This window comes from Streptomyces cupreus (genome assembly GCF_014257025.1).
GTDB lineage: Bacteria > Actinomycetota > Actinomycetes > Streptomycetales > Streptomycetaceae > Streptomyces > Streptomyces cupreus.
The window spans coordinates 56733-99842 of the sequence record NZ_JACMSF010000032.1; the positions used below are offsets into that span (position 1 = coordinate 56733).

General features: G+C 69.3%; 43 protein-coding genes and 1 pseudogene (1 of these 44 cut by a window edge). 12 read left to right on the forward strand and 32 right to left on the reverse strand.

Going from position 1 to position 43110, the window contains the following annotated elements:
• The 5 genes from H4N64_RS26585 to H4N64_RS26605 form a co-directional block, all read left to right on the forward strand.
• A protein-coding gene (locus tag H4N64_RS26585; RefSeq protein WP_186284944.1) for a coiled-coil domain-containing protein crosses the window boundary here: on the forward strand, positions 1 to 60 show its end. The gene continues 876 nt to the left of window position 1, outside the view; only the last 60 of its 936 coding nucleotides appear in the window; the start codon falls outside the window, past its left edge; its stop codon occupies positions 58 to 60.
• 100 nt (positions 61 to 160) lie between these two features.
• A complete protein-coding gene (locus H4N64_RS26590; RefSeq protein WP_186284945.1) occupies positions 161 to 1120 on the forward strand; it encodes an ABC transporter ATP-binding protein in 960 nt (319 codons plus the stop codon).
• Between the two features lie 3 nt (positions 1121 to 1123).
• Positions 1124 to 1894 carry an ABC transporter permease gene (locus H4N64_RS26595; RefSeq protein WP_186284946.1) on the forward strand — a complete coding sequence of 257 codons (771 nt, stop codon included), beginning with the start codon at positions 1124 to 1126 and terminating at the stop codon, positions 1892 to 1894.
• Positions 1895 to 1995: 101 nt separating this feature from the next.
• Positions 1996 to 3198, forward strand: a complete 1203-nt coding sequence (locus H4N64_RS26600) for an ABC transporter ATP-binding protein (RefSeq protein ID WP_186284947.1) — start codon at positions 1996 to 1998, stop codon at positions 3196 to 3198.
• Entirely contained in the window at positions 3195 to 4067 is an 873-nt protein-coding gene (locus H4N64_RS26605) for an ABC-2 transporter permease (protein WP_186284948.1), read from the forward strand. Before H4N64_RS26600 ends, H4N64_RS26605 begins: the two co-directional genes overlap by 4 nt.
• A 7-nt stretch (positions 4068 to 4074) precedes the next feature.
• On the opposite strand, the gene H4N64_RS26610 is transcribed toward H4N64_RS26605, so the two are convergent.
• On the reverse strand, positions 4075 to 4416 hold the full coding sequence (locus H4N64_RS26610) for an ATP/GTP-binding protein (protein ID WP_186284949.1): 342 nt from the start codon (positions 4414 to 4416) through the stop codon (positions 4075 to 4077).
• 224 nt (positions 4417 to 4640) lie between these two features.
• On the opposite strand from H4N64_RS26610, the gene H4N64_RS26615 reads away from it, so the two are divergent.
• Entirely contained in the window at positions 4641 to 5669 is a 1029-nt protein-coding gene (locus H4N64_RS26615) for an LLM class flavin-dependent oxidoreductase (protein WP_186284950.1), read from the forward strand.
• A gap of 83 nt (positions 5670 to 5752) precedes the next feature.
• On the opposite strand, the gene H4N64_RS26620 is transcribed toward H4N64_RS26615, so the two are convergent.
• On the reverse strand, positions 5753 to 6145 hold the full coding sequence (locus H4N64_RS26620) for an SCO5389 family protein (protein WP_186284951.1): 393 nt from the start codon (positions 6143 to 6145) through the stop codon (positions 5753 to 5755).
• A 243-nt stretch (positions 6146 to 6388) separates the two neighbouring features.
• Here H4N64_RS26620 and nucS point away from each other — a divergent pair, with 243 nt between their 5' ends.
• Positions 6389 to 7060, forward strand: coding sequence for an endonuclease NucS (gene nucS / locus H4N64_RS26625; RefSeq protein ID WP_186284952.1), 672 nt, complete (start codon positions 6389 to 6391; stop codon positions 7058 to 7060).
• A gap of 64 nt (positions 7061 to 7124) precedes the next feature.
• Here the strand turns inward: nucS and H4N64_RS26630 are convergent, their stop codons facing one another.
• The 4 genes and pseudogenes from H4N64_RS26630 to H4N64_RS26645 form a co-directional block, all read right to left on the reverse strand.
• Positions 7125 to 9641, reverse strand: coding sequence for an ATP-binding protein (locus H4N64_RS26630; RefSeq protein ID WP_186284953.1), 2517 nt, complete (start codon positions 9639 to 9641; stop codon positions 7125 to 7127).
• Positions 9642 to 9894: 253 nt separating this feature from the next.
• Entirely contained in the window at positions 9895 to 10218 is a 324-nt protein-coding gene (locus tag H4N64_RS26635) for an STAS domain-containing protein (protein ID WP_186284954.1), read from the reverse strand.
• A 149-nt stretch (positions 10219 to 10367) separates the two neighbouring features.
• A complete protein-coding gene (locus H4N64_RS26640; RefSeq protein ID WP_186284955.1) occupies positions 10368 to 11216 on the reverse strand; it encodes a 3-hydroxybutyryl-CoA dehydrogenase in 849 nt (282 codons plus the stop codon).
• Between the two features lie 110 nt (positions 11217 to 11326).
• A pseudogene (locus H4N64_RS26645) lies at positions 11327 to 11458 on the reverse strand (TetR/AcrR family transcriptional regulator); the annotation flags it as partial.
• A gap of 59 nt (positions 11459 to 11517) precedes the next feature.
• On the opposite strand from H4N64_RS26645, the gene H4N64_RS26650 reads away from it, so the two are divergent.
• Both H4N64_RS26650 and H4N64_RS26655 read left to right on the forward strand, forming a co-directional pair.
• Entirely contained in the window at positions 11518 to 11679 is a 162-nt protein-coding gene (locus tag H4N64_RS26650) for a hypothetical protein (protein ID WP_186284956.1), read from the forward strand.
• Positions 11680 to 11692: 13 nt separating this feature from the next.
• Complete coding sequence (locus tag H4N64_RS26655) at positions 11693 to 12265, forward strand: cob(I)yrinic acid a,c-diamide adenosyltransferase (protein ID WP_186284957.1); 573 nt, start codon at positions 11693 to 11695, stop codon at positions 12263 to 12265.
• Here H4N64_RS26655 and H4N64_RS26660 read toward each other — a convergent pair.
• A complete protein-coding gene (locus tag H4N64_RS26660) occupies positions 12182 to 12799 on the reverse strand; it encodes a hypothetical protein (protein WP_186284958.1) in 618 nt (205 codons plus the stop codon). The two genes, H4N64_RS26655 and H4N64_RS26660, sit on opposite strands and share 84 nt — an antisense overlap.
• Positions 12800 to 12951: 152 nt before the next feature.
• Here H4N64_RS26660 and H4N64_RS26665 point away from each other — a divergent pair, with 152 nt between their 5' ends.
• From H4N64_RS26665 to H4N64_RS26675, 3 genes are all read left to right on the forward strand, one after another.
• On the forward strand, positions 12952 to 14145 hold the full coding sequence (locus H4N64_RS26665; RefSeq protein ID WP_260859989.1) for a sensor histidine kinase: 1194 nt from the start codon (positions 12952 to 12954) through the stop codon (positions 14143 to 14145).
• The gene (locus H4N64_RS26670) at positions 14142 to 14783 is read left to right on the forward strand and encodes a response regulator (RefSeq protein ID WP_186284960.1); all 642 of its coding nucleotides are present in this window, start codon (positions 14142 to 14144) and stop codon (positions 14781 to 14783) included. The genes H4N64_RS26665 and H4N64_RS26670 overlap by 4 nt, the downstream gene beginning before the upstream one ends.
• Positions 14784 to 14909: 126 nt before the next feature.
• On the forward strand, positions 14910 to 16739 hold the full coding sequence (locus tag H4N64_RS26675; RefSeq protein ID WP_186284961.1) for a glycoside hydrolase family 18 chitinase: 1830 nt from the start codon (positions 14910 to 14912) through the stop codon (positions 16737 to 16739).
• Positions 16740 to 16827: 88 nt separating this feature from the next.
• Here H4N64_RS26675 and H4N64_RS26680 read toward each other — a convergent pair whose 3' ends face one another.
• The 25 genes from H4N64_RS26680 to H4N64_RS26800 form a co-directional block, all read right to left on the reverse strand.
• Entirely contained in the window at positions 16828 to 17274 is a 447-nt protein-coding gene (locus tag H4N64_RS26680) for a DUF2550 domain-containing protein (RefSeq protein ID WP_186284962.1), read from the reverse strand.
• Between the two features lie 150 nt (positions 17275 to 17424).
• Entirely contained in the window at positions 17425 to 17799 is a 375-nt protein-coding gene (locus tag H4N64_RS26685; RefSeq protein ID WP_186284963.1) for a F0F1 ATP synthase subunit epsilon, read from the reverse strand.
• 111 nt (positions 17800 to 17910) lie between these two features.
• On the reverse strand, positions 17911 to 19347 hold the full coding sequence (gene atpD, locus H4N64_RS26690; RefSeq protein WP_186284964.1) for a F0F1 ATP synthase subunit beta: 1437 nt from the start codon (positions 19345 to 19347) through the stop codon (positions 17911 to 17913).
• Positions 19348 to 20262 carry a F0F1 ATP synthase subunit gamma gene (locus H4N64_RS26695; RefSeq protein ID WP_186284965.1) on the reverse strand — a complete coding sequence of 305 codons (915 nt, stop codon included), beginning with the start codon at positions 20260 to 20262 and terminating at the stop codon, positions 19348 to 19350.
• Between the two features lie 21 nt (positions 20263 to 20283).
• Positions 20284 to 21891 (reverse strand): F0F1 ATP synthase subunit alpha, encoded by a 1608-nt coding sequence (atpA, locus tag H4N64_RS26700; RefSeq protein WP_186284966.1) that lies wholly within the window; start codon positions 21889 to 21891, stop codon positions 20284 to 20286.
• A 126-nt stretch (positions 21892 to 22017) separates the two neighbouring features.
• The gene (locus H4N64_RS26705) at positions 22018 to 22833 is read right to left on the reverse strand and encodes a F0F1 ATP synthase subunit delta (RefSeq protein ID WP_186284967.1); all 816 of its coding nucleotides are present in this window, start codon (positions 22831 to 22833) and stop codon (positions 22018 to 22020) included.
• Positions 22830 to 23378, reverse strand: a complete 549-nt coding sequence (locus H4N64_RS26710) for a F0F1 ATP synthase subunit B (RefSeq protein ID WP_186284968.1) — start codon at positions 23376 to 23378, stop codon at positions 22830 to 22832. The genes H4N64_RS26705 and H4N64_RS26710 overlap by 4 nt, the downstream gene beginning before the upstream one ends.
• 38 nt (positions 23379 to 23416) lie before the next feature.
• Positions 23417 to 23653: an ATP synthase subunit c family protein gene (locus tag H4N64_RS26715; protein ID WP_186284969.1), complete on the reverse strand. Its 237-nt coding sequence runs from the start codon at positions 23651 to 23653 to the stop codon at positions 23417 to 23419.
• Between the two features lie 75 nt (positions 23654 to 23728).
• The gene (gene atpB, locus H4N64_RS26720) at positions 23729 to 24499 is read right to left on the reverse strand and encodes a F0F1 ATP synthase subunit A (RefSeq protein WP_186284988.1); all 771 of its coding nucleotides are present in this window, start codon (positions 24497 to 24499) and stop codon (positions 23729 to 23731) included.
• Positions 24500 to 24772: 273 nt separating this feature from the next.
• Positions 24773 to 25210 carry a hypothetical protein gene (locus H4N64_RS26725; protein WP_186284970.1) on the reverse strand — a complete coding sequence of 146 codons (438 nt, stop codon included), beginning with the start codon at positions 25208 to 25210 and terminating at the stop codon, positions 24773 to 24775.
• 297 nt (positions 25211 to 25507) lie between these two features.
• Complete coding sequence (locus tag H4N64_RS26730) at positions 25508 to 26830, reverse strand: MraY family glycosyltransferase (RefSeq protein WP_186284971.1); 1323 nt, start codon at positions 26828 to 26830, stop codon at positions 25508 to 25510.
• 129 nt (positions 26831 to 26959) lie between these two features.
• The gene (locus H4N64_RS26735; RefSeq protein WP_186284972.1) at positions 26960 to 28198 is read right to left on the reverse strand and encodes a serine hydroxymethyltransferase; all 1239 of its coding nucleotides are present in this window, start codon (positions 28196 to 28198) and stop codon (positions 26960 to 26962) included.
• Positions 28199 to 28263: 65 nt separating this feature from the next.
• The gene (locus tag H4N64_RS26740) at positions 28264 to 28932 is read right to left on the reverse strand and encodes an arsenate reductase/protein-tyrosine-phosphatase family protein (protein ID WP_186284973.1); all 669 of its coding nucleotides are present in this window, start codon (positions 28930 to 28932) and stop codon (positions 28264 to 28266) included.
• Positions 28929 to 29576: an L-threonylcarbamoyladenylate synthase gene (locus H4N64_RS26745; protein WP_186284974.1), complete on the reverse strand. Its 648-nt coding sequence runs from the start codon at positions 29574 to 29576 to the stop codon at positions 28929 to 28931. The genes H4N64_RS26740 and H4N64_RS26745 overlap by 4 nt, the downstream gene beginning before the upstream one ends.
• Before the next feature lie 49 nt (positions 29577 to 29625).
• Complete coding sequence (prmC, locus tag H4N64_RS26750) at positions 29626 to 30471, reverse strand: peptide chain release factor N(5)-glutamine methyltransferase (RefSeq protein ID WP_186284975.1); 846 nt, start codon at positions 30469 to 30471, stop codon at positions 29626 to 29628.
• A gap of 31 nt (positions 30472 to 30502) precedes the next feature.
• The gene (gene prfA, locus H4N64_RS26755) at positions 30503 to 31579 is read right to left on the reverse strand and encodes a peptide chain release factor 1 (protein ID WP_186284976.1); all 1077 of its coding nucleotides are present in this window, start codon (positions 31577 to 31579) and stop codon (positions 30503 to 30505) included.
• A 103-nt stretch (positions 31580 to 31682) separates the two neighbouring features.
• Positions 31683 to 31904 (reverse strand): 50S ribosomal protein L31, encoded by a 222-nt coding sequence (gene rpmE / locus H4N64_RS26760; RefSeq protein WP_186284977.1) that lies wholly within the window; start codon positions 31902 to 31904, stop codon positions 31683 to 31685.
• A gap of 137 nt (positions 31905 to 32041) precedes the next feature.
• Positions 32042 to 33181, reverse strand: coding sequence for an LCP family protein (locus tag H4N64_RS26765; RefSeq protein ID WP_186284978.1), 1140 nt, complete (start codon positions 33179 to 33181; stop codon positions 32042 to 32044).
• Between the two features lie 205 nt (positions 33182 to 33386).
• On the reverse strand, positions 33387 to 35150 hold the full coding sequence (locus H4N64_RS26770) for a trypsin-like serine protease (RefSeq protein ID WP_186284989.1): 1764 nt from the start codon (positions 35148 to 35150) through the stop codon (positions 33387 to 33389).
• 119 nt (positions 35151 to 35269) lie between these two features.
• Positions 35270 to 37276, reverse strand: coding sequence for a transcription termination factor Rho (gene rho, locus H4N64_RS26775; RefSeq protein ID WP_186284979.1), 2007 nt, complete (start codon positions 37274 to 37276; stop codon positions 35270 to 35272).
• Between the two features lie 404 nt (positions 37277 to 37680).
• Positions 37681 to 38598: a homoserine kinase gene (thrB, locus tag H4N64_RS26780; protein WP_186284980.1), complete on the reverse strand. Its 918-nt coding sequence runs from the start codon at positions 38596 to 38598 to the stop codon at positions 37681 to 37683.
• 223 nt (positions 38599 to 38821) lie between these two features.
• Positions 38822 to 39880, reverse strand: a complete 1059-nt coding sequence (gene thrC / locus H4N64_RS26785; protein WP_186284981.1) for a threonine synthase — start codon at positions 39878 to 39880, stop codon at positions 38822 to 38824.
• A 6-nt stretch (positions 39881 to 39886) separates the two neighbouring features.
• Positions 39887 to 41179, reverse strand: coding sequence for a homoserine dehydrogenase (locus H4N64_RS26790; RefSeq protein ID WP_186284982.1), 1293 nt, complete (start codon positions 41177 to 41179; stop codon positions 39887 to 39889).
• Between the two features lie 158 nt (positions 41180 to 41337).
• On the reverse strand, positions 41338 to 42729 hold the full coding sequence (gene lysA, locus H4N64_RS26795) for a diaminopimelate decarboxylase (RefSeq protein ID WP_186284983.1): 1392 nt from the start codon (positions 42727 to 42729) through the stop codon (positions 41338 to 41340).
• A gap of 16 nt (positions 42730 to 42745) precedes the next feature.
• Positions 42746 to 43110: DALR anticodon-binding domain-containing protein (locus H4N64_RS26800; protein ID WP_260859990.1), on the reverse strand; the 365-nt coding region annotated here is incomplete at its 5' end.

Genomic DNA, 43110 nt, shown 5'->3' on the forward strand with positions numbered 1-43110 from the left:
GGCACGCCGGCCGAGGACGAGCCGATCTCCCGTGGGGTTCCCGCGCAGCAGACCCGGTAACAGCAGTTCCGGTAACGCTCCGGCGTACAACCGCTGAACACCTGCAAAGCCCTCTGCCACTGAGGTGGCAGAGGGCTTTGTCCCGTTTTAGCGTTGCCGCATGATCGAGCTTGAGGGGCTGACCAAGCGGTACGGCGAGAAGATGGCGGTCAACAATCTCACCTTCACCGTCAGACCCGGCATCGTGACCGGGTTCCTCGGCCCCAACGGCGCGGGCAAGTCCACCACCATGCGCATGATGCTGGGCCTGGACCGGCCGACGGCGGGCGATGTCCGCATCGACGGCAAGCACTACGACCAGCTGAAGGACCCGCTCAAGTACATCGGGGCCCTGCTGGACGCGAAGGCCATGCACGGCGGCCGTAGCGCCTACAACCATCTGCTGTGTCTCGCGCAGAGCAACGGCATCCCGAAGAAGCGGGTGCAGGAGGTCCTCGACACCGTCGGTCTGACCCCGGTCGCGCGGAAGAAGGCCAAGGGCTTCTCGCTCGGCATGGGGCAGCGCCTCGGTATCGCGGGCGCGCTGCTCGGCGATCCGCGGATCCTGATGTTCGACGAGCCGGTCAACGGCCTCGACCCCGAGGGCATCCACTGGATCCGCAATCTGATGAAATCGCTGGCCGCCCAGGGGCGGACGGTGTTCGTCTCCTCGCATCTGATGAGCGAGATGGCCCTCACCGCCGACCATTTGGTCGTCATCGGCCAGGGCCGGCTGCTCGCCGACACCTCCATGGCCGACTTCATCGCGCAGAACTCGCGTTCCTACGTCCGTATCCGCACCCCGCACCGCGAGCGGCTGCTCGATGTGCTCCAGCGGGCCGGGGTGACGGTCGTGCAGACCGGGAACGGGACGCTGGAGGTGGACGGCGGGAAGTCGGAGCGGATCGGTGAGCTGGCGGCGCAGCACCGGATCGTGCTGCATGAGCTGAGCCCTCAGCAGGCGTCTCTGGAGGAGGCGTTCATGCAGTTGACCGCGGAGTCGGTGGAGTACCACGCGCACTCGGAGGCACCTCCCGAGCAGCCGCGGGCGTGGGGCGACGGCTGGCGAAAGGAGAGCTGAGCGATGGCGACGGGTCAGGTCATCCGTTCGGAGTGGACGAAGATCCGGTCCGTGGCGTCGACGGTGTGGACGCTGTCCCTCGCCGTGGTGGTCACGATCGCGCTGGGCATGCTGATCTCGCTGCTGTCGAAGAACGAGTTCGACAACATGGACCGCGCGGACCAGCTGTCCTTCGACCCGACCTTCATCAGCTTCGCGGGCATGAGCCTCGGTCAGCTCGCGATGATCGTGTTCGGGGTGCTGGTGGTGTCGAACGAGTACAGCACCGGCATGATCCGCACCTCGCTGGCCGCGGTGCCGCAGCGCGGATCCTTCCTGTTCAGCAAGATCACGGTGGCGACCGGTCTGGCCCTGCTGGTCGGTCTCGTCACCAGCTTCGTCACCTTCTTCCTGGGCCAGGCGATGCTCGGGGAGCACGGGGCCTACATCGGCGACGAAGGGGTGTTGCGGGCGGTCATCGGCGGTGGCCTCTATATGACGCTGATCGCGATGTTCTCGATGGGCGTCGCCGCGATGCTGCGTTCGCCGATGCTGTCGCTGGGCATCCTGATGCCGTTCTTCTTCCTGGTCTCCAACATCCTCGGCAATGTCCCGGCCACCAAGAAGATCGGCCGCTATCTGCCCGACCAGGCCGGCAGCAAGATCATGCAGGTGGTCACCCCGGTCGACAACGACACTCCGTACGGTCCCTGGGGCGGGCTCGGAATCATGATGCTGTGGGTGATCGCGGCGCTCGCGGGCGGGTTCGTCGTCCTCAAGCGGCGGGACGCCTGATTTTGCCTCGGCTTGAAGGGAACCGTCAGCGCCCCTATATCCTCCTAACCCTTACGGGGGCGTGTGCCCCGCTGTCCTGAACCTTTCGATGGGTGCGGAGCATGATCGAGGCAGTCGGCCTGACCAAGCGCTACGGCGACAAGACCGCTGTGTACAACCTTTCCTTCCAGGTGCGGCCCGGGTCCGTCACCGGCTTCCTGGGGCCCAACGGCTCCGGCAAGTCGACGACGATGCGGATGATCCTCGGCCTGGACAACCCCAGCTCGGGGCAGGTGACGATCGGCGGCTACCCGTACCGCAAGCTGCCCAACGCCCCCCGCCAGGTCGGCGCGCTGCTCGACGCCAAGGCCGTGCACGGCGGCCGCACGGCCCGCAACCACCTGCTGAGCCTGGCCCAGCTGTCCGGCATCCCGGACCGCCGGGTGGACGAGGTGCTGGGCGTCGTCGGGCTCCAGGACGTCGCACGCAAGCGTTCCAAGGGCTTCTCCCTCGGCATGGGGCAGCGCCTCGGCATCGCCGCGGCGCTGCTCGGCGACCCGCAGGTGCTGCTGTTCGACGAGCCGGTCAACGGCCTCGACCCCGAGGGCATCCTCTGGGTGCGCAACCTGATGAAGTCGCTCGCCGCGGAGGGCCGTACGGTCTTCGTCTCCTCGCATCTGATGAGCGAGATGGCGCTGACCGCCGACCACCTGATCGTGATCGGGCGCGGCCAGCTCCTCGCCGACATGAGCGTGCAGGACTTCATCGCGGCGAACTCCGCCGGCTTCGCGCGCGTGCGCACGCCCGACACCGAGCCGCAGCTGCGCGAGAAGCTCTCCACGGCGCTGGCCGAGGCGGGCGGGCATGTGCTGCCCGAGCAGGACGGCGCGCTGCGCGTGACGGGGCTGCCGCTGCCGCGCATCAGCGACATCGCGCACGAGACGGACGTACGGCTGTGGGAGCTGTCGCCGCACCAGGCCTCCCTTGAGGAGGCGTACATGCGGATGACGCAGGGCGCCGTCGACTACCGCTCGACCGTCGACCAGAAGGCCGGGCTCCAGCAGCCGCTGCCGCCCGGTGCCCAGCCGCAGATGCCGGTGCCGGGGCAGGGCCAGCCCGGCTGGTACGCCCCGCCGCCGCCCCAGCAGGGCGGTCAGCCGTTCGCGATGCCCCAGGGGCAGCCCGGACAGCCCGCGCAGCCGTCGGGGCCCCCTCAGGGCCCGTACGGCGCCCCGGTCGCGCCCGCCGCGGCCCCGAACCCCTACGCGCAGCCCGCGCCCGCCGCCCCCGCTGTCGACACGACCAAGCCCAAGGACGCCCGATGAGCACCCCGCAGCCCCCGATGCCGCAGACCGCCGCACCGAACTGGCAGGCGGCGCCCGGCGCTTCGTACCCCGCTTACACCTCGCCGATCCCGGTCAAGCGCACCCACCTCGGCAACGCCCTCGCCTCGGAGTGGACGAAGATCCGCTCGGTGCGCTCCACGATGTGGACGCTCGGCGTGTTCGTCGTGCTCGTCGTCGGCATCGGACTGGCCGCCGCCGCGCTGGTCTCCGCCAACGCCGGGGAGGGCGAGCTGGCGGGCGAGAACCCGCTGTCGTTCGGCTTCTTCGGGCTGCTGCTCGGCATCATGTGCGTGATCACGCTGGGCGTGCTGACCACGGCCTCGGAGTACGGCACCGGCATGATCCGCACCACGATGACGGCGTGCCCGACCCGGGGTCGGGTGCTGACGGCGAAGGCGATCGTGTTCTTCGTGGTCGCGTTCTCCGTCACGCTGGCCTCTGCGGTGCTCGTCGCGCTCGCGGACGTGGCCCTGCTGAGCGACGCCCGGGAGCCGTCGAGCTCGGAGTGGCTGAAGGGCACGGTAGGCGTCTCGTTCTACATCGCGCTGATCGGCCTGCTCTCGCTGGTCGTCGGCTCGGTGATCCGGCACTCCGCGGGCGCCATCACCATCATGATCGGCCTGGTTCTGGCCCCGCTGGTGATCGCGCTGTTCATGTTCTCGGAGTCCCTGGAGGACCTGCGCCAGGCCCTGTTCGAGTACTCGATCCCGAACCAGCTCAGCGTCTTCTACTCGCAGTCCCTCACCGACACGGGCCCCTCCGGCTGGGACCCGCTGTGGATCATGCTGGGCGTGACGGCTGCCGCGTTCGCCGGGGCGTACGTGCTGCTGGAGAAGCGGGACGTATGAGCCGCTCCTAGAACTTCGGCGCGTTACGGGACCGCTGCACCCGCGTGGTGCGGCGGTCCTTCGCGTTCCAGCAGGACTTGTGCCAGTGCCTGCGGTCGTCGACGCCCGCATGGGCGGGCCAGGCCACCACGTGCGGGACGCCGTCGGGGATCAGCTGGTCGCAGCCGGGGCAGCGGTACGACTTGCCCTGCGCGCTGGCGCCCGCCACATGCCGTACGTTCCAGTCCTCGCCCTGCCACTCCTCGGAGGACTGCCAGCCGCCGTAGCGGCCGGGGCGGTCGTCCTCGGCGCTCAGGCCGGACGAGGCCGACACGCCGCCGGCCTTGGGACGGTTGCGACGCGGGGACACAGGACACCTCACGGGGCTATACAGGAAGCAGGGGCCATGTCCAGCCTACGCGGGGCAGGCAGGGGTACGCGTAGGCCACCAATCCCCACAAGTCCCCTTCCATGGCGACTCATTCTGCAGACAATCCGCAAATCTCTCCGTCAAGCCGTGTCCTCGGCACGTGTCAGACGGTTATGCCGAGTGGGGGAGCTCCGCGTCGGAGCCAAGGAAGCAGGAAAAGAGCAATGCGCGTTGGAAGTTTCGTGTTGGCGGCCCAGTTCCCGGGTCAGGGCCAGGGGGAGGCGCTGCACCGCGCGGTCCGCTCGGCCGAGGTCGCAGAGGAGTCGGGGCTCGACTCGGTCTGGCTGGCCGAGCACCACTTCGTGCCGTACGGCACCTGCCCGTCGGCGATCACCCTGGCCGCGTTACTGCTCGGCCGCACCCGCCGGATCCGTGTCGGCACCGCCGTCAGCGTACTGCCCACCGCCCACCCGGTGGCCATGGGCGAACAGGCCGCGCTGCTGCATCTGACGAGCGGCGGGCGCTTCTCGCTGGGCGTCGGACGCGGCGGACCCTGGGTCGACCTGGAGGTCTTCGGCTCGGGCCTTGAGGCGTACGAGTCGGGGTTCCCGGAATCACTCGATCTGCTGGTGCGCTGGCTGCGCGAACCGTCGGTCGCGGCGGCCGGAAACCGCTACTCCTTCCGCGAGGTCCCGGTCGTCCCGCGCCCCTCGGAGTCCCTGTCGGGCGAGCCCGGACCCGAGGTCGTCCTCGCCTGTACGTCGCCGAGGAGCGTGCGGCTCGCCGCCGAGCGCGGGCTGCCGATGCTGCTCGGGATGCATGTGGGCGACGAGGAGAAGGCGGAGATGGTCGCCCTGTGGCGGGAGCACGCGCGCGCGGCCGGACGCACGCCGGAGGAGATCCGGGCGGCGGCCCATGTCTCGGCCGGCGTCTGCCAGATCGCCGACCGGCGCACGGACGCGGCGGAGGCCCTGCTGAAGGCCATGCCGGGCTGGCTGAAGCAGGGCCTGGAGGCCCATGTCACGGTGGACGGCCGCCATCGGGCGATGCGCGACCCGCTGGCGTACACCGAACTGCTCTGCGGGCTGCACCCGGTGGGCACCCCCCGGCTGTGCGCCGACCGGCTGGCCGCGACCAGCGAGCGGACCGGCATCTCCCGCTTCGCCCTGCTCGTCGAGGGCTCGGGCGACCTGGCGGCCACGGAGGAGAACGTACGGCGGCTGGGCGCCGAGGTGCTCCCTCACCTCGGCTGAACGGACCTGGGCCCACCGGAGGCTTGCCGCCCGGTACTGAATGCACCTCCCGCGTACAGAGCGGCAAGCAGGCGGCTCCCGGATCAGCAGTCCCGGAGCTCCGGAGACTGGTTCAACAGCTGGTTGCGCACCGAGGTGAAGCGGGCCAGCGTCTCGTCGACCGAGGGGTCGAGCGGGAACACCGCCACCCGGTGGCAGTTCTGGAAGGCCAGCCGCACACCGAAGTGCCGTTGCAGCGCGCCGCGTATCGCGTCACTCGCAAGCGCACGCAGCAGCTGGCCACGCGCCTGCTCGTCCGGCGGGGGCGTCTGGTTGTCGGCGAACTCTCCACCGTCGACCTTCAGCTGAGCCACCAGGGAGCTGATCATCTCCCATGCGTAGGGCAGGGAGGTCCGGACGCAGTCGACGAAGGCGGCTTCATCGACCTCGCCTCGCTCGGCCTGTTCCAGTAGGGCCGGTGAGACGTCGAGCGACATGAGTTCTCCTCTCGCACCCCCGAACAACAGGGGTTGCCGGACAGGGACGGGAGTTCACATCCCGAACACGCTGCGTGCACGGTCAGCGACCTCCCGTTTACTACCGTAGGCAACAGGCCGTGACGGCACCAGAAGAATGCGTACATGGACAAGTCCCAGTGGGCACACAATCGGCCATAACCGAACAGGGCTCTTCCAGGGCGAATCGCGTGCACACCGGCCCGTCGAGTAGCGTTGCCGACCATGCGTCTCGTCATCGCCCGATGCTCCGTCGACTACGCGGGCCGGCTCACCGCCCATCTTCCGTCCGCACCCCGTCTGATCCTGGTGAAGGCGGACGGCAGTGTGTCCATCCACGCGGACGACCGGGCCTACAAGCCCCTGAACTGGATGTCCCCGCCGTGCTCGTTGAAGGAGGGCACGGGCGACGAGGACGGCGTGTGGACCGTCACCAACAAGGCGGGCGAGAAGCTCATCATCACGATGGAGGAGATCCTCCATGACTCCTCGCACGAACTCGGCGTCGATCCCGGCCTGATCAAGGACGGCGTGGAAGCACACCTTCAGGAACTCCTCGCCGACCGCATCGAAACGCTGGGCGAGGGCTACACGTTGATCCGGCGCGAGTACATGACGGCCATCGGCCCGGTGGACATCCTGTGCCGCGACGCCGAGGGGCAGACGGTCGCGGTGGAGATCAAGCGCCGGGGCGAGATCGACGGCGTGGAACAACTGACGCGCTACCTGGAACTCCTGAACCGCGACCCCCACCTGGCCCCGGTGAAGGGCGTCTTCGCGGCGCAGGAGATCAAGCCCCAGGCCCGAGTCCTGGCAACGGACCGCGGAATCGGCTGCACGGTGCTCGACTACGACGCCCTGCGGGGCATCGAGGACGACAAGCTCCGGCTGTTCTGACCGGCGGTTCTACGACGTCGAGGGCCGGGTCCAAGGACCCGGCCCTCTTGTGCTGTGCGGAGCCTCAGATCACGTCGGCGGAGCTGCTGGGACTGTCCGGCGCGCTGCTCTCCGGGGCGCTGGCGGAGCTGCTCGTCTCCGTCGGACCGCTGGCCGTGTCGGAGGTGGACGGGGTGTCCGTCGGCGTGGCCGTGGGCGTTTCCGTCGGGGTCTCGGTCGGAGTTTCCGTCGGGGTCTCGGTCGGTGTCTCCGTCGGCGTTTGCGTCGGAGTTTTCGTCGGCGGCCTCGTAGAAGAACTCGGCGGCTTCGTGGGCGAGTTGGACGGGCCCCCCGGCCCGTTCGTGCCGCTCGGGTCGTCCGAGGGCTCCGCCGTCTGCGTGGGCGTCGGGTCGTCGGACGTGCCGTACGTGCCGTCGGGCCCCGGATCCGTCGGGCGGCTCGTCGCCGTGCCCGTGTCGCCCGAGCCCTCGCCGTCGTCCGCCTTGTCCGCGCCGAGGCTGTCGTCACCGGCGCCCTGGCTGGCCGACGGGTTGACGCCGACCTGGTCGGACGGGTTGCTCTCGCCGTCGGACGTGGCGCCGAGAGTCACCACGGTGCCGAGGACGGCGACCAGCAGCGCACCCGCGCCCGCCGCCGCGAGGTTCCGCCTGGCGAGGCCCTTCAGACCGCCCCGCGCCTTGCGCGACGGGCCAAGACCCGAGCTGCGGTGGATGACGAGGGCCGGGTCGCTCGCGGGCTGCCGAAGCGGCGCGAACGCCGGAATTCCGCCGGGCGGCGACTGCGACTCCTCATGGCGCGCGTCCGGCACCTCCTCCCCCGCCGTCGCGCCGAGCCCGGCCGCCACGATGCCGACGCCCGGAGTGTCCCCGGTGCGGTCGGCGACCAGCGCCAGGGCACGGCGGCCCGCGACGGTGCCCCGCTTGTCCGCGAGGGCGCCCCGAAGGCCGATGGATGCCTCCAACTCGGCACGGGCCCGGTCGTACTGTCCGCCGCAGAGCGCGACGATGCCCAACTCATGGTGGAAGTAGGCCTGTTCACCCACGTCCCCGGCGAGCCGCGCCGCCTCCGCGCCGGACCTGAGCGCACGGTCCCAGGCGCTCCAGTGCAGCCCCGCGGCGAACGCGGGCGCGGCGGTGCGGGCGAGCAGGACGGTCGGGCTCTCCTCCCCCTCCTCGGCGGGCGGGGTGGTGGCGGGCACCAGCACGCTCAGCGCGGCGAGCAGGGCGTCCGCCTCGGCGCACACCCGCTCCGGCGTGACCGAGGGATGCCCGGCCCACCAGGAGTAGTGCTGGGCGGCGGCCAGGGCACCGGCCTCGACGTCGTCGGCGTATCCGGATGCCGCCAGCTGGGTGCGTACACCGGCCGCGAGCCGGTAGCGGGCGCCGACAGGAGAGACAAGACCGCACGCGGCCAGCTCGCCGAGCGCGGCGTCCGCGTGGGTGTCGCCGACGAGGGCAGGCAGATGGGCCTGGTGCGGCACCTCGCCGCCGAGCGCTACGGCGATGCGCAGCGTGGCGCGGGCCGAGGCGCTGAGCCGGGAGGCGAGCAGCGGGGCGGGAGCGGCCGCCTCGCCGAGCGCCGGCAGGGGTATGTCCACGCCGTCCTCGGCGTCGAAGGGCGCGTCGGCGGGCAGCGCGTCCTCGAAGACGCCGTACTCGTCGACGGCACCGGCCCCGGCCCGCAGTTGGTCGCGCTGGCGCAGCAGGGCACCGGCCTGGACGAACCGCAGGGGCAGCCCCTCGGACTCGAACCAGAGGTCACCGGCCCAGTTGGCCTCGTCCTCGCTCAGCGCACGGCCGACGACCCGTTCCAGCAGATCCAGACCCGCGGCGCGCTCCAGACCGCCGAGGAAGACCTCTTCGAGCGCGGAGTCGGCGGACGGCGCGGGCACCTCGGGCGTGGCCGCGATCAGGAACGCGCACTCGGGCGTGGCGTCGAGCAGTTCGTCGAGGGCGGCGCCGCCGATCTCGATGTCGTCCAGGACGACGACCGCGCCGATCTCACGGACGCAGGCGAGCAGTTCGTCCCGGTCCGGGCGGTGCAGGGGTGCGTCGTAGACGGCGTAGAGGAGGTCGTGGAGCAGGTCGTCGGCCGTGCGGTGGAAGCCGTTCAGGCGGACCACGCCGTCCGGTGCGAGGTCCGCGCAGTCCTCGGCGACGACGTCGAGCAGGCGGGTGCGGCCGGATCCGGCGGGGCCGGTCAGGCGTACGGAACGGCCGCGCGCGAGCAGTCGTACGAGCCGTTCGCGCTCCTCCTGGCGGGCCAGCAGGGGCAGTTCCGGCTGAGGCGGCCCGGGCGGCACCGGTGGCCTGGCCGCACGGTCGGCCTCGGCGCGGGCGGCCGCGGTGAGCTTCGCGGGCCTGGTGGGCCGCTCGCCGGGCGGGCATGCCTCTATCTCGCTGCCGTCGACCGGATTGACGGTGAGCAGGAAGTCGCCCGAGACGAGCTGGACGGTACGGGCCAGTGCGGGCGTGTGCTGTCCGAAGTCGGGTGTGAGGGGATCCCTGGGCGGGCGCTGACGGGGCGCGTCGGCGCCGTCGTCATGGCCGTACTCCTCGGGTCCCCGGTTGTTCGGGTCCATAGGTTTCAAGCCCCCAAAAGCGTCGTGTGCCGAAGCCCCTCCCGGCCTTGCTGCACACCGCGCTGTCGCTTCTGGTCCGGGCCCGCTCGAAGGGTTGTCACGCAGCGGGCGACCGAACCCTAAACCTTTGCACAGTATCTACGACAGGCCGGGGTACCGCGCCGCCCGAGACGTCACAGGTTCATGAGGATTGTGTGCGAGATACGCTTCGCGACCGGAACGTCCGACCGCTGGTCCCCACCCGTGCCGCTCGTCACACGCGCGGCAGTGACTCCACCCCGATGCCGCCCTCGATGGCGAGGATCCGGTGCAGCCGGGTGGCCACCAGCAGGCGTTGCATCTGCGGAGGCACCCCGCGCAGCACCAGGCGCCTGCCGCAGCGTCCGGCGCGCCGGTGCGCTCCCATGATCACTCCAAGGCCGGTGGCGTCCCAGGAGTCCAGCTCGGACAGGTCGAGCACCAGATCGCCGACTCCGTCGTCGACGGCCGAGTGCAGGACCGTTCGGGCGTCCGCCGCGCTGCGGACGTCGAGGCGGCCCCCGACGACCAGCTCGGCGTGGTCGCCCCTGATGTGCATAGCGCTCCCCTAAGCGTGCGTCTCGTGCTCCGCGATGTGTGTCCGGTGATGCAACCTCTGACGGCCCTAAGCCATCAGAGGTTGCCGTCTGTAAGCGAACCGATACCGAATTCACCCCGGAGGGTGATACTCCTGGGGCGTGTGCGGTTTCAGTGCTTGTAGAAGCCCTGCCCGCTCTTGCGTCCGATGTCACCGGCGTCAACCATTCGGCGCATCAGCTCCGGCGGAGCGAACTTCTCGTCCTGGGACTCGGTGTAGATGTTGCTGGTGGCGTGCAGCAGGATGTCGACGCCGGTGAGGTCGGCCGTGGCGAGCGGGCCCATGGCGTGGCCGAAGCCCAGCTTGCAGGCGAGGTCGATGTCCTCGGCGGTGGCGACGCCCGACTCGTAGAGCTTGGCGGCCTCGACGACGAGCGCCGAGATGAGCCGGGTGGTGACGAAGCCGGCCACGTCCCGGTTCACTACGATGCAGGTCTTGCCTACGGACTCGGCGAACTCCCGTGCGGTGGCGAGGGTTTCGTCGCTGGTCTTGTAGCCGCGCACCAGCTCGCACAGCTGCATCATCGGGACCGGCGAGAAGAAGTGGGTGCCGACCACGCGCTCGGGGCGCTCGGTCACGGCCGCGATCTTGGTGATCGGGATGGCGGAGGTGTTGGAGGCGAGCACGGCGTCGTCGCGCACGATCTTGTCGAGCGCGCGGAAGATCTCGTGCTTGACCTCAAGCTTCTCGAAGACGGCCTCGACGACGATGTCGGCGTCCGCTGCGGCGTCGAGGTCAGTGGTGGCGGTGATCCGGCCGAGGGCGGCGTCGGCGTCGTGCGCCTCCATCCTGCCCTTGCTCACGAACTTGTCGTACGAGGCCTTGATGCCGTCGGTGCCACGCCCCAGGGCCTCGTCGGTGACGTCGCGCAGAACGACGTCCCAGCCCGCCTGCGCGGAGACCTGGGCGATCCCGGAACCCATCAAGCCGGCGCCGATGACGGCAAGCTTCCGTGCCACTGTGCGACTCCCCATTACACGCTGTTTACGTTCCTCTTCGGCGGACCATAGCGGGCGTGAGGCGCTGTGTGACCGGTTAGTAACGCGAGTCACGTCTCATCTGACGGACATCACACCGGCACGGGCCATTCCACGCCCCGTACGGCGTAGTTGAGCGCCTTCTCGCCCAACAGCTCCTCGATGTCGTCCACAGGGACAAGTCCTTCACGTGACACTTCGCCCGGATTACGCCCGGCGACCAAGCAGTGGGTCACTGTCCGGGGTACCGGTCTCCTCGTGGCCCCCCGTCAGCCGGCTGGCCATGCTCCTAGTGCCGGCCGTGGTGGTGATGGGGCTCAGGGCGTCGCTGGCACTGGCGATGTGGATCCGCAGCCCGCAGGAGTTCGGGCCCCTGGGCGCGGTCGGCCTCGCGGCGCCGGCCGTGACAGTCGGCACACGCGTGTCCCGAACCGCCGGAGCGTAACTAGGCTGGTCACATGGTCAATCTGACGCGTATCTACACCAGGACCGGCGACCGGGGCACCACCGCGCTCGGGGACATGAGCCGGGTCGCCAAGACCGATCTGCGGATCTCGGCCTATGCCGACGCCAATGAGGCGAATGCCGTGATCGGGACGGCGATCGCCCTGGGCCGTCTGGACGAGGAGGTCGTCAAGGTCCTCACCCGTGTGCAGAACGACCTGTTCGACGTGGGTGCGGACCTGTCGACGCCGGTGGTGGAGAACCCGGAGTTCCCGCCCCTGAGGGTCGAGCAGTTCTACATCGACAAGCTGGAGGCCGACTGCGACCGCTTCAACGAGCGACTGGAGAAGCTGCGGTCCTTCATCCTCCCCGGCGGCACCCCGGGCGCGGCCCTGCTCCACCAGGCCTGCACGGTCGTACGCCGGGCAGAGCGCTCGACGTGGGCCGCGATGGAGGTCCACGGCGAGGTCATGAACCCGCTCACCGCGACCTACCTCAACCGGCTATCGGACCTGCTGTTCATCCTGGCCCGGACGGCCAACAAGGGTGTCGGGGACGTGCTCTGGGTTCCGGGCGGGGAGCGCTGAGGCCGGTTCCTTGCGGGGCCGGACCGTATAGGAGAGGGCGATCAGGCCGTAGATGCCGACCGTGCGGATCGCCACCCACTGGAAGGAGCGCAGGGAGTTCACGTCTCCCTCGTCGCCGACGTACCAGACGGCGAGTTGGAGCAGCGTGAGCGCCACCGCGCCGCCGAACACCGCGCGCAGCCACAGCTTGCCCTCGTGGACGGCGCGGGCGCGGCCGTAGCGCGGGGGTGCCGGCGGGCGCGGGGCGCCGGCCAGGCGGTGGGCGGCGTGGCCGTCGAGCCAGCGGATCGTGTAGAGGCCGAAGGCGACGGTGTAGCCGATGTAGAGCGCCGCGAGTCCGTGCTCCCAGCTCGGTTCGGCGCCGTTCCTCAGGTCGATCGCCGTGGCGACGAACAGGACCAGCTCCAGTACCGGCTCGCACAGCAGCAGCACCACGCTGGTCCGGCGCCACTTCAGCAGATAGCGGACGCCGAGTCCGAGCGCCAGCAGCACCCAGAAGCCGACCTCACAGGCGACGACCAATCCGACGATCACGGCACGCTCCTCTCGATCACCCTTCCAGGCTCCCGGCGGGAGGCGCGGCTTTCGTCGTCGGCGGTGACGAACCGCCGGTACATCGAAAGATGCAGTGCGGGACCCTTCCCGGGCATCAGGCGACGCAGCAGCGGGCCGTGTTGGATGGCGTCATGGCCGTACCGCTCCCCCGCCCGCACCCCGACGATGTGCGCATCGCCGTCGCCGGGCTGCTCGGCGGGCTCCTCATCTGGGGCGTCGGGCTCGGTACCCGCACGGCGAACGATCCGATCGTGCTGTGGGAGGGGCGCTGGCCCGTCCTGGTGCCGCTCGCCGTCATGTCCGCCTGCGAGCTGCTGCGCCGCACCCGCCCCCGTACGGGCCTGGTCCTCGGGACGCTCGCGCTGACCGCGGACGTGGTCACCCAGGGCAATCTGGTGACGATCGTGATGTTCACGGACCTCGTCTACGCGGCCGTCCTGTACGGCCCGCCCGGCACCGCCCGCCGGGTGCCGAGGATCACCAGTCTGATGACGGTGGCCGGCGCGGTGCTGCCCCTCGCCGTGTGGCAGGAGCCGGAGGCGCTGCTGGTCGGGGTGGTCATCGGCCTGGTGGCGTTCACGCCCGCCGCCACCGGCTGGATCGTGCGCAACCACCGAGACGCCGCCGAGGCAGCACGGCTGCACGCCGAACAGACCGCGCTGCTGGCCGAGATGGACCGCACCCAGGCGGTCACCGCCGAACGCGCCCGGATGGCCCGCGAACTGCACGACATGGTCGCCAACCATCTGTCCGCCATCGCGATCCACTCCACCGCCGCGCTCTCCCTGGACGACCCGAGGACCTCCAAGGACGCCCTCGAAGTCATCCGTGAGAACAGCGTCGAGGGGCTCGCCGAGATGCGCCGGCTCATCGGCATCCTGCGCGACAGCAGCGGCGACCTGGAACCGGCGGCGGCCCCCACCCTGGACGGACTCGGCGCGCTCGTGGAGGGCGCCCGCACCAACGGCCTCGACGTCACCCTCGACACCGAGCACGGCAGACTGCCCGCCCCCGTCGAACTCGCCGCCTACCGCATCGTCCAGGAGTCCCTCACCAACGCCCTCAAGCACGCCTCCCCCGGCCGGGTCACGGTGACGCTCGCCCAGCGCGACAGCGTCCTCGACGTCCGGGTGACGAGCCCCTACGGCGACCACGACGGCCCTCGCGCCCCCGGTTCCGGCGCCGGTCTGGTCGGGATGCGGGAACGGACGGCGCTGCTGGGCGGCAGCTTCGAGGCGGCCCCCGAGGACTCCCCGGACGGCAAGATCTGGGCTGTGCACGCCACGCTTCCCGTGACCGACATCGCGCAAGGAGACCCAGCATGATCCGCGTCCTCGTCGCCGAGGACCAGTCCGCCGTCCGCGCCGGGCTTGTCCTCATTCTGCGCAGCGCGCCCGACGTCGAGGTGGTCGGCGAGGCGGCGGACGGCGAGCAGGCGGTGACGCTGGCCCGTGAGCTGCGCCCCGACCTGGTGCTGATGGACGTACAGATGCCGCGTCTTGACGGGGTGTCGGCTACACGGAAGGTCGTCGAGGAGGGGCTCGCGGATGTGCTCGTGCTGACCACCTTCGACCTCGACGAGTATGTGTTCGGGGCGCTGAGGGCCGGGGCGTCCGGGTTTCTGCTGAAGAACACCGAGGCCAGGGATCTGCTGGAGGCCGTGCGGACGGTCGCGCGGGGCGAGGGGGTCGTCGCCCCGGCCGTCACCCGGCGGCTGATCGCGGAGTTCGCCGCGGGGCCCGTGCGGGAGTCGAAGGCCGATCCGGCCGTCCTCGAATCGCTGACCCGGCGTGAGCGCGAGGTGTTGTCGTGTCTCGGCGAGGGACTGTCCAACGCGGAGATCGCGCACCGGCTCGACATGGCGGAGGCGACGGTGAAGACGCACGTCAGCCGGTTGCTGGGGAAGCTGGAGCTGCGCAGCCGGGTCCAAGCGGCCGTACTGGCACAGGAGTTGGGGATCTAGAGGAGCCCCGGGACAAGTGGTCTGGACCTATTGACCTATGGTCCAGACCTTTCTATTCTCGCGGCACCGTGGGCGTGAAGGCTCAGCACGCCCTCTCACCCTCTTACCCAGACAGGGAGGCGCAGCATGCGCTTCAGACACAGAGCCGCGGCAGGGTTCGCGACCCTGTTGCTCCCCTTCGCCGGACTGGTCGGTCTCGCCAGTCCCGCCGAGGCGGCCACCTCCGCCACCGCCACCTACGCCAAGACCCAGGACTGGGGCACCGGCTTCGAGGGCAAGTGGACGGTGAAGAACACCGGCGACACCACCATCAGCTCCTGGACCGTCGAATGGGACTTCCCCTCCGGCACCTCCGTCACCTCCGCCTGGGACGCCGACGTCACCTCCTCCGGCACCCATTGGACCGCCAAGAACAAGTCCTGGAACGGCACCCTCGCTCCCGGCGCCTCCGTCTCCTTCGGCTTCAACGGCGCAGGCTCCGGCTCGCCCTCCAACTGCAAGCTCAACGGCGGCAGTTGTGACGGCGGCGGCACCGTCCCCGGCGACGCGGCACCCTCCGCGCCAGGCACCCCGACGGCCTCCGGCATCACCGACACCTCGGTGAAGCTCACCTGGAGCGCCGCCACCGACGACAAGGGCATCAAGAACTACGACGTCCTGCGCGGCGGCACCAAGGTCGCCACCGTCACCGGCACCACCTACACGGACACCGGCCTGACCGCCGGCACCGACTACTCCTACACCGTGCAGGCCCGGGACACCGCCGACCAGACCGGCCCGGTCAGCGGCGCGGTCGCGGTCCGCACCACCGGCGGCGGCACCGACCCCGACCCGGAGCCCGGCTCCAAGGTCAACCTCGGCTACTTCACCGAGTGGGGCGTCTACGGCCGCAACTACCACGTCAAGAACCTGGTGACATCCGGTTCCGCGTCCAAGATCACGCACATCAACTACGCGTTCGGCAACGTCAAGAACGGCCAGTGCGTCCTCGATGACGCCTACGCCGCCACCGACAAGGCCTACACTGCGGACCAGTCCGTCTCCGGCGTCGCCGACACCTGGGACCAGCCGCTGCGCGGCAACTTCAACCAGCTGCGCCAGCTGAAGGCCAAGTACCCGCACATCAAGGTGCTGTACTCCTTCGGCGGCTGGACCTACTCCGGCGGCTTCGGCCAGGCCGCGGCCAACCCGGCCGCGTTCGCCAAGTCCTGCAAGGCGGTCGTGGAGGACCCGCGCTGGGCCGATGTCTTCGACGGCATCGACATCGACTGGGAGTACCCGAACGCCTGCGGTCTCACCTGTGACACCTCCGGTCCGGCGGCGTTCAAGAACCTCTCCCAGGCGCTGCGGGCCGAGTTCGGCTCGAACTACCTGATCACCGCCGCCATCACCGCGGACGCCTCCTCCGGCGGCAAGATCGACGCGGCCGACTACGGTGGCGCCGCGCAGTACCTCGACTGGTACAACGTGATGACGTACGACTACTTCGGCGCCTGGGACAGGACCGGCCCGACCGCCCCGCACTCCCCGCTCACCTCGTACTCCGGCATCCCGAAGGCGGGCTTCAACTCCGCCGACGCGATCGCCAAGCTCAAGGCCAAGGGCGTCCCCGCGTCCAAGCTGCTGCTCGGCATCGGCTTCTACGGCCGCGGCTGGACCGGCGTCACCCAGTCCGCCCCCGGCGGCACGGCGACCGGCCCGGCGACCGGCACCTATGAGGCGGGCATCGAGGACTACAAGATCCTCAAGAACTCCTGCCCCGCCACCGGCACCGTCGGCGGCACCGCGTACGCCCACTGCGGCAGCAACTGGTGGTCGTACGACACCCCCGCGACCATCGGCACCAAGATGAGCTGGGCCAAGAACCAGGGCCTGGGCGGTGCCTTCTTCTGGGAGTTCAGCGGCGACACCAGCAATGGTGAGCTGGTGAGCGCCATCAGCAACGGGCTGAAGTAAGCAAGATCAGCAAGATCACCTAGGCGACATTGACGCTCCCCCAGACTTCGTCCGGGGGGGGGGACCCCCACCCAGCGAGTGAACGTGGCTACGCCACGTTCACTCGCTGTCCGGGCGGGGCTGCCTCAAGCCACGCGAGGAAACCGGTCAGCGCGTCTTCGCTCATGGCGAGCTCCAGGCGCGTGCCCCGGTGCAGACAGGTCAGGATGACGGCGTCGGAGAGCAGCGCCAGCTCCTCCTCGCCCTCGGGCAGCCGACGCCCGGCGACCTCGATCGCGGCGCGCTCCAGGATGCGGCGCGGGCGATAGGCGTAGGAGAAGACCCGGTACCACTCGATGCGGTCGCCGTTGTAGCGGGCGACGCCGTAGCTCCAGCCCTTGCCGCTGGTGTCGGTTTTCTCCGGGGTGTCCCAGCGCAGCGAACAGTCGAAGGTGCCGCCGGAGCGCTGGATGAGTCTGCGGCGCAGCCCGAAGACGAACAGCCCCAGCACCACAAGGGCTACGACGATTCCGCACACAGTCAGAGCGAGGACCATCGACACCGACCTCCTCGTCTCCTAGGTACCTTCAAATCAGGTAACGGAACGGAAAAAACATCCATATCTGCCTCAGCCGCGGCCGGCACCGGATCACTCCGGTCCCAGCCGCGGCTGAGTGACGTCATCGCGTGGCGCGAGCCCGCTTTCTCAACGGGCCGCCGCGGCACGCAGGCGGACATCGGCCCGCCGCTCGGCGGCGGCGTCACCTTCCGCCTTCGCGCGCTCCAGCTCACGCTCCGCGCGCTGGACGTCGATCTCGTCCGACAGCTCGGCGATCTCGGCCAGCAGCGACAGCTTGTTGTCCGCGAACGAGATGAAACCGCCGTGCACCGCGGCGACGACCGTTCCACCTTCACTCGTACGGATGGTCACCGGGCCCGACTCCAGCACACCGAGCAGCGGCTGGTGACCGGGCATGACGCCGATGTCGCCGGACGTGGTGCGCGCGACGACCAGGGTGGCCTGACCGGACCAGACCTCTCGGTCGGCCGCGACCAGCGCGACGTGCAGCTCAGCAGCCAAGGGTGGCTCCTCGGGTCACCACCCGGCGGTTGTGCCGGGTGTTGGTTACAAGTCTAGTAGGCGTGAAAGAGGGGGCGGGACGTACCCGCCCCCTCTTCAAGAGCGCGAGGCTCAGGAGACGCCCAGCTCCTTGGCGTTGTTCTTGAGGTCCTCAAGACCACCGCACATGAAGAACGCCTGCTCCGGGAAGTGGTCGTACTCGCCGTCGCAGATCGCGTTGAACGCGGCGATCGACTCGTCCAGCGGCACGTCCGAACCGTCCACGCCGGTGAACTGCTTGGCGACGTGGGTGTTCTGGGACAGGAAGCGCTCCACGCGACGGGCACGGTGGACGACGAGCTTGTCCTCCTCGCCGAGCTCGTCGATACCGAGGATCGCGATGATGTCCTGGAGGTCCTTGTACTTCTGCAGGATCGTCTTGACGCGCATGGCGGCGTCGTAGTGGTCCTGCGCGATGTACCGCGGGTCCAGGATGCGGGACGTGGAGTCCAGCGGGTCCACGGCCGGGTAGATGCCCTTCTCGGAGATCGGACGGGACAGAACCGTCGTCGCGTCGAGGTGGGCGAAGGTGGTGGCCGGGGCCGGGTCGGTCAGGTCGTCCGCGGGGACGTAGATCGCCTGCATCGAGGTGATCGAGTGACCACGGGTCGAGGTGATGCGCTCCTGGAGGAGACCCATCTCGTCGGCCAGGTTCGGCTGGTAACCCACCGCGGAGGGCATACGGCCGAGCAGGGTCGACACCTCGGAACCGGCCTGCGTGAAGCGGAAGATGTTGTCGATGAAGAACAGCACGTCCTGCTTCTGCACATCGCGGAAGTACTCCGCCATGGTCAGACCGGCGAGGGCCACGCGCAGACGGGTGCCCGGGGGCTCGTCCATCTGACCGAAGACCAGCGCGGTCTTGTCGATGACGCCGGAGTCCGACATCTCCTCGATCAGGTCGTTGCCCTCACGGGTGCGCTCACCGACACCGGCGAACACCGACACACCGTCGTGGTTGTTGGCGACGCGGTAGATCATCTCCTGGATGAGCACCGTCTTGCCGACGCCGGCGCCACCGAACAGACCGATCTTTCCACCCTTGACATACGGGGTGAGAAGGTCGATGACCTTGACGCCGGTCTCGAACATCTCGGTCTTCGACTCGAGCTCGTCGAAGTTCGGCGCCTTGCGGTGGATGGTCCAGCGCTCGCCGTCGTAGGACTCGTCGACGTTCAGCACCTCACCGAGGGTGTTGAACACCTTGCCCTTGGTGAAGTCGCCGACCGGAACGGTGATGCCCGTGCCGGTGTCGGTGACGGCGGCCTGGCGGACCAGACCGTCGGTGGGCTGCATGGAGATGGTGCGGACCAGGCCGTCACCCAGGTGCTGGGCGACCTCCAGGGTCAGCGTCTTCTTCTCGCCGGCGTTGGCCGGGTCGGCCACCTCGACGTGAAGGGCGTTGTAGATGTCGGGCATCGCGTCGACGGGGAATTCCACGTCGACGACCGGGCCGATGACCCGGGCGACGCGGCCCGTGGCAGCGGCCGTCTCAACTGTCGTCGTCATTTACCTGTCACTCCCCGCGCTCGCGTCGGCCAGGGCTGCGGAGCCACCGACGATCTCGCTGATTTCCTGGGTGATTTCGGCCTGGCGGGCCGCGTTGGCAAGCCGGGAGAGGTTCTCGATGAGATCTCCGGCGTTGTCGGTGGCCGACTTCATCGCGCGCCGCGTGGCGGCGTGCTTGGAGGCGGCCGACTGGAGGAGCGCGTTGTAGATACGGCTCTCCACGTAGCGCGGCAGCAGGGCGTCGAGGACGTCCTCCGCCGAGGGCTCGAAGTCGTACAGCGGAAGGATCTCGCCCTTCGGCGCCTCCTTCGCCACGTCTTCGAGGCTGAGCGGCAGCAGACGGTCGTCGAGCGCCGTCTGCGTCATCATCGAGACGAACTCGGTGAAGACGATGTGAAGCTCGTCCACGCCGCCGTCGGCCGTGTCCTTCTCGATGGCCTCGATGAGCGGTGCCGCGACCTTCTTGGCGTCCGCGTACGTCGGCTGGTCCGTGAACCCGGTCCACGACTCCGAGACCTTGCGCTCACGGAAGTTGTAGTGCGCCAGACCACGCCGGCCGACGATGTACGTGTCGACCTGCTTGCCCTCGCGCTCCAGGCGCTCGGTCAGCAGCTCCGCCGCCTTGATGGCGTTGGAGTTGAAGGCACCGGCGAGACCACGGTCGCTCGTCAGGAGCAGCACCGCGGACCGCGTGACCGTCTCGGCCTGGGTGGTCAGCGGGTGCTTGGTGTTCGAGCCGGTACCGACCGCCGTGACCGCGCGGGTCAGTTCCTTCGCGTACGGCGTGGAGGCCGCCACCTTGCGCTGCGCCTTGACGACGCGCGAGGCGGCGATCATCTCCATCGCCTTCGTGATCTTCTTGGTCGCGGTGACGGATCGGATGCGACGCTTGTAGACCCGGAGCTGGGCTCCCATGAGTCAGGTCCCTTCCTTACGTCACTTGGAGGCGCTGGTCGCCTTCGGGGCGGCCGGGGTGTCCTCGCCGAGCAGCTTGCCGTCCGACGTCTCGAACTGCTTCTTGAAGTCCGCGATGGCGTCGGCGACAGCGGTGAGGGTGTCGTCCGAGAGCTTGCCGCCCTCCTTGATGGAGGTCATGAGGCCCTGCTCCTTGCGGTGCAGGTACTCCAGCAGCTCCTTCTCGAAGCGGCGGACGTCGGCGACCGGAACCTCGTCCATCTTGCCGGTGGTACCCGCCCACACGGAGACGACCTGGTCCTCGGTGGACATCGGCTGGTACTGAGCCTGCTTCAGCAGCTCGACCATGCGCTGACCGCGCTCCAGCTGCGCCTTCGACGCGGCGTCCAGGTCGGAACCGAAGGCGGCGAACGCCTCCAGCTCACGGAACTGGGCGAGGTCGACGCGCAGACGGCCGGAGACCTGCTTCATCGCCTTGTGCTGCGCGGAACCACCGACTCGGGAGACGGAGATACCGACGTTCAGCGCGGGACGCTGACCGGCGTTGAACAGGTCCGACTCCAGGAAGCACTGGCCGTCGGTGATCGAGATGACGTTGGTCGGGATGAACGCCGAGACGTCGTTGGCCTTGGTCTCGACGATCGGGAGGCCCGTCATCGAACCGGCGCCCATGTCGTCGGAGAGCTTCGCGCAGCGCTCCAGCAGACGGGAGTGCAGGTAGAAGACGTCACCCGGGTAGGCCTCACGGCCCGGCGGGCGGCGCAGCAGCAGCGACACGGCGCGGTAGGCGTCGGCCTGCTTCGACAGGTCGTCGAAGATGATGAGGACATGCTTGCCCTCGTACATCCACTGCTGACCGATGGCCGAACCGGTGTACGGCGCCAGGTACTTGAAGCCGGCCGGGTCGGACGCCGGGGCGGCGACGATGGTCGTGTACTCCAGCGCGCCGTTCTCCTCCAGCGCGCGGCGGACCGACGCGATCGTCGAGCCCTTCTGGCCGATGGCGACGTAGATGCAGCGGACCTGCTTGTTCGGGTCGCCGGTGCGCCAGTTGTCGCGCTGGTTGATGATCGTGTCGACGGCCAAGGCGGTCTTGCCGGTCTGGCGGTCACCGATGATCAGCTGACGCTGACCACGGCCGATCGGGGTCATCGCGTCGACGGCCTTGTAGCCGGTCTCCATCGGCTCGTGCACCGACTTGCGCTGCATGACCGTGGGGGCCTGCAGCTCCAGGGCGCGGCGACCGGACGTCTCGATCTCGCCGAGGCCGTCGATCGGGTTGCCGAGGGGGTCGACGACACGGCCGAGGTAGCCCTCACCGACGGCCACGGAGAGAACCTCACCGGTGCGCGTGACCGGCTGTCCCTCCTCGATGCCGCTGAACTCGCCGAGGACGATGGCGCCGATCTCGCGCTCTTCCAGGTTGAGCGCGAGGCCGAGGGTGCCGTCCTCGAACTTCAGCAGTTCGTTGGCCATGGCCGAGGGCAGACCCTCGACCTTCGCGATGCCGTCGCCGGCAAGGGTGACCGTACCGACCTCCTCGCGCGAGGCCGCGTCCGGCTTGTACGACTGGACGAAGGTCTCCAGTGCGTCCCGGATCTCCTCCGGCCGGATCGTGAGCTCCGCCATCTGGGTTCCCTGCTCTCCTTGTTGGGCCCGAAGTTTCACTTGGGGGGTCTGGGGGCGACCCCCAGGATTCTTCATGTACGGCCCAACCAGGGCCGTCGTAAGTACGTACTGCTTATGAAGTTGCTGCTAGCTCGCCATTCGGCGGCCGGCGTCCTCGATGCGGTCGGCGAGGGAGCCGTTGATGACCTCGTCACCGACCTGTACCCGGATCCCGCCGAGGACCTCGGGGTCCACGTCGAGGTTGAGGTGCATCCGACGGCCGTAGAGCTTCGCCAGCGCGGCGCCGAGGCGCTGCTTCTGGCCGTCGCTCAGCGGCACAGCCGAGGTGACGACGGCGACCATGCGGCCCCGGCGCTCGGCGGCGAGCTTGGACAGGGACTCCAGTCCCGACTCCAGGCTACGTCCACGCGGCGCGGTCACAAGACGCGTCACCAGACGCTCGGTGGCAGCATCGGCCCGACCGCCGAGCAGGCTGCGCAGCAGCTCGCTCTTGGCCGCCTTGGTGGCGGAGCGGTTGGTGAGCGCGGCACGCAGCTCGGTGCTCGAGGCGACGATCCGGCCGAACCGGAACAGCTCGTCCTCGACGTTGTCGAGCGTGCCCGCCCGCTGCGCGGCGGTGAGGTCGGCGGTGGCCGCCAGCTGCTCCAGCGCGTCCACCAGATCGCGGGACTGCGACCAGCGGGAGCGCACCAGACCGGCCAGCAGGTCGACGGTCTCGCCGCTGACCTGGCTGCCGACCAGCCGCTGGGCCAGCTCGGCCTTGGCCTCACCGGCCTGCGCCGGGTCGGTCAGGACCCGACGCAGCGACACCTCGCGGTCGAGCAGCGCGGTGACGGCCGCCAGCTCGTCGGCGAGCTGCGCCGCGTCCACGGACGTGTTGTCCGTCAGCGCGTCGAGACGCTCACGTGCGGCTGCCAGGGCCTCGCGGCTCGCTCCGTTCATCGCGTGGCCTCGGCCTTCTCCTCAAGCTCGTCGAGGAAGCGGTCGATGACACGGCTCTGGCGGGCGTGGTCCTCAAGGGACTCTCCGACGAGCTTGCCGGCCAGGTCGGTGGCGAGCTTGCCGACGTCCTGGCGCAGCGCGGACGCGGCGGCCTTGCGGTCGGCGTCGATCTGGGAGTGACCCGCGGCGACGATCTCCTCGCGCTGCCGCTGGCCTTCCGCGCGCATCTCGGCGATGAGCGCGGCACCCTGCTCCTGCGCCTCCTGGCGCAGACGCGCGGCCTCGTGCCGAGCCTCGGCGAGCTGTGCCTTGTACTGCTCAAGGACGCTCTGGGCCTCGACCTTCATGGCCTCGGCCTCTTCGATACCGCCTTCGATCGCCGCGCGGCGCTCTTCCAGAACCTTGTTGATGTTCGGAAGGAGCTTCTTCCAGAAGAAGAAGAACACGATGGCGAAGGCGATGGTGCCGACGAGCAGCTCGGGGCCCGGAGGAACGAGCGGGCTCTGCTCTTCCTCGGCCGCCAGCTGTACCAGGTTGGCGATCACATCAGTGCCTTTCGTCGTTTCGTGTCAGTAAGGGTTGATCACTTACCGAACACGAACGGCATAACGATGCCGATGAGGGCGAGCGCCTCACAGAAGGCGAAGCCCAGGATCTGGTTGGCGCGGATCAGACCGGCAGCCTCGGGCTGGCGGGCGAGGGCCTGCGTGCCGTTACCGAAGATGATGCCGACGCCGACGCCGGGGCCGATGGCGGCGAGACCGTAGCCGATGGAACCGAGGGAACCGGAGACCTCAGCGGCAAGCTGCACAGCGGACATGCTGTAACTTCCTTCTCTTTGCGGACCGGTGGGGGTTGGCCACCGGACGACTGGGGGTGTGCGGGCGGGTGGGGCTCAGTGGTGCTCGGCGAGAGCGCCCTGGATGTACGAGCAGGCGAGGAGCACGAAGACGTACGCCTGGACCGCCTGCACGAAAAGCTCGAAGAGGATCATGACGATGGTCATCACGAAGGAGACGCCGGCCGCCGGGATCATCCAGCTGTTCAGCAGGTACCAGGAGGCGACGGTGAACATCACCAGCATCAGGTGACCGGCGAACATGTTCGCGAACAGTCGGACCGCGTGCGTGAACGGGCGGACCAGGACGTTGGAGAAGAACTCGATGACGACGACGAGCGGCAGGACAGCGCCGAGCGACTTGTCGTAGCCGGTGAGGTTCTTCAGACCGCCGACGAAGCCGTGCTTCTTGAAGGTCAGCGACATCCACACGATGTAGACGACGGCCGCCAGCACGATCGGGTACGCGATGATCGACGACACCGGGAACTGGGCCAGCGGGATCACGGACCAGATGTTCATGATCCAGATGAAGAAGAACAGCGAGACCATCAAGGGGACGTACTTCTCGCCCTCCTTCTTGCCGAGGGTCTCGTAGACGATTCCACGACGCACGAAGTCGTAACCGGCTTCGCCGACCATTTGCAGCTTGCCCGGAACGACCTTGGCCTTGCCGAAAGCAGCCCAGAAAAAGCTGACGACAAGAAGCGTGGTGATGAGCGCGAGCAGCATCACCTTGTTGAACTCGAAGCCTCCCACCGTGGCGATCGGCTGGAAGAGGAACGAGTGCAGGCCCGGAGCCGGAAAACCACACCCGTCGTCGGACATGATCCGACAGCTCCAGTCAAAGGCGAGCTGGGTCTGGTCAGCACTCACCGCGGGCTCCTTCGGCGTGACGCATGGGTACGGCAACCTCGTTGTGTCGGCGCGGCGCGCAGCCGCGGGTCGGCACCGGACTGGTGTTACGGATGTGAGGGCGGCTCTGGGGCATCAAGCCTCGCGATCGAGCAGGCGTCAGCTCAGATGCCCGCGCCCGCGATGCCGCAGTTGGCACCGGACGATAGCAGGAGTTCCCCCAGGTCTTTATCCCGCCCCTACCCCTCACGACGACGGCCCTGTCTTCTCGGTCTTCTCACTCTTCGCGGAGTCCGGGTCGATGTAGAAGATCTTGGCCTTCATGTGCGCGCGTGCCTGCGCGGCCATCCACACGACGGTTGCGACGACGAGCGAGATCGCGAACGCCTTCGCGTTGAAGAGAGAGGTGTCCTTGAAGAGGGCGACGAAGATCAGGAGCAGCAGAAGCTGGGCGACGTAGAGCATCAGCCCCATGGCCTGGAACAACTGCGGGAGCGTTTTTGCCGTCCACTGCAAGACGTACAGGCCGATTCCCATGAACAGGATGGCCAGCAGTGTGCCGATCGCCGCACCGAGCGCGCCCTTGCCGCCGGCGACCGCAGCGCTGACGGCGACGACGATCGCGCCGGCAGCCGCTGTGGGCACAGCGATCTGCAGAAGATTCCGGGCGTCATTGGACGGCATGGCGGCAACTCCGCTTTCACAGGGGGCAGGGGTGTCGTCATGGACGAGCGTAGTCCCGGGCTGAGAGAGAACCTCACTCCGATGGACCGTCGCACTGCGGTCCTTCGACTCTGTCCCGGGTTCTCGTGAACCGTATCACAAACTATTTGATGAGGTCTTTACCTATCAGGTGTGCTCGGTGTCACACATGAGAGTGAGAGTGCGCGTATGTGCGGGAACGGCGCCCTTTTGTCTGGTATTGGGCCGCTTCGTTACCCCACGATTTGGCAATGCTCTAGTCAGATTCTTACCTTGCCGTCAGCGCGACGATCCGGCTTTCCGCCGGTCCAGGAAGCGTGAACGGGCGCCGAGAGCGGTGGCGCCGTTGACCCTTGACACCCCGGCGGCCACCGGAGTGCGCGGCTCCTCCTGCGCGGTCTGCGGAGTGGCCGCCGCCGGTTCCGCCACGGCCGTACCGCGCCGGTAGCGCGGCGGTACGAAGGCCTGGGCCCAGCGGGGCGCGCGCGGCGTGAAGCGCGGGAGCAGCAGCAGGATCAGGCCGATGGCGCTGAGGAACACCACGCCCAGCACGATCCACATGGACGCCGAGTTCACCGAGTAGGCAAGGGCGCCGAACGCGATCAGCGCCGACCAGAAGTACATGATCAGGACGGCCCGGCTGTGCGAGTGGCCGATCTCCAGCAGCCGGTGGTGCAGATGCCCCCGGTCCGCCGCGAACGGCGACTGGCCCCGCCAGGTGCGCCGCACGATGGCCAGCACCAGGTCCGCGGCCGGGATCGCGATGATGGTCAGCGGCAGCAGCAGCGGGATGTAGACCGGCACCGTCTGGTGCACGGCCGCCTTCTCGGAGCCGGCGAACAGCTTCAGCGCGTCCGGGTCGACCTGTCCCGTGATGGAGATCGCCCCCGCGGCGAGCACCAGGCCGATCAGCATCGACCCGGAGTCGCCCATGAAGATCCGCGCCGGATGCATGTTGTGCGGCAGGAAGCCCAGGCACATGCCCATCAGGATCGCGGAGAACAGGGTGGCCGGGGCGGCGGCCTCGATGCCGTACGACACCCAGACCCGGTAGGCGTAGAGGAAGAACGCGGCCGAGGCGATGCACACCATGCCCGCCGCGAGGCCGTCGAGGCCGTCGACGAAGTTCACGGCGTTGATGGTGATGACGACCAGCGCGACCGTGAGCAGGGTGCCCTGCCACTGGGTCAGCGCGACCGAGCCGAAGCCGGGGATCGGCAGCCACAGGATCGTCAGACCCTGCATGACCATGACGCCGGCGGCGATCATCTGGCCGCCCAGCTTGATCAGGGCGTCGATCTCGAACTTGTCGTCAAGGACACCGATCAGCCAGATCAGCGCGGCGCCCGAGAGCAGGGCGCGCGGCTCGTTGGAGTTCTCGAAGACCGTGCTGAGGTTCGCCAGGTGGCCGGCGACCAGCAGGCCCGCGCACAGGCCGAAGAACATGGCGATACCGCCGAGGCGCGGAGTGGGCTCCCGGTGCACGTCACGTGCCCGGATCTCCGGCATCGCTCCGGCCACGATCGCGAACTTCCGCACCGGCCCTGTCAGCAGGTACGTCACCGCGGCCGTGATGCAGAGCGTCAGCAGGTATTCACGCACAGGCTTCCCCACAGGTCTCGCTGGCCATCTCAGCCCCACACCCTAGCGATGCGCGCATATGGTTGGGGACTTCCGGGTAGCGACGATGGTTGCACGTGTGGCTGTGCACGCGAGTGCGTCTACCCCGGCTCAGCCGGGATACGGCGGAAATCCCCCGGCCAGCTCCCGTACTTCTTCACGGGCCCGCACGGCGTCGGCCTCGCCGCGCAGCACCCCCGCCATGAGGGCGGCGATGTGAGCCATCTCCTTCTCCCCCATGCCCTGGGTGGTCAGCGCCGCCGTGCCAAGACGCAGTCCACGGGCGTCGCCGTGCGGCAGGGCGCAGCAGTCGAGGACGATCCCGGCGGCGGCGAGCCTCCCGCGGCCGGTGCGGCCGTCGACGCCGAGCGGGGCGGGGTCTGCGGTGATCAGATGGGTGTCGGTGCCGCCGGTGGTGACGACGAGGCCCTCGTCGGCGAGCCCGGCCGCGAGCAAGCGCGCGTTGGCGACCACCTGATGGGCGTACGCCGTGAAGGCCGGCCTCGCCGCCTCGCCGAACGCGACGGCCTTGGCGGCGATGGTGTGCATCTGCGCACCGCCCTGGGTGAACGGGAACACGGCCCGGTCGACCCGCTCGGCGAGCTCCGAGCCGCACAGGATCATCCCGCCGCGCGGCCCGCGCAGCACTTTGTGGGTGGTGGCGCACACGATGTCGGCGTACGGCACCGGATTGGGCGCCGCTCTCCCGGCGACGAGCCCGATGGGATGCGCGGCGTCGGCGATGAGATAGGCGCCGACCTCGTCGGCGACCTCACGGAAGAAGGCGTAGTCGATGTGCCGGGGGTAGGCGATGGACCCGCACACGATCGCCTTGGGCCGGTGATTGCGCGCCAGGGTGCGCACCTGGTCGTGGTCGAGGAGCCCGGTCTCGGCGTCGACGCCGTAGGGGACGAAGTCGAACCAGCGGCCGGAGAAGTTGGCGGGCGAGCCGTGGGTGAGGTGGCCGCCGTAGGGCAGGCCGAGGGCGAGGACGGTGTCGCCGGGGCGCAGCAGGGCGGCGTACGCGGCGAGGACGGCCGAGGACCCGGAGTGGGACTGCACATTGGCGTGCTCGGCGCCGAACAGGGTTTTGGCCCGGTCCACGGCGATCCGTTCGGCGACGTCGACGATCTCGCAGCCGCCGTGGTGGCGGGCGCCGGGATAGCCCTCGGCGTACTTGTTGGCGAGCGGGGAGCCGAGCGCGGCAAGCACGGCCGGGGAGGTGAAGTTCTCGGCGGCGATCATCTGGAGGGTGCTCGCCTGCCGCTCGCGTTCACCGAGCAGGATCTCCGCGAGCTCGGGATCCTGCCGACGCAGAACATCGGCCTCAAGAACAGGGCTGACCGACATGATGAACTCCGGGCGTCGACGGTGACGTAGCACCAATGTAGGCCCGGTGTTCACCGCCCGCTCGCTTATGTTCGCGCCGGTACTCCGGTCAGCGCCGTCACGACCGGATCCAGTGCCTCGTGTATTTCGTCGCCGATCGAGCGGAAGAACGGCAGGGGGGCACCGTAGGGATCGAAGACCTCGTCCGCCTCGGCCGTCGGCGCGAGGAGCCACCCGCGTAGAGCGGCCGCCGCGCGGACCAGGGCTCGGGCCCTTTCGACCACGCCGTGCTCCAGCGGGGGCAGTGTCGCGGGGTCGATGGCCTTCACCAGGCGGGTGAACTCCTTGAGGGTGAAGGTGCGCAGGCCCGCCGAGTGGCCCATCGAGACGACCTGGCCGCGGTGGTCCCGGGTCGCGGTCAGGACCAGGTCCGCGCGGATCACATGCTCGTCGAGGAGCTCCCGGCCGACGAAGCCGGAGGGGTCCGCGCCGAAGTCGGCGAGGACCGTCTCCGCGTTGGCCTCCATGGGCGCGCCCTCATGGCCCCAGGTGCCCGCGCTCTCCACGATCAGCCCGCCCCACAGCGGGTCGCCGAGCCGGTCCGCCAGGGCATGACGGGTCAGCCGCTCGGTGATCGGCGAGCGGCACACGTTGCCGGTGCTGACGTGGAGGATGCGGAAGCTGTCCCTCGGGAGTCCGAAGGTGGTGGTCTCTTCCCCGTTGCCTATGCCACGCCCCGCGTCAGGGGCTGTCAATTCGCCACCTCAAGGTCGGGTACGACCTTACGGAGCTCGTCCGCCGTGATCGCGCCCTCGCGCAGCAGCATCGGCACCTCACGGGTGACGTCGACGATCGACGACGGGACGTTGCCGGGCGTGGGACCGCCGTCGAGGTACACGGAGACGGCGTCGCCGAGCATGCCCTGGGCCGCGTCGCAGTCCTCCGGCGCCGGGTGCCCGGTCAGGTTCGCCGAGGAGACCGCCATCGGGCCGACGTCGGTCAGCAGTTCAAGCGCCACCGGGTGCAGCGGCATGCGCACGGCGACGGTGCCCCGGGTGTCACCCAGGTCCCACTGGAGGGACGGCTGGTGCTTGGCGACCAAAGTGAGCGCGCCCGGCCAGAACGCGTCGACCAGCTCCCAGGCCAGCTCGGAGAAGTCGGTGACGAGACCGTGGAGCGTGTTCGGGGAGCCGATCAGCACAGGGGTGGGCATATTGCGGCCCCGGCCCTTGGCGTCCAGCAGATCGCCCACGGCCTCCTTGGAGAACGCGTCGGCGCCGATGCCGTACACCGTGTCGGTCGGGAGGACCACGAGCTCGCCACGGCGGACGGCGGACGCGGCCTCACGCAGACCGGTCGTGCGGTCGGTCGCGTCATTGGTGTCGTATCGCCGTGCCATATCTAGCGGGCCTCCTCGTACACGTACAGCTGAAAGGGCTTCGGGGTGCTCACGGCAGCGCCTTGCGGGCCGTGGCGAACCGGGGGCGGTTGTTGAGGTCCGGGTGGTCGGCCGCGTCGGCCCAGCCCCGCTCCTCGGTGAAGATCCACGGCACCTGACCGCCCTGGGTGTCGGCGTGTTCGATGACGACGACACCGCCGGGGCGCAGCAGCCGGTGCGCGGTGCGCTCCAGACCACGGATGAGATCGAGACCGTCCTCGCCTGAGAACAGGGCGAGTTCGGGATCGTAGTCGCGTGCCTCGGGCGCCACGTACTCCCACTCGGTCAGCGGGATGTACGGCGGATTGGAGATGACCAGGTCGACCTGGCCGTCCAGGTCGTGGAAGGCGTCGAGGGCGTTGCCCTGACGCAGGTCGACCCGGGAGCCGTCCATGTTCTTACGGGTCCACTGAAGGGCGTCCTCGGACAGCTCCACGGCGTGCACCCGTGAGCGCGGGACCTCCTGGGCGAGGGCGAGCGCGATGGCGCCCGAGCCCGTGCACAGATCGACGATGAGCGGCTCGACGACGTCCATCGCGCGTACGGCGTCTATGGCCCAGCCCACCACCGACTCGGTCTCGGGGCGGGGCACGAAGACGCCGGGGCCGACCTGGAGTTCCAGGTACCGGAAGAAGGCGCGGCCGGTGATGTGCTGGAGCGGCTCGCGCTGCTCACGGCGGGCGATGACCTCCCAGTACCGGGCGTCGAAGTCGGCGTCCCGCACGGAGTGCAGCTCGCCCCGCTTCACGCCGTGCACGAACGCGGCGAGCTCCTCGGCGTCGTTGCGCGGCGAGGGCACGCCGGCGTCGGCCAGCCGCTGGGTGGCCTGCGCCACCTCCGCGAGCAGCAGGTTCACGCTCGTCCTCCGGTACTTCAGTCTCCGTGCCTTACGCGGCTGCGAGCTTGGCGGCCGAGTCCGCGTCGACGCAGGCCTGGATCACCGTGTCGAGGTCGCCGTCCAGGACCTGGTCCAGGTTGTACGCCTTGAAGCCGACGCGGTGGTCCGAGATGCGATTCTCCGGGAAGTTGTACGTACGGATCTTCTCGGAGCGGTCGACGGTGCGGACCTGGCTGCGACGGGCGTCGGCGGCTTCCTTCTCCGCCTCCTCCTGCGCCGCGGCGAGCAGCCTGGAGCGCAGGATACGCAGTGCCTGCTCCTTGTTCTGCAGCTGGCTCTTCTCGTTCTGACAGGAAGCCACCACTCCGGTGGGGATGTGCGTGATGCGCACGGCGGAGTCCGTGGTGTTGACGGACTGTCCGCCGGGCCCTGAGGAGCGGTACACGTCGATCCGGAGGTCGTTGGGGTTGATCTCGACGTCGACCTCCTCGGCCTCCGGCGTGACCAGCACACCGGCCGCCGAGGTGTGGATACGGCCCTGGGACTCGGTCGCCGGGACGCGCTGCACACGGTGCACGCCGCCCTCGTACTTCAGCCGCGCCCACACGCCCTGCCCGGGCTCCGTGGCGCCCTGGCCGCCCTTGGTCTTCACGGCGACCTGGACGTCCTTGTAGCCGCCGAGCTCGGACTCGGTGGCATCGATGATCTCGGTCTTCCAGCCGACGCGCTCTGCGTAGCGCAGGTACATGCGCAGCAGATCGCCGGCGAACAGGGCGGACTCGTCGCCTCCGGCGCCGGCCTTGATCTCCAGAATGACGTCCTTGTCGTCACTCGGGTCGCGCGGCACCAGCAGCAGCCGCAGCTTCTCCGTCAGCTCCTCGCGCTGCTTGTCCAGCTCCTTGACCTCGGCGGCGAACTCCGGGTCGTCGGCGGCGAGTTCACGCGCGGTCTCGATGTCGTCGCCGGTCTGCTTCCAGGAGCGGTACGTGGCGACGATCGGGGTGAGCTCGGCGTAGCGCTTGTTCAGCTTGCGCGCGCCTGCCTGGTCGGCGAAGACCGACGGGTCGGCGAGCTTCTTCTCCAGGTCGGCGTGCTCGGCGACGAGTTCCTCGACGGCCTCGAACATCTCAGGGCTCCTGTGGTTACGTGGGTGAAGGGCGGGCGACCAAAAACGCCGGTCCCGGCACGCCTGTGGAGGGCGCGACCGTGGACCGGCGAAATGGGGCTCGCTACTTCTTGGAGCCGGCAGCCTTGCCGAAGCGGGCCTCGAAGCGGGCCACACGGCCACCGGTGTCGAGGATCTTCTGCTTGCCCGTGTAGAACGGGTGGCACTCGGAGCAGACCTCGGCGCGGACGGTGCCGCTGGTGATCGTGCTACGGGTGGTGAACGACGCGCCACAGGTGCAGCTGACCTGCGTCTCGACGTACTCGGGGTGGATGTCGCGCTTCAAGGTGTCTCCTAGTTTCGGGAGGGCGCCGGGTCGCAGCCGCGGGATGCGGAAGCGTGAACCGGAGCCGACGTACCAGTCTGCCAGGACTGGGGCCATCCCCCAAAACGGGGGGTGACTGTTGCGTATTCCCCGCGCCTCTAACCGGCGCTGACGACATCCTGTGCCTGGCCTGTAGCCGTGCCTTCCGTGGCCGACTTCGGGATGGCCCGGTCGTTCTTCAGGGCCTTCCAGACCAGCTTCGCCTTCGTCTCGTCCACCAGGACGCGGTTGGCGTTGGCCTGGTCGTACTGGACCGGCATCGTGACCATCGACATGTTGTTGGAGCTGATGCCCTTCAGGCCGTTGGCGAAGGACATGAGCTTGTTGACCGAGCCCAGGTCGGAGTCGGTGGTCACGGTCTTGGTCGCGGTGTCGGCCAGGTCGTACAGCTTCTTCGGGTTGCCGAGGATGCCGACGTCCTTGACCTGGTCGATCAGCGCCTTGATGAAGGCCTGCTGGAGCTGGATACGGCCGAGGTCGGAGCCGTCGCCGACGCCGTGCCGGGTGCGGACCAGGCCGAGCGCCTGCTCGCCGGTCAGCGTGTGGGTGCCGGCCTTGAGGTTCAGATGGCTGTCGGAGTCGCTGATGTCCTCGGTCGTGGTGATCTCGACCCCGCCGAGATCGTCGACCAGCTTCTGGAAGCCGCTGAAGTCGACCTCCAGGTAGTGGTCCATGCGCAGATCGGTGATCGACTCCACGGTCTTCACCGCGCAGGCCGCGCCGCCGGTGCTGTACGCCGAGTTGAACATCACGTCGTTCGCGGCGTCGTGGGTGTTGCCGTCGGTGTCGGTGCACTCGGGGCGGTCGATGAGGGTGTCCCGCGGGATGGAGACCACGCTGGCCTTCTTGTGGCCCTTGTAGACGTGCACGATCATCGCGGTGTCCGAGCGGGCGCTGCCGTCGTCGGCGCCGCCGCCGAGCTCCTGGTTGCTGCCGGAGCGGGTGTCGGAGCCGAGGACCAGGATGTTCTCGGAGCCGTTGTCGACCTTGTCCGGGCGGTCGGTGCCGAGGGCCTGGTCGATGTCGACGCTGTTGATGTTGCCGTTGAGCTTGAAGTACAGATACCCCGCTCCGGTACCGCCCAGGACGACGATGCCCGCGGCGGTCCAGGCCATGATCATCAGGCTCTTGCGGCGCTTGTCGCGGGGCTTGCGGCGGCGGCCCTTGGCGCGGTGGCGCGGACCGTCTGTGCCGGCGTCACCCGGTATGCCGGGCTCCGGCGTGCTCTCGGCGGACATGTGCTCCTCGGTTCTCGTCCGGTCGGTTACCCCCTGCTTTCAGGGTCAGGCGTGGTCGAAAGGACCCGTACCGCACCATCGTCGCTCCGCCTGGTCAGACGGCGAGACTCGGGAAAGGGTTGCACAACGCGCTGTGACCACCCTGTGAAAAGGTGGCCACAGCGCGTACGGGACTACGCCGGGCGTAGGGCACTCACCTGCGATTTCAGCCGAAGATGTCGTACTGCTTGAAATCGGTGCCGACGGAGATCCTTGTGGCGAAGATCTCGCTGGTGGCCTTGCCGGTGCCCTTGTACAGGTAGAGCGTGCCGCCGGGGGTGCGGGCCAGGATGTCGGCCTTGCCGTCACCGCTGACGTCGCCGACCGTGGTGACCTTGTTGTACGTCGAGCTGCTCCAGGTGCGCACCTTGACCCGGGACGAGAACGGCGCGGAGGCGGAGCCGGTGCCCTTGTACACGTACAGGTAGCCGTTGCTGCCCGTGCGGGCGATCAGGTCGGCCTTTCCGTCACCGGAGAAGTCACCGTGACCGACGAGGACGTTGTACTGGTTCCAGCCCGTGCCGGTACCGACCTGGACGCGGGTCGAGAAGGCGCCGTTGCCCTTGCCCGGGTAGAGCCACAGCTTGCCGGCGGAGTCCACGGACAGCAGGTCGGGCAGGTAGTCGCCGGTGACATCGCCGGGCGTGACGATGCGGGTGCGGGTCTTCCAGTCGTCGGCGACCTTCGTGGTGGCCCAGGATTCGCTCGCGGGCACCCAGTGCTTCCAGAAGACGTCACCGTCGGAGCTGCGGCGGACCAGGAGGTCCTGGAAGCCGTCCCGGTTGAGGTCGTTCTGCAGGACGACGTTGTACGCGCCCCAGTTGCCCCAGGACTCACGGGCGCCGAAGGAGGTGCCCGTGGAGTCCTTCTCGTAGCCGGTCTTGGTGGAGGCGTTGCGCACCCACAGGTCGGCCTTGTCGTCGAGGCTCAGGTTGCTGTCGTCCACGCGCGGGTAGGTCGCGCCGACGTACGTCCTGACCTTGGTGAAAACGCTGTAGGCACCCTTGGCGACACAGTCCTGCACGCCCCAGGAGACCACGCCCACGATGCGGTTGTTGACGATCAGCGGGCCGCCGGAGTCGCCGTTGCAGGCGGAGGTGGTGCCGCTGTCGCTGCCGCTGGCGGGGTTGCCGGCGCAGACCATGTGGCCCTTGACGAAGTCGGCGCCGTAGTAGCCGGCGCAGGTGGCGTCGGACTGGATCGGCAGGGTGGCCGTCTTCAGCGTCTCGGAGACCTCCTGGTTGGTGGAGGTGGTACGGCCCCAGCCGTAGACCTTGGCGCTGGTGCCGGCCGTGTAGGCGGCGGTCTCGGTGGACGTCGCCATGCGGATCGGGGTGGCCGTGACCGGCCTGGCCAGGGTGAGCACCGCGATGTCGTTGTCGATCGTCCGCGAACTGTAGGCCTCGTGGTTCCACTGGCGCCGGACCGCGGTGGCCGTCCCGCCGTTCAGGTCGCCGTCGGGCAGCTGCGCGGTGCCGGTGACGACGGCGCCGTACGCCTTCCAGTTGTAGCCCTTGACGCAGTGCGCGGCGGTGAGGATCTTCGTCGGCGAGACGACGGTGCCGCCGCAGAAGAAGTAGACGCCGTTCGTCTCGTCCTGGTACCAGAGCTGGGCCATCCACGGCGCGTTCGTGATGGTCGTCGTGGTGCCGCCGATGATCTTCGCGTCCACCGTGGAGGAGCTGCTGTACGACGACTTGGCGGACGAGACTCCGGCGGTGTCGTCATGGGCGGCGGCCCCCAGGACGCGCTGCTCCAGCTCGGCGAGCGTGGGAGAGTCGGCGCTCGGCATGGCCGGCGGGTTCGGCTGCGCGGAGGCGGCGCCCGCGGACGAGGTCAGCAGCGCGGCACCGACGGCCGCGGCGATGCCGGCCGCGGCGACGGGCAGGGCGATCCGTATCCGGCGTCTGTGCCGACCGGCCCCGGACATGGGTGTACCCACGAAAGTCCCCCCTAGGGATCACAAGTTCGAAGAGCGAGATCGTACCCCGGCGGGGAGACAACGAAGAGGGCCGCCCTTGAACCAAGGGCGGCCCTCTTCGTGAACGACTAGTCGCCGTTGCCCGGCGTCGGCGTCGTCTTCTGGATCTGCATCAGGAACTCGGCGTTCGACTTCGTCTGCTTCATCTTGTCGAGAAGCAGCTCAACCGCCTGCTGCTGGTCGAGCGCGTGCAGCACCCGGCGCAGCTTCCAGACGATGGCGAGCTCGTCGCTGGCGAGCAGGATCTCTTCCTTACGCGTACCGGACGCGTCCACGTCCACCGCGGGGAAGATCCGCTTGTCCGCGAGCTTCCGGTCGAGCTTCAGCTCGGCGTTGCCCGTGCCCTTGAACTCCTCGAAGATCACCTCGTCCATGCGGGACCCGGTGTCCACCAGGGCGGTGGCGAGGATGGTCAGCGAGCCGCCGTCCTCGATGTTGCGGGCCGCACCGAAGAAGCGCTTCGGCGGGTACAGGGCCGTCGAGTCGACACCACCGGACAGGATGCGGCCGGAGGCAGGCGCCGCGAGGTTGTACGCACGGCCCAGACGCGTGATCGAGTCGAGCAGTACGACGACGTCGTGGCCCAGCTCCACCAGACGCTTGGCGCGCTCGATGGCGAGCTCGGCGACCGTGGTGTGGTCCTCGGCCGGGCGGTCGAAGGTCGAGGAGATGACCTCGCCCTTGACCGACCGCTGCATGTCGGTGACCTCTTCCGGACGCTCGTCGACGAGGACGACCATCAGGTGGCACTCGGGGTTGTTGTGCGTGATCGCGTTGGCGATCGCCTGCATGATCATGGTCTTGCCGGTCTTCGGCGGGGCCACGATCAGACCGCGCTGGCCCTTACCGATCGGCGACACGAGGTCGATGATGCGGGTGGTCAGCACGCCCGGGTCCGTCTCCAGACGGAGGCGGTCCTGCGGGTACAGCGGGGTGAGCTTGTTGAACTCCGGGCGGCCACGGCCGTGTTCGGGCGCCATGCCGTTGACGGAGTCGAGACGGACGAGCGCGTTGAACTTCTCGCGCCGCTCGCCTTCCTTCGGCTGACGCACGGCACCGGTGACGTGGTCGCCCTTGCGCAGGCCGTTCTTGCGGACCTGGGCGAGGGAGACGTACACGTCGTTGGGGCCCGGGAGGTAGCCCGACGTACGGATGAAGGCGTAGTTGTCGAGGATGTCGAGGATGCCCGCGACCGGGATCAGGACGTCGTCCTCGGCGATCTGCGGCTCCTGGCCCATCTCGTCACGGCCACGACGGCCACGGCGGTCGCGGTAGCGCCCACGACGGCCACGGCGGCCGCCCTCGAAGTCGTCCCCGTCTTCATCGGCCCGGCCACGGTCCTGACGGCCGCCGCCCTGCTGCCCCTGCTGCTGGCCGCGCTGGCCGCCCTGCTGGTCGTCGCCCTTGCGGCGGTCACCGCGGTCACCGCGGTCGCGGTCCCGGCCGCGCTCACGGCGGTCCCGACGGCGGCCCTCGCCGCCGTCACCGGCTTCGCCCTGCGGCTGCGCCGGGGTCTCGGCCTTCGGCTCGCTCTTGGCCTCGGCGGCGACCGTCTCGGGGGCGGCGGCCGCGGGGGCGCCGGCCTCGGCGGTGGCACGGCGACGACGGCGCTCAGCGGGAGCGTCCTCTCCCCCATGCTCGGCCGCGCTCGCGCGGGAGGGGCCCCCGGCGGGCTGGCCGGGGATCTCGATCTGCTGCTGCGCCACGGCCTTCTCGGCGGGCGCCTCGGCCTTCTCCGCCTTCTTGGCGGGCGCTTCCTCGCCGGTACGGGCCTTGGAGGTGGCCCGGCGCTTCGGCTTGGTCTCGGTGGCGGCGTCCGCCTGGGGAGCCGCGGCACCTCCCCCGGCCTGCGCTTCCTTGATGACCTCGATCAGCTGGCTCTTGCGCATACGCGCGGTGCCCCTGATGCCGAGGCCGGATGCGACCTGCTGCAGCTCGGCCAGCACCATGCCCTCAAGGCCGGTACCGCGGCGCCGCCGGGAGCCGGCACCGGTGGCAGGCGCGGAGGCGTCCGTGGCGGGCGCGGCAGCGGTCTCCTCGACACGTGCGCCCATCAGATCGGTGGTGTCGCTCACGAAGGGTCCTTCCCTGGAGCGGACGTCGGCCTGTCTGGCTCGGCGACCGGTTGTGCTGTCCGGCTACGGTCCTTGTCGTGGACCGGCCGGGGCGGTGGTCCGCCAAAGCGGCGGAAGAAATATCGGTGATGGCGCTTCCCAAAGCCGTGGCACCGAGTGTCTGTGTCAGGTGGCTTGGTCGCACCGGTTCCGGAGCGTGCCCGGCGAGTCGCTCAGTGCTCGCGTACGAGGTACTGCCCGCGTACGTCGTACAGAACACCGTGCGGCTTGGGAGGCTCCCGGAAGAATGTCTGTCCCGGACGGGGACACAAAGCACCTCGCCATGGTGGGGTCGGGTGCAGACTTGAGGTTAACACTACCGGATCCAACAAACATTCCCCCTCTCGAAATCCGGCAACCGTGTGTCAGGGAGCAAGCGGCAGCACGCTCGCTCCCTGGGCGTCGAGCTCCAGCCGGTTCGCGGCCCAGCCCTCGCCTGCCAGATCGGCCACCTTGTCGGCGCTGTCGTCATCGGCCAGCGCCAGTACGGTCGGGCCCGCTCCGGAGATCACTGCGGGGATCCCGTCGGCGCGCAGCCGCTCCACCAGCGCGGCGCTCTCCGGCATGGCCGGGGCGCGGTACTCCTGGTGCAGACGGTCCTCGGTGGCGGGCAGCAGCAGCTCGGGGCGCCGGGTGAGGGCCTCGACGAGCAGGGCGGCACGGCCCGCGTTGGCGGCGGCGTCGACGTGCGGCACGGTGCGCGGGAGAAGGCCGCGCGCGGTCTCGGTGAGGACCGGCTTTCCGGGCACGAAAACCACCGGAACGATGGAATCGGCGGGATCCATCCTGATCGCCCGGGCGGCGCCGGACTCCATCCAGGAGAGCGTGAAACCGCCGAGCAGACAGGCCGCGACATTGTCGGGGTGGCCCTCGATCTCGGTGGCGAGCTCCAGCAGGGCCGTGTCGTCGAGCCGGGACTCACCGCCTATGGTCACGGCACGCGCGGCGACGATGCCGGCGCAGATCGCGGCGGAGGAGGAGCCGAGGCCGCGGCCGTGCGGGATGCGGTTGGCGCAGACGATCTCCAGGCCGCGCGGCTGACCGCCGAGCAGGTCGAAGGCGGTGCGCAGGGACCGTACGAGAAGGTGCTTCTCGTCACGCGGGAGCGTCTCGCTGCCCTCACCCGCGATGTCGATGTGCAGCCCGGAGTCGGCCACCCGGACGACCACGTCGTCGTAGAGCCCCAGCGACAGGCCGAGGGCGTCGAAGCCCGGGCCGAGGTTGGCGCTGGTGGCGGGGACGCGCACCCGGACGGCGGCGGCGCGGAAGGCTGGACCGGCCATCGCTCGATGACTCTCCTTGAGCTGCGTGATTGTCGAAGACATTCGATACGTACGTGAGGACCCTCGGGCCGTGGAGACGGCGCGGCGCCCCACCGGATGCGGAGGCATATGCGGCGGGCGGGTTCAGTACAGCCTATCGAAGGTAGGTTCTGTGGCGACATAGGGCGCACAGGAGGCGCACGATGCGTGTCGTAAGCCCCCTGTGCACCCCCCGTGCCGCTGATCAGGCCAGACCCAGCCGCTCGGCCGCCGTGGCCGCGTCGACGGGGACGGTGACGGGCTGCGGTGCGCCCGCGACGGCCCAGTCGGGGTCCTTCAGGCCGTTGCCGGTGACGGTGCACACGATCCGCTGGCCCGGGTCCACCTTGCCCTGCTCGGCGGCCTTGAGCAGACCGGCGACGGACGCGGCGGACGCCGGCTCCACGAAGACGCCCTCCTGGGCGGCCAACAGTCGGTAGGCGCGCAGGATCTCACGGTCCGTCACCTCGTCGATGAGGCCGCCGGACTCGTCCCGGGCCGCGAGCGCGAACTGCCACGAGGCGGGGTTGCCGATCCGGATCGCGGTGGCGATCGTCGACGGGTCCTTGACGACCTCACCGCGCACGATGGGCGCGGAACCGGACGCCTGGAAGCCCCACATGCGCGGGGTGCGCTTCGAGACACCGTCGGCGGCGTACTCCGTGTAACCCTTCCAGTACGCGGTGATGTTGCCCGCGTTGCCGACCGGCAGGACGTGGATGTCGGGAGCGTCGCCGAGCATGTCCACGATCTCGAACGCGGCGGTCTTCTGGCCCTCGATACGTACCGGGTTGACCGAATTGACCAGCGCCACGGGGTAGTTGTCGCTGAGCGCGCGGGCGAGCGTGAGGCAGTCGTCGAAGTTCCCGTCGACCTGGAGAATCTTCGCGCCGTGCACCAGCGCCTGGCCCATCTTGCCGAGCGCGATCTTCCCCTGCGGCACGAGAACGGCCGAAACCATTCCCGCGCGTACGGCATAGGCGGCGGCGGAGGCCGACGTGTTGCCGGTGGAGGCGCAGATGACCGCCTTCGCGCCCTCCTCCTTGGCCCGCGTGATCGCCATGGTCATACCGCGGTCCTTGAAGGACCCGGTGGGGTTCGCGCCCTCCACCTTCAGGTGGACCTCGCAGCCCGTGCGCTCGGAGAGCACCTGCGCGGGCACGAGCGGCGTGCCGCCCTCGCGGAGCGTCACGACCGGCGTGGTGTCGGACACCGGGAGACGGTCCCGGTACTCCTCGATGATTCCGCGCCACTGGTGGGTCATTGCTGGTTACTCTCCTTCAACCCGCATGATGCTGGCGACACCACGCACGGTGTCGAGCTTGCGCAACGCCTCGACGGTGCCGCCGAGGGCCGCGTCGGACGCACGGTGGGTCACGACGACGAGCGACGCCTCTCCGTCCTTGCCCTGCTGCCGAACCGTATCGATCGAGACACCGTGCTCGGCGAAGACGGTCGCCACCTGGGCGAGAACACCCGGTTTGTCGGCGACGTCGAGGCTGATGTGGTAGCGCGTGACGACATCGCCCATGCCGGAGACGGGCAGGGCGGCGTACGCGGACTCGCCGGGTCCGGTGGTGCCGCTGAGCCGGTTGCGGCAGACGGCGACGAGGTCGCCGAGGACGGCGGAGGCGGTCGGGGCGCCGCCCGCGCCGGGGCCGTAGAACATCAGCTGGCCCGAGGCGTCGGACTCGACGAAGACGGCGTTGTACGCGCCGCGCACGGAGGCGAGCGGGTGGCTCAGCGGAATCATCGCGGGGTGCACGCGCGCGGTGACGGACGCGCCGTCCTCGGCCCGCTCGCAGATGGCGAGCAGCTTGATGGTGCAGCCCATCTCCTTGGCGGAGGCGAAGTCGGCCGCGGTGACCTCGGTCATGCCCTCGCGGTAGACGTCGTCGAGGCGCACGCGCGTGTGGAAGGCGATTCCGGCGAGGATGGCGGCCTTGGCGGCGGCGTCGAAGCCCTCGACATCGGCGGTGGGGTCGGCTTCCGCGTATCCGAGGGCGGTGGCCTCGTCGAGGGCCTCCTGATAACCCGCCCCCGTGGAGTCCATCTTGTCGAGGATGAAGTTGGTGGTGCCGTTGACGATGCCGAGCACGCGGTTGACCTTGTCGCCGGCGAGGGACTCGCGCAGCGGGCGGATCAGCGGGATGGCACCGGCGACGGCGGCCTCGTAGTAGAGGTCCTTGTCGTTGGCCTCGGCCGCGGCGTGCAGGTCGGCGCCGGCCTGGGCGAGGAGGGCCTTGTTGGCGGAGACGACGGAGGCGCCGTGCTCGAAGGCGGTGGTGATCAGGGAGCGGGACGGCTCGATTCCGCCGATGACCTCGACGACGACGTCGATGTCGCCGCGTTTGACGAGCGCGGTGGCATCGGTGGTGATCAGCTCGCGCGGGATGCCCTCACGCACCTTGTCGGGCCGCCGTACGGCGACTCCGGCGAGTTCCACGGGGGCGCCGATACGGGCGGCGAGGTCGTCGGCGTGCGTCGTCATGATGCGCGCCACCTCTGAGCCGACCACTCCACAGCCCAGCAGCGCCACCTTCAGCGGACGCGTACGCATCATCCGACCTCGTTTCCTTTACCTTCTACGGTTGGACCAGTCTCACTCACCGGACCGGGGTTTCTATGCCTGGTCCGGATCGTGAGACGACTATTTCATTTTGTTGGTGGGCGGAGACGGAAGATCTTCCGCCCACCGGCCTTCGCGGCCGTTCTTGCCGATCAGCCGACGTCGAGACGCAGGAGGTCCTCCTCCGTCTCACGGCGGACGATCACCCGGGCCTCGCCGTCGTTCACCGCGACGACGGGCGGCCGGAGCACATGGTTGTAGTTGCTGGCCATGGAACGGCAGTACGCGCCGGTCGCCGGTACGGCGATCAGGTCACCCGGTGCCAGATCGGCGGGCAGGAACGCGTCCCGCACGACGATGTCACCGCTCTCGCAGTGCTTGCCGACGACCCGGGCGAGCATCGGCTCGGCGTCGGACGTACGGGAGACGAGAGCGACGCTGTACTCGGCGTCGTACAGCGCGGTGCGGATGTTGTCGGACATGCCGCCGTCGACGGAGACGTAGGTGCGCAGCCCGTCCAGCGGCTTGATGGTGCCTACCTCGTAGAGCGTGAAGGCGGTAGGGCCGACGATGGCGCGCCCGGGCTCGACGGAGATCCTCGGCGTCCGCAGCTTGGCGGCCTCGCACTCGCGCGTGACGATCTCGGTGAGCGCCTTGGCGATCTCGTGGGGCTCACGGGGGTCGTCGTCGCTGGTGTAGGCGATTCCGAGGCCGCCGCCGAGGTCGATCTCGGGAAGCTCGACACCGTGCTCGTCGCGGATGTCCTTGAGCAGCCCGACGACCCGGTGGGCGGCGACCTCGAACCCGCTCATGTCGAAGATCTGCGACCCGATGTGGGAGTGGATCCCGATGAGTTCGAGGGAGTCGAGCTGCAGCGCCCGCCGCACGGCCTCCGCGGCCTGTCCCCCGGCCAGCGGAATGCCGAACTTCTGGTCCTCGTGGGCGGTGGCGATGAACTCGTGCGTGTGGGCCTCGACGCCGACGGTGATACGGATCTGCACGCGCTGCCGCTTGCCGAGCTCCCGCGCGATGTGGGCGACGCGGACGATCTCCTGGAAGGAGTCGAGGACGATGCGTCCGACGCCGCTCTCGATGGCCCTGGTGATCTCTTCCCTCGACTTGTTGTTGCCGTGGAAGGCGATGCGGTCGGCGGGCATCCCGGCGGAGAGGGCGGTGGCGAGCTCACCCCCGGAGCACACGTCCAGGTTGAGCCCCTCCTCGTGCAGCCACCGGACGACGGCGCGGGAGAGGAAGGCCTTGCCGGCGTAGAAGACATCGGCTTCGGTCCCGAAGGCGGTACGCCAGGCGCGGGCCCTGGACCGGAAGTCGGCCTCGTCGACGACGTAGGCGGGGGTGCCGTGTTGTTCGGCGAGCGTCTGCACGTCGATACCGCCGACGGTGACCACGCCGTCCTGGTTACGGGCGACGGTCTGGGCCCACACCTTGGGGTCGAGGGCGTTCAGATCGGCCGGCGGGGCGGAGTAGTGACCCTCGGGCAGGACATCGGCGTGACGGGGCCCGGCGGGGTGTGCGGAACGGCTCATGACTCTCGTGGCTTCCTCAAAGGTGTTCGGGTGCGTCGATGCCGAGCAGGGACAGGCCGCCGGCCAGCACCGCCCCGGCGGCTTCGGCAAGAGCGAGCCGGGCACGGTGGGCGGCCGAGGGTTTCTCCGCACCGCGCGGCAGCACGGCGGGCAGGAAGGCAAGGGCGGCATCGGCGACGGTGACGAGGTGCCGGGCGAGCCGGTCGGGGGCGTGGTGGCCGGCGGAGGCGGCGAGGATGCGGGGGTGGTCGGCGAGGGCGGCGACGAGGGCGGCGGCCTGTGGGGTGGGGTCGGGCCTCGGGGCGGCGGCCTGTGGGGTGGGGTCGGGCCCCGGTACCGCGGTGAGGCCGAGGTCGGCGGGGAGGGCGTGGTCGTCGGGGG

What these genes read in the sequence shown, in the direction of transcription:
- H4N64_RS26600 (WP_186284947.1), top strand. Translation starts at nt 1,996, where the DNA reads ATGATCGAGGCAGTCGGCCTGACCAAGCGCTACGGCGACAAGACCGCT.
- H4N64_RS26695 (WP_186284965.1), bottom strand. Translation starts at nt 20,262, where the DNA reads ATGGGAGCCCAGCTCCGGGTCTACAAGCGTCGCATCCGATCCGTCACC.
- H4N64_RS26630 (WP_186284953.1), bottom strand. Translation starts at nt 9,641, where the DNA reads ATGGACCCGAACAACCGGGGACCCGAGGAGTACGGCCATGACGACGGC.
- prfA (WP_186284976.1), bottom strand. Translation starts at nt 31,579, where the DNA reads ATGTTCGAGGCCGTCGAGGAACTCGTCGCCGAGCACGCCGACCTGGAG.
- atpA (WP_186284966.1), bottom strand. Translation starts at nt 21,891, where the DNA reads ATGGCGGAGCTCACGATCCGGCCGGAGGAGATCCGGGACGCACTGGAG.
- H4N64_RS26590 (WP_186284945.1), top strand. Translation starts at nt 161, where the DNA reads ATGATCGAGCTTGAGGGGCTGACCAAGCGGTACGGCGAGAAGATGGCG.
- nucS (WP_186284952.1), top strand. Translation starts at nt 6,389, where the DNA reads ATGCGTCTCGTCATCGCCCGATGCTCCGTCGACTACGCGGGCCGGCTC.
- H4N64_RS26615 (WP_186284950.1), top strand. Translation starts at nt 4,641, where the DNA reads ATGCGCGTTGGAAGTTTCGTGTTGGCGGCCCAGTTCCCGGGTCAGGGC.
- lysA (WP_186284983.1), bottom strand. Translation starts at nt 42,729, where the DNA reads ATGAGCCGTTCCGCACACCCCGCCGGGCCCCGTCACGCCGATGTCCTG.
- H4N64_RS26620 (WP_186284951.1), bottom strand. Translation starts at nt 6,145, where the DNA reads ATGTCGCTCGACGTCTCACCGGCCCTACTGGAACAGGCCGAGCGAGGC.
- H4N64_RS26725 (WP_186284970.1), bottom strand. Translation starts at nt 25,210, where the DNA reads ATGCCGTCCAATGACGCCCGGAATCTTCTGCAGATCGCTGTGCCCACA.
- H4N64_RS26605 (WP_186284948.1), top strand. Translation starts at nt 3,195, where the DNA reads ATGAGCACCCCGCAGCCCCCGATGCCGCAGACCGCCGCACCGAACTGG.
- H4N64_RS26635 (WP_186284954.1), bottom strand. Translation starts at nt 10,218, where the DNA reads ATGCACATCAGGGGCGACCACGCCGAGCTGGTCGTCGGGGGCCGCCTC.
- H4N64_RS26715 (WP_186284969.1), bottom strand. Translation starts at nt 23,653, where the DNA reads ATGTCCGCTGTGCAGCTTGCCGCTGAGGTCTCCGGTTCCCTCGGTTCC.
- H4N64_RS26655 (WP_186284957.1), top strand. Translation starts at nt 11,693, where the DNA reads ATGGTCAATCTGACGCGTATCTACACCAGGACCGGCGACCGGGGCACC.
- H4N64_RS26680 (WP_186284962.1), bottom strand. Translation starts at nt 17,274, where the DNA reads ATGGTCCTCGCTCTGACTGTGTGCGGAATCGTCGTAGCCCTTGTGGTG.
- thrB (WP_186284980.1), bottom strand. Translation starts at nt 38,598, where the DNA reads ATGGCCGGTCCAGCCTTCCGCGCCGCCGCCGTCCGGGTGCGCGTCCCC.
- H4N64_RS26765 (WP_186284978.1), bottom strand. Translation starts at nt 33,181, where the DNA reads ATGTCCGCCGAGAGCACGCCGGAGCCCGGCATACCGGGTGACGCCGGC.
- H4N64_RS26665 (WP_260859989.1), top strand. Translation starts at nt 12,952, where the DNA reads ATGGCCGTACCGCTCCCCCGCCCGCACCCCGACGATGTGCGCATCGCC.
- H4N64_RS26770 (WP_186284989.1), bottom strand. Translation starts at nt 35,150, where the DNA reads ATGTCCGGGGCCGGTCGGCACAGACGCCGGATACGGATCGCCCTGCCC.
- H4N64_RS26595 (WP_186284946.1), top strand. Translation starts at nt 1,124, where the DNA reads ATGGCGACGGGTCAGGTCATCCGTTCGGAGTGGACGAAGATCCGGTCC.
- H4N64_RS26675 (WP_186284961.1), top strand. Translation starts at nt 14,910, where the DNA reads ATGCGCTTCAGACACAGAGCCGCGGCAGGGTTCGCGACCCTGTTGCTC.
- H4N64_RS26790 (WP_186284982.1), bottom strand. Translation starts at nt 41,179, where the DNA reads ATGATGCGTACGCGTCCGCTGAAGGTGGCGCTGCTGGGCTGTGGAGTG.
- atpB (WP_186284988.1), bottom strand. Translation starts at nt 24,499, where the DNA reads ATGTCCGACGACGGGTGTGGTTTTCCGGCTCCGGGCCTGCACTCGTTC.
- H4N64_RS26705 (WP_186284967.1), bottom strand. Translation starts at nt 22,833, where the DNA reads ATGAACGGAGCGAGCCGCGAGGCCCTGGCAGCCGCACGTGAGCGTCTC.
- H4N64_RS26735 (WP_186284972.1), bottom strand. Translation starts at nt 28,198, where the DNA reads ATGTCGGTCAGCCCTGTTCTTGAGGCCGATGTTCTGCGTCGGCAGGAT.
- H4N64_RS26670 (WP_186284960.1), top strand. Translation starts at nt 14,142, where the DNA reads ATGATCCGCGTCCTCGTCGCCGAGGACCAGTCCGCCGTCCGCGCCGGG.
- H4N64_RS26650 (WP_186284956.1), top strand. Translation starts at nt 11,518, where the DNA reads ATGCTCCTAGTGCCGGCCGTGGTGGTGATGGGGCTCAGGGCGTCGCTG.
- atpD (WP_186284964.1), bottom strand. Translation starts at nt 19,347, where the DNA reads ATGACGACGACAGTTGAGACGGCCGCTGCCACGGGCCGCGTCGCCCGG.
- thrC (WP_186284981.1), bottom strand. Translation starts at nt 39,880, where the DNA reads ATGACCCACCAGTGGCGCGGAATCATCGAGGAGTACCGGGACCGTCTC.
- H4N64_RS26745 (WP_186284974.1), bottom strand. Translation starts at nt 29,576, where the DNA reads ATGGCACGGCGATACGACACCAATGACGCGACCGACCGCACGACCGGT.